Consider the following 57671-nt stretch of genomic DNA (forward strand, 5'->3'; position numbering starts at 1 on the left):
TCTGCTTACGCACGTCAGTTCTTAGGCAAAATTGCCAAACCTGATGTTGAACGCATAGAAGGACTAACTCCTGCAATTGCAATTGATCAAAAAACCACTTCTAAAAATCCAAGATCTACAGTAGGAACAATTACTGAGGTCTATGATTATTTAAGACTCTTATATGCAAGGATTGGAGAACAACATTGTCATCAATGTGGAGACCCTATTTCTGAAATGAGTGCTTCTGATGTTATTGAAGAAGTACTAACATTGCCCCAAAATGCAAAACTTGTTATCTTAGCACCCCTAGTCAACCGTAAAAAAGGTACTTTTGCTGATTTATTAGAATCGTTACGAGCAAAAGGTTATGTAAGAGCTATGATTGATGGTGTTATGGTTAGACTTGATGAAGACATAGAACTAGCAAAAACACAAATGCATACTATTAAAGTCGTCATTGATAGAGTGGGTGTAAAAGAAGAAAACAGACAAAGAATAGCCCAAGATGTAGAAAAAGGTCTAAAAGAAAGTTTTGGAGAACTTGAGATTGAAGTAATTAATCATGAAGATGTAATGTGTGAAAAACATCACCATTACTCAGAACACATGGCATGTTTTGCTTGTAAAATATCTTTTGAACCCTTAGAACCTTTATCTTTTTCTTTTAACTCACCTAAAGGCGCTTGTCCTTCTTGTGATGGTTTAGGAATAAGATATGCCATTGATATGAAAAAAATTATTAATGCAGACTTATCTATTGAAAAAGGCGCAATTAAAGTTATTTATGGTTTTAATAAAGGCTATTATTTTAAAATGTTAGTTGCTTATTGTCATGCGGCTAATATAGATATCACTGTTCCTTTTTCAAGCTTAGAAGAACATGAGAAAAAAGCCATTTATCATGGAGGTTTTGAAGAGGTAAAATTTACTTGGAAAAACCACAAATTAAGCAGAAAATGGGAAGGTGTTGTAAAAATTGCCTACGGAATGATTAAAGATGAAAAAGAAATGGCTGAATACATGACAGAAAAAACATGTTCTGAATGTGGTGGTCACAGATTAAAACCTTCTTCTTTGGCTGTTAAAGTAGCCAGTAAATCAATTTGTGAATTAACGTCTATTCCTATAGAAGATTCTCACACTTTTTTTCAAGATAAAAATAATTTTTCATATTTGAATGAACAAGATACACTCATTTCTACTTCTATTTTAAAAGAAATAAAAGAAAGAATTTATTTCTTATTTGATGTAGGTTTAGGATATATTACTTTAGGAAGAGATGCAAGAAGTATCTCAGGTGGAGAAGCACAAAGAATTAGAGTTGCTTCACAAATTGGTTCTGGTTTAACGGGTGTATTATATGTACTTGATGAACCTTCTATTGGTTTACATGAACGAGATACAAATAAACTAATAAAAACACTAAAAGCCTTACAAGAAAAAGGGAATACAGTTATTGTTGTTGAACATGACAAAGAAACCATTAAAGCAGCAGATTATATTGTTGATATTGGACCAAAAGCAGGTAAGTTTGGTGGAAATATTGTTTTTGATGGAACCTATAAACAAATGCTTAAAGCAAAAACACTTACTGCCAAATATATTTCAGGTGCCAAAAAAATTGATTACAAACACAACAGACCTTGTGAAACATTTATAGAAATAAAAAATGTTACAATTAACAATATAAAAGATTTAAATGTAAAAATTCCACTTAAAACCTTGTGTTCGATTACAGGAGTATCAGGAAGTGGAAAGTCTTCTTTAATATTACAAACCCTACTTCCTGTTGCAAAAGAATTATTAAACAATGCAAGAAAAGTAAATAAAGTGGATGGTGTAGAAATTACAGGACTTGAGCTTTTAGATAAAGTGATTTATTTAGATCAAAGCCCAATAGGAAGAACTCCCAGATCAAATCCAGCAACGTATACAGGTTTAATGGATGAGTTAAGACTGTTATTTTCAAAAACTAAAGAAGCACAATTAAGAGGGTATGCAATAGGACGCTTCTCTTTTAATGTAAAAGGTGGGCGTTGTGAGAAATGTCAAGGAGAAGGTGAAATCAAGATTGAAATGCATTTTCTACCAGATATTATGGTTAAATGTGATGAATGTCATGGTTCAAGATACAATCCTCAAACCCTTGAAATTAATTATAAAACAAAAAGTATCTCCGATGTATTAAATATGAGTGTTGATGAAGCCCTGGAATTCCTTGTTAAAATTCCAAAAATTCATGCAAAACTTCAAACCTTAAGTGATGTAGGTTTGGGATATATTACTTTAGGACAAAATGCTATTACTTTATCAGGTGGAGAAGCACAAAGAATTAAATTATCAAAAGAATTAAGTAAAAAAGATACAGGTAAAACACTTTATATCTTAGATGAACCTACAACGGGTCTTCATTTTGCTGATGTTGATAGATTAACCAAAGTATTGCACCATTTAGTTGATTTAGGAAATTCTGTTTTAGTCATTGAACATAACTTAGATATTGTAAAAAATTCTGATTGGGTTATTGATATGGGTCCTGAAGGTGGAAGTAAGGGTGGAAAAATAGTGGCTGAAGGAACACCTGAAGATATTGCTGCAAATCATAAAAAAACAGCTTCATATACGGGTTATTACTTAGAAGCAGAATTGGCACAATAGTATGCAAAAAATAAAAAGAATAAAGATATAAAATGAATAATAATACAAACCCAATGCAAGGTATTACCTTAGAGAAAATGCTTATATCTCTTGAAAAAGAATATGGTTTTAATGAACTTGGAAAACGCATCAATATTAATTGTTTTAATTATGATGCTTCTATTAAATCAAGTCTTACGTTTTTAAGAAAAACTCCCTGGGCAAGAAGTAAAGTTGAGAATTTATATAAAAGAACTTTTATTGACTAAAATATTAGCTATTGACTTATTTATACAAGCCATTCAAAAAAATGAATTTGTACAAGCCCATGAGTTATTAGAAGACGATTGGAAATTGTATAAAAAAAAAGAAATGAAAAAACATGCAAAAGCTTTGCAGGGTCTAATTAATGGAGCCACGGCTTTGGCATTACTTCATATAAAAAAAAGACCTCATGCTTATGTTAAAGTATGGAAAGTTTTTGAAAAATATAAGGTTTTATTAGATGAAATAGAATTAGAGAATATGGACAGATTTATCTTAGCAAAACAAATATTAGAGCAGAAAAACAAAATACTAAATTACTAAGATATCTTTTGTGCATTTTCATGCATTAAATATGCTTTTAATCTCATCATTTCATCAGTAGGATATTTATTTTCAGCAGTGCCTCTAGTAACTTTTACAAAAAAATCTTTGCTCGCATCATTAAATCCAAAATTTAAATTGGATAAAACCACTTCATTATAGTTTTTCGTACTTAATTTTTCAGTTTTTGAAACTTCATTTGTTTTATCGAGAGAAGAAACATCATTCGTATTTATTTCGTCAACATCATTATGTACTTTTAAAGGTTGTACAGCTTTTAGTTCATTAACTTTCTGTACTTTCTCATTTGAGTTAAACTGAAACTCTTGTAATTTAGCTACTAATCCAAATTCCATGACATCCTCCTATAAAAGGCATATTAACCATTATACATCTTTTAGGGTTTTTTTACAAATTAAGTATTATTTTCTAAGTATTTTGTTTTAATTTACTTAATTTGTGCTATTATTAGCTATTAATTTATTTAGGAGAAGAACTTGGACGTTCCCCAGAGGCAGAGTTTATATTTACGAAGAAGTAGGACAAAATGGATATCTTAATTCTATTATTTGTTCTTGTTATTACAATTTCATTTTTATGTTCCGTATTAGAGTCAATTTTACTGTCTACTAATGTAGCATACATCTCAGTTTTAGAAAAAAAGGACCCACCATCTGGTACTTTACTAAAATCACTTAAAACAGATATTGACAAATCAATTGCATCAATTTTAATACTCAATACATTTGCAAATACCTTAGGTGCAACTGCAATTGGTGTGCAAGCACAACATGTATTTCAAAATGATTCAAATTTTGTTTTATTAGTATCAATAACATTAACATTTTTAATTTTATTTTTAGCAGAAATTATTCCAAAAACAATTGGAGCGGTATATTGGAAACAATTAGCACCACTAGCTGCCAGGATTATTAATATTTTTATTTTTATTACGTATCCAATTATTATAATTACACAATTTGTTACAAAAAAAATTTCCAATGGAAATGATAACAGTGATTCAATTTCGAGAGAAGAATTAATTCACTCTACACTTTTAAGTGAAGAAGAAGGAATTATCGGAGATTTAGAATCAGATATAATAGAAAATACTTTGACACTACATGATGTTAAAATAAAAGACATTTTAACGCCTAGATCTGTTGTTTACGCTATTGAAAAATCTATTGTTATAAAAGATATTCTTGAAGACAAAAGAACCTATAGATACTCAAGGGTACCTGTTTATGATGGAACAATTGATAATATTGTAGGTGTTGTAATTACAAAAAAAATCTTTAAACAAGCAATAAAAGATAAGAATGTAAAAATTGAATCTATTATGAATGATGTTTTTACTTTAAATGAAAATATTCCTGTTGCAAAAGCCATGAACATTTTTATACAGAAAAAAGAACATATGTTTATAGTATCTGATAATTATGACCAAACAGAGGGTATACTTACTCTTGAAGACTGTATAGAAACACTCTTAGGTCTTGAAATCATGGACGAAAGTGATATTACGGCAGATATGAGAAAACTGGCTTTAAATAAAATGAAAGCCAAAAGAAAAGTAAAAGAACAGTAGAAGAAACTAGTTTGTTTCTTCTTCTTTAATATTTTCTTCTACATTTGTACCTAATAGTTCTGAAATTTTAGCATCAATTAGTGCAAGTGTTCTTTCTTGTGTTTTATAAGAAATTTCAGGAAGTTCACCACCCCACATTTTTTCAGCTTCTTCAAAACCTTGAACAATACCTTTTCTACTTTCTTGTAAAGCATCGATATTATTTCCTGATATTAGAAAAACAAAAGAAGATACTCGATCAGAAGTTTTTTCAATAGAGAAAAAACCGCCTTCATCTAATAATTCCTGTGCTTCATCAGCTCCCAATTCACTTATAGGTTTTCCTTCATATCCCATTTCTTTAAGATTTGAAGAAAAAGCGTCTTTACCAGATAAAAAATCTAAAGCTTCTTGATTTCCATTTAAAATTTTATCAAGTATGCTTTGATTATTGGTATTGTAACTTGAAAATTCAAAAGATCTAATACTAATTGAGAGATTAAATCCTTCATCTGAGATCGATAAATTTATAGATGTTTCAGTGTAACTTGCTTTAAAGTAAGTCTCTTGATTTTTTGAACTTGTTTCTTGATTTGAATTACCTTCTTTTGACATTGCATTTGTAAAATTTTTAAACGCATTTGCATAGGGATTATTTCCAGGTCCTATTTCATTCATTAGATACTCCTTAATAATAACTTAATAAATAATTCTATCTGTACATTTCTTAAATTTAGATTAAGTGATTTCCATTTTGTATAATAATTTAAGGTGCTAAACGATTAATTACCCACTTACCATTTTCCAGTGTATATTCAAATCTGTCGTGTAAACGGTCTTTTCCACCTTGCCAAAATTCAATTTTCACAGGTTTAATCACATAACCACCCCAAAAAGAAGGAAAAGGCAAAGAACCCTCTAAAAATTTATTCTTTATTTCGTTAAATTTATTTTGCAAAATGGAACGTGAAGAAATAATATCACTTTGATGGGATACCCAAGCTCCAATTTGACTGCCTTTTGGCCGTGACAAAAAATACTTTAAAGATTCTGCGGTAGAAATTTTTTCAATTCTACCTTCGATTTTTATTTGTCTCTCAACCCCTAACCATGCGAAATGCAAAGCAGCTTGTGGATTTTCTTCAATTTGTTTTGCTTTTGAACTTCCATAGTTTGTAAAAAAAACAAAACCTTTTTGGTCAAATAGTTTTAACAATACAATACGAATAGATGGTAATAAGTTTTTTCCAACAGTAGCCAGAGTCATTGCATTTGGTTCAGGTACTTTTGACGCTGTAGCTTCTTCAAACCATTTCTCAAATTGAACAATAGGGTTTTTATCTAAGTCTTCTAACTCCAAAGACATTTTTGCATATTCTTGTCTATGATCTCGTAAATCCATTCTTTTCCCCAGTAATAATTTTTTAGAATATATCTAAGTTCTCTTTTAATATCAATAAAATATTCACCTAAGAAGTCATTTTATTTATAAGTATTGGGACTAATTCCAAAAACTCTTTTAAAACTTCTTGTAAAATGACTTTGGTCACAAAATCCAAATTCATAAGCAATATCACTTACATTAAGATTTGAGTTTTTTGCTAAAATATTTTCTGCACAATTTATTTTTTTATTAATCATATACGCATGGGGAGAAAGTCCATATTTTTTTTTAAATGCTCTTATTATATAGGAGGTATTATACCCTACTTCATAAGCAATATCTTCTAAACTAAGTTGTTCATTAATATTTTCCATGATATAACTTTCTATTGTTTCTAAGGGAATATTATTCTCATTAAGTTTTTTTTCATTTTTTATTTCTTTGCAATAATGTGTAAAAATCTTTCTTAAAAAAGAAGAAACTTCATTGTGTATACTAGAAGATTCTTTTTCTCTTAAAACTCTATCACACATAAAAACAAAAGCATCATAATAATATTCTGAACTTAAGATATTTAGAGAAAGAGGAAGATAAGAAAGTTTCATTTTTTTAAATATTTTCTTTTGTATTTTAATACACCATTGTTTATTTAGATGTAAAGAATAATAACCTTTTGAGCTTTTTTCCATACTTTTTGTCAAATGTACTTCTTGCGGATTAAAAAAACACAATTGTTTTGGTTTTAAATATTGTGTTTCTTTTAAATACACATCAACTTGAATACAACCTTCTTTAAGAGCTGTAATATTCAAGGTTTCATGAGAATGTTTTGAATAATTTGAAAAAATATCTTCGCTGTATTTTACTTGAGCATAAAATTTATTATTTGAATCGTATAAAAGTTTAATATTCATCCTTCTAAATTTTCTAATGTCAATATAATACAAGACACATTTTCTTTAAGATGATATTATCCAATATCAACTTACAAAGGCAAATAATTTGAATATTAAAAATACTCTATATTCTTCTTTTAGAAGTGCTCTTATAATTTTAAAACTGGTTATTCCTATTTATATCTTGGCAGATATCTTATATTATTACAATGTACTATCACATGTATCTTTTATTATTGAACCCTTTACATCAATGTTAGGTTTACCTAAAGAAGCTGCTTTAGCTATTATCTCTGGTATATTTCTTAATTTATATGCAGCGATTGCATTTGCAGCACCTTTGGACTTAAATCCACAACAGTGGTCTGTTTTAGCCATTTTTTTAGGAACGTGTCACTCCTTAATTGTAGAAGGCATTATTATGAAAAAACTAGGCATTGCAAATTATTACTCTTATTTATTACGTTTTACAGCAGGCTTATTTATAGCTTATTTATCCAGTAAATTACCTGCTTCATTTTTTGAAGCAAGTTTAAGTACTTCTGTATTTGAACAAACAACCTACAGTTCATTTAATGATTTGATGATAGGTTCTTTGTATTCTTCTTTTATACTTTCATTAGAAATCATAGTACTTATTACTTCTTTGATTTTTCTTATGGATTATATTAAATCAAGAGATTTTGTCAAAAAAAGCAAAAAAAATATTTCTAAAAGTTTTTCTTTGGGAGTAGGAATATTATTAGGTATTACTTATGGGGCGGGTATTTTAATTAATGAAGCAAAAAATAAATCCCTTAATCGTGAAGATTTATTTTATGTAAGTAATTTTTTAATGATTTGTCATGCTATTATTGAAGATACCATGCTGTTTGTGATTTTTGGAGCAGACTTTACTGTAGTAATAATAATTCGCTTAAGTTTTGCTCTCTTTTTATCGTTTATTTTATTAAAAATATATCAATACAAAAATAAAACATTAGTTATTTAAAACCAATGTTTTATATATTTATATTAACCTTTAAATTAAGATTATTTACCAAACTTTTTACTGAGTTTCCTAAATTATCTTCATGAGTCAAACACGCGCCATTAGATATTAAATAGTTTGCTACTCTTGTTTTATTATACAATAAAGCGTAAATCAAAGGAGTAGATCTAACCAAATCAAGCTGATTGATATTTAATCCTGCACGTAATAAGGTTTTAATCATTTTTGCATTGTTTTTATATACAGCATAATGCATAACATGTAATTTAGTATTAATATCAACAATTAATTCAATACCTAATTCAATTAATAAAACAATAGCCGATAAATTTTTATAAAATATCGCCCAATACAAAGCATTTCTACCACTATCATCTCTTTCATTGATATTTGCACCATATTCCACAATATCTTTAATTTTATCTTGTGTTTTGGTTGAAATCAGTTCAAATAATAAGCACCAACCTTCGTCAAATTTAGTATTTACATTCGAACCCATAAACAATAATTTTTTAAACGTAAAATCATTTTTAACATTTAAAATAAGTTCTTGATTAAATTCAATATTATTTCTATTTATTAAAATATTATCACTCATAGTTTCTCCTTTTTTATTTAAGGTATTCTAACATTTTAATACTTAAACAATATTGAGAACTGTTATCATAAGTTTCTTAAAGTAAATTTTATCTAACTTGGCTATACTCCTGCAAAAAGGCCTTTTTTGTTAGACCAAAGACAAACATGTTATTCTTGTTACAGACCTATGCTTACGTGTATGTGCAAGTATATAAATAAAATATCAAGTAATACAAAATTTATTTTATTAATGCATCCAAAAGAATTCAGAAAAACTAAAAATGGAAGTGGACATTTTACGCATAAATCTTTAAAAAATTCCGAAATTCACATAGGTATAGATTTTACTACTAATAAAAGAATTAATGAATTAATAGATGATACAAACAATGCTTGTTATATTTTATACCCAGGACATGAGAGTTTATTATTAAATAAAAACAAACCCCAAGAAAAGAAAAACTTGGTTTTGTTTTTAATTGATTCTACTTGGGCCTGTTCAAAAAAGATGTTAAGAGTAAGTAAAAATTTAGCACGCTTACCAAGAATGAGTTTCACTCACAATAAAAGTTCACAATTTATATTTAAAACTCAACCCGCACATTATTGTTTATCTACTATGGAATCAACCTTGTGTATACTTGAACTTTTGAATATTCATGGAATAGAAAATATAAAAAATAAGGAATTAGAAGGATTTTTAGAACCCTTTACTCAAATGGTTAAATATCAAGTCAAGTGTATTCCAAATAATGAAATCAGATATAAAAAACCCTTTAAAAAGTCTTCTGTTTAATTTTTATTTTTCTTATAAATAAACCTAAAAGAACTAAAAACAATGATATATAGGTTATGTCTTTTGGGCTTTCATCAAAAATAACCCAAGCCCAAAAAATAGTAAAGAGTGGAATTAAATACGTAACTAAAGACATAAACTGTACACCAACACTTTGTATTATTTTTATTCTAATAATAGAAGCACATGCTGTTGGAATAAGTGATAAAAAAATCAAAGCATAAAAAGCAGTATTTAAATAACTCTCATAGATAAACGTATCAAAATATAAAACAAAAGGAAACAAAATAAGAGAGGCACAAATAAACATAGAACTTGAAGTAATAATACTAGAAATATTATGAAGTTTTCTTAATAATAAACCAGAAGCGATATACCCCATGCTTGCAAATAAAACAGCAATTTGTCCATAAAAAGCATTAATATTATCGCTGTTAAAACCATCTGCTAATAATAATACTATTCCTAAAAAACCAAATATTACACCCAAAAGTTTAAAAAAAGTGAATTTTTCATCTTTTGTAATAAAATGCGATAATATCAATGCAATAAAAGGACCCACCGCTAAAACAATAGAAGCCGTACTTGCATTAATATATTGTTGTCCCCAAGCAAGTAAAGAAAAAGGCAAAGAGTTGTTTAACAAAGCGGCAAGTATAATAATACGCCATGTTTTTGCATCTTTTGGAAAAGTGAGTTTTTTAAAATAAATAATAGGAAGAAAAAATAAAGCAGCAAAAAAAATACGAACAAATGCAATAAATAAAAATGAGTACTCTTGTAATGCTACTTCAATGCAAATAAAACTTCCAGCCCAAATTGAGCTTAAAAAAAGAAGTTTAAGATAATCAATACTCTCTACAGCTTTTAAAGCTTTCACTATTTTATCTTAACAAAACTTACACCATTTTCTAGGCTTTGAATATTTTTGATATTTTCAATACTTAAAGAATGTGTGTCATTAAAAACATATTTCATTAAATATTTAACTTCAGTATTTGTAAAACCATCAATTTCTTTGTCTTTAATAGTTACTTCATTCATATTTTTAATGTAAATTCGTTTAAGTTTATTGTTTTTCTCTTTTACATAATAAACAATATCATATATTTTTGTATTTATTTTTTCAATAGTAACAAGCACGCGATCATCTTTTGCTTCAAGTTTAAAATCAGAAAAAATAGTCTTAAAATCATTTGTACTTATAAAACCAATGTACAGTTTTGTAAAAATATCAAAATAAAGACCTAATACTCTGGATTTAAAAAAGTTCAAATTAATATTTGAAGAATCTTTAAAACGGGTATTCTTTAAAATCCATTCTAAGGTTTGAAAATATACAAACTGTTTATATTTAATAACAGATGTTTCTATAAACTTTTTTTCTTTAGGAGGCTCAATTTTTTTATACTTGGTTTTTTTGAAAATAATATTTTTTAATAAAATTTCATTGTCTAATTCTTTAGTAAGCCAAACCGTACAAAAAGAAGGAAATTTTTTAATGCCCAAAGAACCTTCTGTTAATACGATTAATGATTTAATTTGCATAGAAGGAAATAATATTTTTAATAAAGCATATTTTTTATCAAGTCTTTTTATTAAAGACACTGTTTTTTTAGATGTTGACATTTCTACAAAATACAAAGCATCTTTGGTAAAAAATAAAGCATCAAATTCTGAAATATCTTTATAAACAGATTTATAAACAATTTGTGCACTTTTATTAATTAATAAACCATTCTTTTTGTATCTGTGATCCGCGTTTTGGTGGGGACCTTTTAAAACAAAGCGCGTAATCTCATCGTTAGTTTGCGCATATCTCAATAAATGCTCATAAATTATGTTTTCGTATACTTCGCCTTTAAAACTGCTGTAAGCGGCCATATAAGACTCACTGCTTTCATCTACGTTATTACGTATGAGTGTTTTTATATTGCGAATGTCGTAACTATAACAAAAAACTTCTTTATGAATATTTTCTAAGTTTAAGTTTTCTATATCTTGGGTAATTTCAAATTGATTCAATATCATACTTATTATTAAATTTTAAAAGATTATATCTAAATAATTATAAAACAATTTTACAAATAAACTTTTGAATTATATATCCAAGATATTTAAAAATATATTTTTTTTATAAATATTTTAAATTACAAGAAAATTATTCGTATATCACTGATTTTAGGCTTTATTTTAAGTCAGGATAAACTATAATTTGAAAAACTATTAAGTAACATACATGAAAAAACACATTATTGAACAATCTATTATTTTATACTCTATTTCTAAATGGTTATTAATTTCAAGTTTAATTGGAATTGTAATTGGTGCTATTGTAACTGTATTTCTAACCATCTTACAAGCAGCAGAAGATTCAAGAGAACTCTTAAGTTTTAACTATTATTACACCCTTCCTTTTGCTTTTATGTTTACGGTCTGGCTTGTAAAAACTTTTGCACCAAATGCCAAAGGCCATGGAACAGAAAAAGTAATTGAAGCCATTCACAAAAGACATGGACAAATTGATGTTATTATTATTCCAGTAAAACTTTTGGCTACTGTAGTTACTATCTTTTCAGGAGGTTCTGTAGGTAAAGAAGGGCCAGGAGCTCAAATAGGAGCAGGTGCTGCTTCTTTTATTGCTGATTTATTTAAGTTTTCAAAAGAAAACAGAAAAGTATTGGTAATTTGTGGAATTTCTGCTGGTTTCGCTTCTGTTTTTGGAACACCAATTTCTGGTGCAATCTTTGGAGTAGAAGTATTAATTGTAGGTATTATTATGTACAATGTTTTACTTCCTTCCTTTATCTCTGGTTTTGCTGCATTTACAACTGCTCGTTTTTTAGGAATGGACTATACGTATTTTAATATGCGATTTTCTCAAAGTATTGATTTGGAATTTTCTTTAATTTTTCAAGTTGTGCTTGCAGGGATATTTTTTGGTATTGTATCTGATTTTTTAATTACTTTTTTAAAAAAGAGTGAGTTTGCGTTTTCAAAAATAAAAATCAATATATATTTAAAAGCCTTTTTAGGAGGTTTAATTCTTATTGGACTTACTCTTATATTTGGAGAAGCTTATTTAGGTTTAGGCCTTGAAACCATTAATACGTCTTTTTTCTCTGATAAAAGTATAGCAGCAGAAATACCTTGGTATGCTTTTTTATTAAAAACAGTTTTTACTGCTTTGACTTTAGCCGCAGGCGGAAGTGGTGGGGTATTAACACCAATATTTTTTGTAGGGTCAACCAGTGGAAATTTATTTGCAACAATGGTTGGGGATCATTTTGCATTTTTTTCAGCTATTGGTTTTGTTTCTGTTTTAGCAGGTGCTGCAAATGCACCAATAGCAGCCACTATAATGGCAGTAGAGCTCTTTGGCGTAGAAATTGCACCTTATGCTGCTATTTCTTGTGTTATTTCTTTTTTAATGACAGGACATAGAAGTGTTTTTCCCTCACAAATTCTAAAAATGAAGAAAAGCGATTTATTAAATGTACAAATGGGAGAAGATATTGACCATACGACTGTTGATATCTCAGATGAAAATAAAATAAAATTTTTTAAATTACAAAAAAAGATACTATTAAGAGGAAGAAAAAGAAAACAGGAACCTAAAGATTAATTAATCGTTCAATATTATTAGTAATTTTTATTTTTATTAGAAAAATATAAACTTCATTAGATATAATTTTATATTACATATTTAACAAGGCATTCAATGGAAATCAATTTTTATAGGTTAATTGACCTAAGTTTTATTTTACTCATCTTATTCTTTACATATCATGCATATAAAAAATATTATTATCTTAAGTTTTTTGATTTTTTTAAACTTCTGTTTTTAATTACAATTTCTGCAAAATTATCAGGCTCAACAGCATTCTTTCTAAAAAAACTGCATATTATATATGCAGATACTAATTCTGTTTTACTTTTAATCGCTTTTTTACTTAATCTTTTTATAATTTTTTATTCTCTTAAATATTTGATTTCTTTTATCAATGAATTTGTGAACAGTCATAAAATAAGAAAAACTTTTGCAATGCTGCTTTCTTTTGTTGAAGTATTTTTACTTGTTACGTTTATTACGTATATGTTAATGCAAGTTAGTTTTATTAAACAATATGCTTATCCTATTGTAAATAAATCACATTCATATAAATATGTTAAACATTTTTATATACAAGTATTAAATAAAGACTTTTTATATGTGATTATGAATGCAAATACAAAAACATCTAAAGAAGAAATTATATTCAATTCTTTTAAAAATGCTTTTTAAGTTCTTCTTGTTTTAGTAAAGATAAGATTTTTCAAAGCTCTTTCTTCGTCTTTACAAGGATGAGTGCTCATTATATTTAAGCGTTCTTTGAAGGTAAATTCTGGGGCAAGACGTAAATAAATATCTTTAATAAAATCACTTTTAAGCTCAGGTGCATTTAAACACGAAAGTATAATACACTCTTCTTTTGCAAAAATATTCAAACGCTTAATGATCTTTTCATAGTCGTTACTCACTGCAAAACTTCCTTTTTGGAAACTAGGAGGATCAATTATAATTAAATCATAAGGCCCTTCTTTTTTAATAGCATTCCAGGATTTTAGTATATTATGAGGCAAAAATTTTACTTTTTTTAGATCTAAATCATTAAGCCTGTGATTTGTTCGTCCAATATTTAAAGCACTTTTACTCATATCAATATTAACAACCTTTGCAGCCCCTCCTTTTATTGCACAAACAGAAAAAACACAGGTATAAGAAAATAAATTTAACACTGTTTTATTTTTACTGTTATTTAAAACATACTCATGCCCTATTTTCATATCAGAAAAAAATCCCATATTTTGATTGTTTAAAAAATGTGCTTGGTATTTTAATCCAAGCTCATAAAAAAACTCTTCTTTTTTTAATTCCCCAAGAACTATCATGCTTGGTGATTTATTTAAATATCGCCGTTGAACAATAAAACACTCATATTTTTTAGCATAATACAGTTCTTCTACTAAAGCTATAATTTGATTTTCTTCTTTTTCTTCTTTATACAAACTCAAGAACAAGATTTTATTCATTGAGTCAAGAAGAAGATATTCATAGGCATCATAATAGCCTCCACGTCCGTGGAAAAGTCGCGTAAATTCTTCTTTTGTATTTTGTGCATTTTTAAAAATAATATCTTTTAACTCTTCTATTTTCATAATTAACCTATATTTTAATTTATTTAACATTTTATAAAAAATGTCAAAAAAGTACAAGACATTTTTAACAAATTTTGATATTCTTCACTTATTATTCTACAAAAAGGTTTTTAATGGAGTTTTTAGAAGATATAAGTCTAACATGGTACATAATATTTATTTTAACAGGTTTTGTTGCAGGTTACATTGATGCAATTGCAGGAGGTGGAGGTATGATTCAAGTACCTATTTTGCTATTAAGCGGCATTCCTCCTTTATTTGTATTAGCAACAAATAAAATTGCAGGATTATTTGGTACATTAATGGCAAGTATTAAATATGCCATGAGTAAAAAAATGTCCTTTACTATAGTTTGGATTGCAATAGGACCTTGTTTAATCGCTTCTTATTTTGGAACAAACTTAGTAATGTATTTGAGCGATGAGATAATTGCCTGGGCTATTTTAATATCTATTCCTATTGCTTTATTATTTTTACTTAAAAAAAGTACTAAAATAAAAGAAGAGAAAAAGAAACTTAGCAAGAAAAAAATTATATTGTGTACTGCACCTATTGGTTTTTATGATGGTTTATTAGGGCCTGGAACGGGAACATATATGACTATTGCTATGAAGAGATTTTTAAATCTTGATTATATTGTAGCAACTGCATCAACTAAACCCCTTAATTTAATGACAAATATAGGCTCTGCTATTGCATTTTTTGCAGCAGGAAAAATTTTATGGAGTATTGCTTTGCCAATGGCACTTGCTAATGCACTAGGCGCTTATGTTGGTAGTCATTATGCAATAAAAGGAGGAGAAGCTTTTATTAAAAAGGTTCTCATTAGTGTTTTACTTATAATGTTAAGTGCAAATATCCTAAAAATGATTATATATTAAAGTATAAACAAAATGTTTATACTTTTAATCTAGTTGTTTTCTAAAATACAAGCGTTAATGCTGTCCCATAGTTTAATTCTACGAAAGAGTGCTTCTTTACAAACTTCTCTTGCTTCGCTCCATTTTTCTTCATCACCTTCACATAATTCGCTAATCATATTTAAAGCCATTGGTCCATGTTCTTCTCCATCAACTTCAATATGTCTGTCAAGATAATATACCAGTTTTGATAAACCAGCTTGAGGGTTTTTATTGAATTTTCTTACAATTTCAACAAACATATCAGGAATTAAATTTTCACGCCCAAAAGTAAATACAGAAGCAATTAAATAGGATTTTTTGGTATTAATTACAGAAAAAGTAAAATCAATAAATTTTTTGATTTCTTCATTTACTTTTGCAATTTCTAAAGATTTTTGATAACTCTTAGCATCATTTAAATTATCAATAAAAGTATTGATATCAGAAGTATTTGCTTCTACTTGTATCATAGCATCAATATACATTTCAAAATGACTCATAGTTTCATTGTTTTCGTTAAAATCACTTTCTTCACATAAAACAATATCATTAATCAAACGCCTTGATAACCTATGCCCTTTGGGAGTCCAAGGTACATTTGTATTGGTTAATTCTCTTTGTAAAGATTTTAATAAAGACATAAAATCCCAAACTGCAAATACATGCATTTTCATAAAAACTTGAATGCTTTTAACTGAATCTACATTTTTATATAAATCATGCGCAATAAGTTCTTGTCTTAAAGGCTCCAAATCGTTTTTCATTTTTTCTATTTCTGTCATATCATGTCTTTTCAATAGTTTCTTTTTTCGTAAATATAAAAAATACAATATTTGTATATTTAAAAAAACGTTGTATTATACATCAATTTATCCAATCTTTATATAATTATTTTGAACTTCACTTTTCTTCTAAAAACTCATTTCGCAAATGCTCTCGTGCATTTTTATCAACCAAAGAGAAAATTCGATCTATACTGCTTTTTTCTGCTGTTTTTTTATGACCTTTTACTTTTACAAAAGAACAATCTATTGCATCACAAAGAGTAAAAAACTCTTTATAAAATAAATGATTTTTAATTTTTTTATTGTTTTTTGAATAATAATTGTTTTGTTCAAACTTCGATCTTCGATTATTTAAACCAATAATATTTTGACAATCGGTATAAATAATAAGGGAGTAAGAACTTAATTCTTTTTCTTTTAAAGCAAAAAGCAGTATTTGTAATTCTGCTAAAGTAGAAGAAGTATTAGAAAAACGCTTATTTTTAATTACGTAGGGCATATTATTAGCATTTATTTCTTCATCACTAAGATAAAGATAAGAACCATAAGCTATTTTTGTTTGAGGATTAACACTGGAATCAGTAAATAAGTATAATATATCTTTCATAAGAGCCTAAATTAAAGTTTATAAAGAATTTTAACTAAAAAATTCAATATAAACTATTAAGAAAAAAAAATTAATTAAAAAATATATTCTTCTCTTTTTTTACAATGGACTTCTTTTTTGAGACCATTTTATCAAAAATAATAATACAAAAAATTGAAAGAGCTCCAAAACCAACGATTGCTAAAAATAATATATAGAATACTTGCATTTGTTTCCTTTATTGATATTGAGTATCAGTATAGTATAAATACATAAAAAGTATCTTAAAAAGAAACTTTTTAAATAACTCTTATCTTAAATAATAAAAGGAAATAATATATATCCCGTATTATTTGTTTTCAAAAGTAATAAGTTTCACACCAAAAGCAACAAAAACAATACCGGTAAAAGCTCTAAAAGATCTTTGGGCAAAAGAATCCTTATTTTTTGTTTTTATTTTTGAAAGTAAAATAACCATACTTGAAAACCAAAGTGTATTTAAAAGAGCATGTATCGTAATTAATAAAAAAGCATAAAAAATTGAAGAACCTGTAGTTGGGATAAATTGAGGAAAAGCAGCCAAATAAAACATTGAGACCTTAGGGTTCAAAGCATTTGTTAAAAAACCCTCTAAATAAGCCATTTTAATTGTACTCTTCTTCTTTTTAGTATTATTTACATTTTTAAAATCTTGATTTTTAAAAGAAGAAAATAATGCTTTTATTCCAATAAATATTAAATAACAAGCCCCTAAAACTTTGACTATAAAAAATGCTTCAGCTGAAGATGTTAAAATAACAGAAATTCCAAGAATTGATAATGCCCCATGTAAATAAAAAGCACTTATAAATCCAGCAATATTAGCAAAACCTGCATTTTTTCCAGATATTGGTACTGTTTTCGCAAGTAAAAGACCATTTGGACCAGGAGATACTACTAAAAGAATCGCAACAAAAGTAAACGTCATTATTTCAATAAGTGTCATAAAAAATCCTTAAAAATTTGCCCATATAATATACTAATAAAACTTAGAACATAAATTTTAGTGAAAAATCAAATATAAATAAGCACTTATACTAAGTATAAAAAGAAAAGTACAGTTCCAATAAAAATATGCAAAAAACTTTGAATTTGTAGGAAATTCATCTTCTTTGTTTCTTGGTTCTGTTATATGTGAACCATCCAAAAAGGCATGTACTGCAAAAACAACAGCTAGGAGAATACAGCTCATAAGAAAAAAATTTAATTGCATTATTTTACCTTATTAAAAAATCACGGAATTTTATAATAAATAAGCTTAAAATACATTTATTTATAATATATACAGTTATTTGTATATTAAAGCTTTAAGAATTGTAACAATAAAATTGAAATTATTAAGAAAGAAGATTGCTAGAACTATTGATTTTACTCGATTTGTCTTTTTTTAAAAACCTATGTCTGTTATTTGATACCCACATATATAAAGCGTCCATTAAAAACAAAGGGAAGATATCAATTACAATAAGGCTAGGCCACAAAAAAGGCAAAGAAAGTGCAATTTGGCTTACTGCTCTGCTTTTATTATAGGCTTTGTCATTTTTAATTAATAGTATGCTTTTATTTCCTTGCTCTTCTTGGCCGTATTTCTTAATTAGCTCTTTTGCACTTTTACTAGTAAAGCCTGCAAAATAAAAAATCTTATTTTTATCTCTTTTAATAATAAAATTAACCGCTTTAATACAAAAAATACAAGTATCATCAAAAATGATAATTTGAGCATTTTTTTTCATTTTATTCTACCTTTAACATTTCATTTGTTGAAGCAATTAAATGATGAATATTATCTGGCTCAATTGAAGCATGGCCTGCACTTAAACCAATAAGTAATTTAGCATTTTTTAATTCTTTATGCAATAACCATGCATTATCAAAAGGACAAACAATATCGTAACGTCCATGAACAATACAAGTAGGAATATCTTTGATTTTATAACAATTCTCAAGAATTTGATTTTCTTTTATAAAAAATGCATTCACCATATAATGTGCTTCATGCCTGGCAAGTGTCCAAGAAGCTTCATCATTTGTATTTGCAGCTAAAAACGCTTCATTAGGAACAAGAGTAACACAAGAAATTTCCCATTTACTCCAAGCTTTAGCTAGTTTTTTAGCTGCTTCTTTATCCTCTCCTGTTAAAACCTCGTACGCTCTTTTTACAAAAGATTTTTCAGAACTAGAAGGTAAAGCTGTTAAATACTCTTCCCAATAATCAGGAACCATTCTTACAGCAGGTCCTTGATCAAAAGCCCATGCAGTATCTGTTTTTCTTCCTAAAAAGATACCTCTTAAAACCAAACTTTTTACTCTTTGTACATGTTCTTGTGCATACAATAAAGATAAAGTAGAACCCCAAGATCCCCCAAAAACATGCCAAGAATCAATATTGAGTTTTTCTCTTATTTTTTCTATGTCTTCAATTAAAAAATGGCTTTCATTATTTTCTAAACATCCATGAGGAAGTGATCTCCCACAGCCTCTTTGATCAAATAATATAATTCGGTACTCCAAAGGATTAAAGAAACGTCTGTCATTCTTAGAACACCCTCCTCCTGGACCTCCATGTAAAAAAATGACAGGTTTTCCATTTTTGTTTCCACATTCTTCCACATATATTTGATGTATAGAATCCACTTCTAATAAAAAACTATTATAAGGCTCAATTATGGGGTAAAATTTATTCATTATATTCCTTTAATAAAAGTATAGAAAGTATATGCTTAAATCATTTATAAATATAATAAGAAAATAGAAAAAGCATAAAATAATTACATCAATAATAATATAGAATATTATTTTGTGATATACTGTAGTACTAAATATCATAAGGAGATATTATGAGTATTGCAAAATTTACAATCTTAAGTATATTGCCGCTACTGTTTTTTACTGGGTGTTACAGTGAAAAGATATTAAGAACCAAGCCCACTACTTTTATTGATATGAACCCTAACGTGGAATCAGCAGATTTATATCAATGTATTGACACAGAAGAAGAGTTATACACTAAAAAAGAAGATATAAATCAAAATATCTGTAGAGGATACACAACAGTTAGTAAAAAAAACATTATGAAAATTGCTAAAGAAGATCTTCCCAGCGCAATTAACAAGTTATTTTATATTTCTGACAATAATTGTAAACAATTTATTGAAAAATTTAAATATAACTACATCAAACAAGATGTTGCTGGTAAAATTTTAAGCTTAAATCTATTTGGTGTTGGCTTAAAAATTGGAGGAATTGCAGATATATCAAGTCAACAATTTGTTAATTTAAGTGATACATTAAATGAAAATCTTAAAAAAAGACAAACTATTAGAGAAAAAATCCTATTAGATTACCTAACAAAAACAGATTCTACACAAGACAGTAAAAATACAAACACAGGAGTTGATGCTCTCCTAGTTAGTTTTATACAATATGATAAAACGTGTTCTCTTGTTAGAACATTTGATTAAAAAAAAGTGCTTTGTATTTTACAAAGCACTTTTTTATTTTTCTTATTTAAAAATTTAATTCATATCTGACTTTCATCTTATGCTATATATTTATCAGTTAATATTTTCTACTTTATATCCTTTTTTTTCAAGAAGACTTAATACACCATGCTCACCTACTAAATGAAGTGCCCCAAAAAGAATAAGTTCAACTTCTTTATTCGCAAGCATTTTTACAATCTTAGGCATCCATGCTTTATTTCGTTTAATTAATAAAGAATGATATAGTTTAGGAAATTTATCTTTCCAAGAATCCAAAGAAACTTTTTTAAGTGCTTCATTATCACCTTGTCTCCATGCTTTTTTCATTAAAGAAAATTCTTTTTCTATATTATTTAAATCTTTTAACATATATTTTACAAAAGCGCTTTCATTGTTTTTTCCCATATTACTTAAAAAATCCAGTTGTTTAAAAACACTTTCTAAGAATTTTATTTTCTTTTTATCTTTTAAAGCTTTTTTTGAATAATATTCATCCACTCCAATCCCTAAGAGTGAGAGTTTTTTTAATTCTTGCATCATTAAAGTAATACTCAACATACCTGGTTTTAATTTGGCTACATTTGCATAACTTATATTTTCTTTTTTTAAATACAACTTTAATTCTTTTAGTGTTTTATCATCTAAATAATTCTCCAAAGTTTTGTTTTTCAAATACAGTGTTTTTCTTAAAATTAAAGGTCTAAAAGAAGCTTGTGAAAATTTATTTGTGTCTGCTTCAAATACAATAGTAGAAGATCTTTTATACGCATAATCAAAAGCTTTTGGTAAAGGATAATCATCTTTATTTAATAAATGTATTGTTCCTGCAATAAAAAGATGTGAGCCATTTTTTGATATTTTCCAAACAGGAGACTGTGCATATACATTTACAAATAAGATGCAAAAAATAAAAACAATATATTTAAATTTCATAATAATCCTTCAAAATTGAAACAGTTTTAAATAAAAACAAGGTATATCTTATTAAAACATTTATTAGTATAGTTCTTTATCCTCTACTTTACTTAAAATGTCATTGCTAAAACTTAAAAACTAAGCTTTTATTTAAAATTGTATTGTATTTCATTTTAAATAAAAATTGTGAAATAACTATAGAAAAAACACCTGCTAATTATTATTTAAAATAGAAACTTCATAATGATTTACAGAAAAAGAAAAAACCAGTTTGATCATAAAAAACAAAGAAATTAAAATAAACCATAAAGGCAAAGAAAAATATAAAATCATAATAAGTCCATAAAACATCAAGTTAGCTGCAATAAAACGCTGAATTCTTTTTCCAATCAAGGCATTCACTATACAAGCTGCACCTATTGTATATACAGTAAAAACAAAAGCATATACAAAATAAGCATCTAATAAAAAAGAAATAACAAGAAGATGGATATGAAATAAAATAAACAAAAGTCTCTTTTTAGATTGATTTACATAATGTTGATTCGTAGAGAAAGTAAAATTAGCTATACAACCCGCCATAATATCAGCTACTAAGATAAAAGCTGCGATTATTTTCCAGCTAAGGGCTCCTTGCGTATCATTTGAATAATTATTATAAATAAAATAAGTAGCTAAAAAAGAGAATACAAATACAGCAATAAGTTCTAAAACACTTTGTTTTTTTCCAAAAACATCATGAAAAAACTCATTTATTTTTATATATTTCACATTTATCCTTCATTGTATTTTTTTTCTAAAGCCAATGCTTTATGGTCAATCTTACTTAAAGCAAGCTCACTTATTTCATCTTTATTAAACCATGATTTAAAATGCTCTTTTGAAACACAGCGAAGGTATATTTTTGCTCTTAAAGATATATGGCTGTATTCATGTTTAATTTCACCCAAATAAGTATCATAGAGTTCATCTTTTAAAACTTGGTATTGTTTAAAACTCCATAAACCTTTTAAAAGATTGTTTTCATTTTGAAATAAAGCATATTTATCTTTATATTTATATATTATTAACTGTCTGTTTCTTAATTCTTTTTGTTTTTTGGGCTTTTTTTCTGGGTAAATACTTGCTTCATTTTTCCCTTCACAGCCTTCATTTAAAGGACAGTTATTACATAAAGGTTTTTTACTGGTACACACTTGTGAGCCTAAGTCCATTAAGGCCTGATTATACGCATAGGCATGTTTTTTATAAGAAGAAAATAATTTATGAGATAAAAGCCAAAGTTCTTTATCTTTTGCAGTTTTGATTTTATAATATCTGTATAAAATTCTTTTTACATTAGCATCTAAAATTGGAACTTCTTTTCCAAAAGCAAAACAAGCAATCGCATTAGCAGTAGAAGGGCCAATACCAGGAAGTTCTAATAATTCTTTTACACTTGAAGGCAGGTTTTTTTGAATCATATTGGCAGTTTTATGAATATTTCTGGCTCTGGTATAATATCCCAAACCTTCCCATGCTTTTAAAACATCCGATTCTTTTGCTTTACAAAGACTTTCAAAACTTGGAAATTTTTCTAAAAACTGGAAATAAAATCGCTCAAGTACGGTTTTAACTTGTGTTTGTTGAAGCATTATTTCGCTCAAATAGATATGGTATGCATTGTTTGTATTTCGCCAAGGAAGTTCATGTCGTCCGTTTTGTTTATACCAAAGCAGTAAAGCAGTTTTTTTCATACAAAAAGATCTTTTATTGTATTATATTGTATTAAAATTCATATTACTTGAAAGCATTCTTTTTTATATGCCTAGACCTTATTTACTGCTTTTAAATCAGACTTTCATTTCAAAGATTTTACCCCTTTCTTATGCTTCAAAATTTAGGAGTAGTTCATATATATGTATTATTTAAAGCTATTTAAAGAAGTATAATCTTTTACAAAAGCAATAATGTCTGAATACTTATCAATATTTTTTAATACAATGTCCACTAACTTAGGGTCGAAATGTTTGCCCCTTTGATCTCTCATCAATGTTAATATATCTTCAAGTTTCCATGGTTCTTTATAACATCTTTTATGAGACAGAGCATCAAAAACATCTGCAACAGCAGTGATTCTTCCAAAAATATGAATATCCTCTCCTCTTTTTTTAAGAGGATAACCAGAACCATCAAATTTTTCATGATGTTCATAAGCAATAGTAGCAGCAGCTTTAAAAATCTCTCTTTTTGATGATTTTAAAATTTTATATCCAATACTTGCATGTTTTTTCATGATTTTAAACTCTGCTTCATCTAATTTTCCAGGTTTTAAAAGAATGGCATCAGGAATACCAATTTTCCCTACGTCATGCATAGGTGATGCCATTTGTAGAAGTTGGGCTTCTTTTTGGGACAAACCATAATCCAGTGCCAAGTGATATGAAAACTCTGCTACTCTGTGAACATGTTTAGAAGCCTCTTTTGATCTTTTTTCAACCACTTCACCTAATCTCTCAATGACTTCTTTTTGGGTATCGATAATCTCTTTGGTTAAAGAGATATTATTAAAAGCAACAGCAATATTATTGGAAAAAATCTCTGTGAGTTGTTTATCTAATATATTAATATTTTCACATCCTGTTATATATATCAAATATTTTATATTGTCATTAAATTTGAAATACCCAAGATAGGAGCTATCATCAAATTGGGTTGTCTCTTTTTCTATGGCATCCAAAATTAATGTTCTTACTTTTTGATTGATTTCTTCAAAATGCTTAATATTTTCATATTCTCCTGTACCTGCTAATATTGTATAACTCTTTTCTCTTTGCTCAATAGATAGTGCACTGTTTGTATTTAAAATCAAAGAAGTATTGTTTAAATTTAAAATAGAAATCAATTGAGTAAGAACTCCTTTTGCAAACAGTTCTAAAGAGCGTTCTTCATTAATTGATTTTGTTGAGTCAATAATTTTTTCCAAACCATCTCTGCTTTTTTGGATAATAATTAAGTCTTGGTAGGACCTAATAGCAGTCACTATAGAAGAAAACAGTTTTTTAGAGGTGAGCTCTGTTTTTTCTTTGTAGTCATTGATTCTGTATTTGACAATGACTTCTTGTTCTGGGGCACTTCCTGGTTGTCCTGTTCTTAATATTATACGAACAATGTTATTGTTTAACTCTTCTCTTATCTTTTGTGCCACTATTAATCCAGCATTTTCAGTTTCCATAACCACATCTAAAAGAATTACGGCAATATCAGGAGTAGTTTGCATTATTTCAAGGGCTTCTTTCCCACTATAAGCATTAAGGAGTTCCGCTTTTTTCCCATCCAGTTCAAAATGTCCTAAAACCGTTTTTGTTATTTCATGAACAGCAATTTCGTCATCTACTATAAGTATTTTCCACGTATCATTCAGCAACGTTTTTTTCTTTTCTTTTTTTGAAAAATTTATTTTAGCCATTGAATACCTTTCTCTCTTAAAATAAACATTTATAAATTTTTTACTCTTTAAAATCTATAATTAAGCATATCAATATTTAATTCTTTTAAAAGCTCATTCCTTTGGTTTAATTTAAGAACATAAGAAGTCCCTTTTTAGCTTATACAATAATACTACACTCCTAAGCTAATAGACTTATTAAGAAAATTATTAGTTTATCTTATTAATCTAATAACTTTAAACAAAATTTAAAGAATCGGAATAACTTATGTTTTAATCAAAGTATTATTAATAAAATAATATATTTTAATTATCAACATTTTGGAAGGTCTTTGCTTTGAGTAAACGAAATAAAATATATTTAGTTTCCTTATCTCTTATAGTCATAAGTGCTTTATTTATGTTAAAAGAAATTGAAGACAAAGAAGAAAAGGGGCTTAGAAACTTAACAGAAACAGTTTTGATAATAAAAGATTTACAAAATAATGTACTATTCCTAAGAAGGAACGAAAAAGATTTTTTACTTAGACATAATGAAAAGTACAGTTTGGATTTTACGAAAAATTATATAAAAATTCAAAGAAATATTACCTCCTTAATAAATCATTTAAAAAAAGAAAAAATTGATACCAGCGAACTCTTAAGATTTAATACTACAGTCAAAGAATATAAATTATTATTTAAAAATATTGTAGAAACTCAAAAAATCTTTGGACTCAATGAAAATAAGTCTAAATATTTAGACTTAAGGCAAACAGCCCATGCATTATTAGATGACGTTAAATTAAATAAAAAAATGCTTTCAGATGTTCTACAATTAAGAAGACACGAAAAAGATTTTTTACTAAGAAAAGATTTAAAATACAGAGCTTTGTTTTTAAAAAAAGAAAGAACTATTTTTATAGCTGCAAAAAATCAAAAAAGAATTAATTTACTCAAACAATATAAACTAAAGTTTTTAGAGCTCGTTAAACTTCAAGAAAAAATAGGACTGAATGAAAATCTAGGACTTATGGGAAAAATGAGAAACTCAATTCATAAAAGTGAAAAAATATTAGATATTTTAGCAAATAAGTTTATAAAAGATATCGAAAATAAATCTGTAGAACTTATTAATTTAACCTATATTTTCATTATGATATTGTTTGTAATTGTTATTTTAATAATGACTATTTTGGTTAAATTCTTTATGAGTGAGTCAAAAATAAACGCATTAAATCTCTTAAATAATGAATTGTCAAAAACTCTAAATAATCTTGAAAAAACACAAGATAAATTAATCGAAGCAGAAAAAATGGCAAGTTTAGGGGGCCTTGTTGCAGGGGTGGCACATGAGATTAATACTCCTTTAGGCATTGCTTTAACAGGTATCACCTATTTTGACGAAATTTCACATAATATTCATAAAATCTATGAAACGCAAGACATGACACAAGAAGATTTTGAAAAATACTTAGACGAATCAAAAGATATTTCCAGCCAAGTACTAAAAAATATACAAAGAGCATCCGATTTGGTGCAATCCTTTAAACAAGTATCTGTTGATCAAACAAGCGAGATTAAAAGAGAGTTTTATGTAAAAGATTATACCAATAGTATTATTTTATCTATACACAATCAAATCAAAAGAACACACATCACAATTGAAAATAATATTCCCTCTGATGTAAAAATAAATTCTTATCCCGGAGCTTTTGGACAAATTATTACAAATTTAATACTTAACTCACTAATACATGGATACACCAATAAAGATAAAGGTCTTATATCCTTTACTCTAAAAAAAGAAAAAAACGATATTGTATTACATTATAAAGACGATGGTAAAGGAATCAAAGAAAGTGATCTCCCTCATATATTTGAACCTTTTTTCACCACTAGAAGAGGTATTGGAGGAACAGGTTTAGGTTTAAATATTTTGTATAATATTGTTAAAAAACAATTTGAGGGAGAAATTTCATGTAAAAGTAAAGTCAATGAAGGCGTAGATTTTGAAATTATTATTCCTATAGATTAAAAAGATAATACTATTTAAACCCCTTTTTTTTTTAAAATTTTCTTTTTCATAAAAAGCCCTTGTTTTATGATATTGTTAAGAAAAAGATTAAAGGAACAAGGGATTAAATAAAAGAAGCTGCTTCAAAGCACTGATTAAGAGTTTAGGTGCTATCATTCAAAGACAATATTATTACAAAACAATCAATATACTAAACTTTATCTATAATATGATCGCGTAACTCAGAGGTAGAGTACTTCGTTGACATCGAAGCGGCCATTGGTTCAACTCCAATCGTGATCACCATAAAAAACCTTCTTTAAATAATCTTTTCCTCGTATCCTCAAGGGATTAAACAATAATCTTTCTTAAATATAAAACCATCATTGTTCAATATAAAGTTATCTTTTTCTCTTAAAAAATACCTTATATCTCCTATATTAATGTTCTTCTTTAGTGAACAATAAAGGTAAGTGTTGTTGTTTCTTCTATTGTTTTAACTTTATTTTTTAAGTGTTTTAATTTTATGTTGTTTTGTACTTCATCTTTATGAGTAGTAGATATAAGCCACTGTCCTTTATTTTGAACTCTAATTTGTGCTTTGCCATCAACAATATATGAAAGCAAGGAAAACTTTTCTTTTTGTCCAAAAGTATTACTTGATGCAGTAATATATTCCATACTAGAAGTAGAGGCAAGAGGCTCTCCATAAAATAATACATCAAAACTAAGTAAATCTCCTACTTTTACCTTAGATAAATCATTTAAAGGTATAAGCTCTAATCCTTGTTTTAAGGGCTTTATTTTTTTCCATTTTCCAAGAGTAATATATGCTTTTGCAGTTCTTTTTCCTTGCAGTGAGCTAATAACACGTTGAACATTCTTTGTTTTATCAATACTGGTAAATTTTAAACGTGTACGATTTTTTGTATCAATATATTTAAGCAAATGTGTTTCTTGCGATTTTGCTTCTAGTATATACACACCTTCTTTACTTTTTTCCTTAAAGGCGATTTTTTGCAATGCAATATCGTAATCATAAACATCAAAGTTTTTTGTTTTTAGTTTAACAATTGCTAAAGAAGAACTCGGAATTCTTAAGTTTATTTTTTTCAAATCAGGACTTGTAAGAGTAAATTCTTTAATATTTACTTTTCCATTATAAGAATTTAACATATCATCAATAGGTGTTGTATGTCCCCATCCAATACTAACCGAAGCAGAAGATGGGCTATAATTTTTAGACTGCAAAGCATTAACCCAAAGCATATGAGAAAACATTGAATTTGTAACAAAAAGAAGTACAAATAATAATTTATTTAAGTGGTTCATTTTTTTCCTTAATATTATTTAAATGCGAATAGCATTTATCTTAAATTTTATTTTCATAAAAAACAGACATGACAAGCAAGATATAAAAAATATTTACAAGATGAATAACTCGACTGTATCAATAGTGTAGCGATTAAGAACAAATTTCTTATTTTCTTTAAATTTTGTTAATAATATTGATAATCTATTTCATAAACAGGGTATTATATCAGAAATCATAAGGTAACTAATGACCCTCGACCAAATGGATAAAAATAAAACTGCTTTAATAACAAAATTAGACACCTCTGGAGTTTTGCTTAAAAAATTTTATGACATGGGCTTTATTGAAGGCAGCCAAATAAAACTAATTAGAAAATCCCCCTTAAATGATCCTATTGAAGTAAAAATTTCATCTTATTATATTACTTTGAGAATACAAGAAGCTAAGTGTATTAAGGTTAGGTATGAGTAGTATTCAAGTTGCTTTAGTAGGACAACCTAACTGTGGAAAATCTACCATTTTTAATATGCTTACGAATGTAAAACAGCATATTTCAAATTACCCAGGGGTAACTATTGATAAAAAAGTAGGCTCTTTTTCTTTTAATGATAAAAAGATTGCTATTATTGATTTACCAGGTACCTATTCTTTTTCATCTTTTTCAGTAGAAGAAAAGATCACAAGAGATTATATTTTAAAGCAAGATACAAATATTATTTTAAATACAGTAGATGCTTCAACATTAAGACGAAATTTATATTTAAGTATGCAGCTTTTTGATATGCAAAAACCTATGATAATTGCTTTTAACATGATTGATGTAGCAATACAAAACGGTTATGAATTTGATTTTACGCGTTTAGAAAAACTGTGTAATGCAAGATTAATTCAAACCGTAGCATCAAAAAAAGAAGGAATAAATGAGCTAAAAAAAGCAATACTTGAGGTTGATAATAATAAAGAAGCTCATATCTCAAATGTTATTGATTATAAAAATTTGCAAAAACATGTAAATATCATTCAAAAATTAATCGAACCATTAAAACTTGAACATTCTTCTTTTTACATTAGCATTAAACTTTTTGAGCAAGACAAACAAATGTTTGATTATGTAAAAGAAAATATAGTAGAATCTAAAGAAATTTTTGATGCCCTAAAAGAGCAGGCAGCATTATTTGAAAAAGAGTATGAACTTACTGCTTCTTCTTATATTGTAAGAACCAGATATGACAAAGCAGATGAATGGCTTAAAGTATGTACAAAAAAAAGTAATTCTAAAAGAACCATAAGTGATAAAATTGATTCTATTGTATTAAATAGATTTTTAGCTTTACCCATTTTAGGACTTATAATATTTTTATTGTACCAACTTTCAATTGTTTACGGTTACGAACTTACAAATTATACCTGGCCCCTTTTGGCTGCTTTAAAAAACCTTGTTATTTCTTTTTTTCCAAATGAAAATATTACTTCCATTCCCTATATTACACAACTGGCAATTTGGATGATGAACAGTGTTAATGCTTTGCTTAATTATCTTCCAATATTTTTAATACTTTTCTTTTTGATTGCATGTTTAGAAGATGTAGGATACATGCCTCGTATGGCTTTTATCTTAGACAGGCTCTTTTCACGCTTTGGTTTACATGGAGAGTCCACGCTTCCTTTGGTTTTAGGTGGAATTTTTGCAGGAGGTTGTGCTGTTCCTGGAGTTATGGCTACAAAAGGAATGAATGATAAAAAAGCAAGAATGATTACAATGCTTACCGTTCCATTAATGAATTGCCTTGCAAAAATACCTTTTTATACCCTTATCATTGCAGCTTTTTTTAAAGAAGACATGGCAATTATTATGTTTTTAATTTCTACTGTAACTATTTTTATTGCTTTAAGTGTAGGAAAGATTCTCTCCCTTAGTCTTTTTGTTTCTTATGAAACAACTCCTTTTATTATGGAGCTTCCTTCTTATCATCTGCCTACGCTAAGAGGTATATTAATAAAAGTGTATGACAGGATTTGGCTTTATCTTAAAAAGATTGTAACCATTGTAGCAGCCGTTGCTGTGGTATTATTTGTATTAATACAAGTGCCAGGGGTTTCAAAAGAAAAAAAAGAAGTTTTTGATGCCCAAGCCATTAAAATGCAAAAAGATTTTTATAAAAGAATTCAAACAAATACGTATCTTTCACATATTGATGAAAAAAGTGAGTTTAAAGCCTATATCAACTACTACAATACCTACAGAGCTAAACGTATGAATACAACAAATAAAAATACAGCTAAACGTATTGATGCAAGATATATAGAAAAGAATCCAGTCTTTTTTAAATTTGTTAAACCCAAACGAGATAAAGAAGCAAGAAAAATAAACAAAGCCTTTAAAAAATTCATAAGAGCACGAAAAGCACTTTTTAGAAACCTTAAAAATGAAAAAGTTGAAAACTCTGCTTTAGGAATGATGGGGAAATTTTTTGTTCCACTTACTCAATATGCGGGATTTGACTGGAAAATCAATGTAGCATTCTTAAGCTCTTTTGCAGCAAGAGAAAGCTCAGTTGCTACCATTGGAGCTTTATATGAAAACAATAATGCTGCAAACTCTAGAAACAATAATGCAATAGCAAGCTCAAATTTATACACAGAAGTAAGTGCTATTGCCATTCTTATATTTATGGCTTTAACCCCACCTTGTATTGCAACAATGATTATGATTAAAGTTCAAACCAATTCTTATAAATGGATGATATTTGCAACTATTTATCCAATAACCTTAGGAATATTCGCAGCAATTTTAGTAAATAATGTTGGAAATGCTTACTTTTTAAGTGGGGTAGAAACAATGATCTTCTTTTATATCACTGTCATTTTAATAACTATAGCTTTAGGTTTAATCCCTAATTCAAAAAAAAAGGAAATATATGTATAAAAAAATCTTAATTTCGCTTATTTTACTTGTAAGTAGTGCACAAGCACATACAGCGATTATGTCTTGTTTTGACAACGGCGATGAAAACATTGTATGCGAAGGTGGTTTTTCAGACGGTAGTTCAGCTAGTGGTATTTTGTTTTTTATTAAACAAAATGAAACAACCATTATGGAAACCAGAATGAACGAAGACAGTGAAGTGGTTTTTAGAAAACCGCAAGGTGCTTATACTGTACACTTTGATGCAGGAGAAGGTCATAAAATAGCTATAAAAGGGGAGGATATTGTAGAATGAGTATAGAAGAATATATTTTCACAGGCCTTATTTTAGCCTTTGCATTAGGCTATATTTACAAATCTCTTTTTAAAAGTAAGGGTTGTGGTTCTTGTGGGTGTGGAGATGAGAAAAGCAAAACTCCTAAAACTAAATGCAGTGATTCTTAAAATGGAAAATGTAATTGAAGTAAGAAACCTAAGCCATGCTTATGGGAAAAAAAAGATTTATGACGATTTGAATTTTACTGTTAAAAAAGGCCAAATAGTAGGACTTTTAGGTAAAAATGGGGTAGGAAAAACCAGTTTAATTAATATCTTAATGGGATTTTTAAAACCACTTGGGGGAGAATGTTTAATTTTTGGTGAACCTTCATCATCTTTAAGTGAAAATACCAGAAAAAGAATTGGTTTATTACATGAAGGGCATCAGACTTTTGAATTTATGACCATTGAACAAATTGAAAAATTCTATAGTCCTTTTTATGAAAAATGGCGTAAAGATATTTATTATGATTTAATGGATTTATTGGCATTACCAAAAACACATAAAATATCTAATATGTCTTATGGGCAAAGGTCACAAGTAGTTCTTGGCCTAATTTTTGCTCAAGATCCTGATTTATTGGTACTGGATGATTATTCTATGGGTTTAGATGCAGGTTACAGACGATTATTCTTAGATTATCTTCATGATTTTGTCAAAAGCGAACAAAAAACGGTGTTTGTTACTTCTCATGTAGTTCAAGACCTTGAACACTTAATTGATGAAATCATTCTACTTAATAAGGGTGGAGAAATATTAAAAACAAACTTAGATGATTTATTAAACAACTTTAAATCCTATACCCTTGATTTTACCCTTCCTAATGATTTAAAAATTAGGGAAATTGAGCGTTTGGTCAAAAGTGATGTTATTAGAAATATAGAAGTATCTAAAAATGCTCTAAGGCTTTATTCTTATGAAAATGAACAAGAAGTACTTAAAAATCTGCAAGCCTCACATAATGTTTTTGCACCGCTTAATCATACACATATAAACAGAAAAAAAATCAATTTAGAAGATGCTTTTATTGGTTTAATGGGGAGATATTAATGTTTCAAGCTATTTTATCAAAAGAGTTTTTAAAAATAAAATATATCTATTTCACTTTAGTAATTTTATTTATTGCTGTTTTATTGTATTTATATATAAGTACCTTACAAAATTTTACTAAAATAGAGCCACACAGTATGTTATGGTATCAAGCTGTGCATATTGGAAATATTTATTATGATGTTCTTAAATTTCTGCCTTCTTTTGCTGCTTTTATAATTGCACTGGCGCAGTTTCTTCCTGAAATTCATAAAAAGAAGTTTAGAATTCCTCTTCATTTACCTATCAATCAAAATAAAATGGTTTTTTTATATTTAAGTGTTGGTTTATTACTTTTAGTTTTAGTAAATAGTATTTTATTATTGTGTTTATACTTTATTTCATCTGTTTTTTATCCTTCTTTAATTGCAGTTTCTGCTATACAAACTGCTCTTCCTTGGATATTAGCATCTTTTGTCGTTTATACTTTTTGTGTTGCAATTATGATAGAACCTTATTTTAAAAGAAAATTCTTATTATGTATATTAATGATTATGATTGTTTCATTCTTTTTCTTAAATGACAAATATCAAGGCTATAACCACCTTTATACTTTTTTAACTGTTCTGCTTGTATTATCATTATTTATGCCTCTACTCTCTTTATATCGCTTTAAAAATGGGCATTATTCATTGTTGAAAGAAAAAAGTTTTATTCCTAAACTTTCTTTTCTTATTTTTCTTGTATTGTTTTTAACTTCTTTTAGTTTTTTTCTGCCCTATAGTACAAAAGCCCTTTCAAAAAATATTGATTTGGCTACTTATGTATTTTATTCTGCACCCCAAAAACAATTTATGTATAAACAACACTTAGGTTATCATCATTTTGTATATGGAAATGACAAAAATGAAAAACTTAGTTTAAAAGAGTATGAAAAAGCCTTACCCTTTATTTATTGGAGAAACTTAGATATACAAAAAAAACTACCTATTGTAATTGATGGTATTTCTTATGATAAAAAAACGATAAAAAAAGCAAGACAAAGTTTTAAGTTTGCTTATAACAATGTAAATGAAAATATAAATCAAATAGCACTTTATCCTTTATTTAATCCAAGCAGTAAAAAAGGAATTATTTCTTTCCCTAACCTTATGTTTAATCTCGACCAAGAATTTAGTATTTATGATTCAGAAGATAATAGTAAAGATGTAGAATTAAGTAAGCAATACACTCTTGCTTTAAAAAACAAAGGTTTTTCTTTTCCAGCTAAAATTATTGCGGGGAAAACAACCAATATGAAACCTTTAGATGAAGGTTATTTTGTTCTTGATAACAAAAATAAACTTTTTCATTTCAAAAGATATGATGATGAACTGTTTATTAAAAATGTTTCTTATGATTCAAAAATAAAAATCACACAAATTAAAATTGCTGAAAGTAGAAAAAAAGAATTTTATGGTTTGATAATAGATGAAAACAACAATGCTTATGTTCTTATGTATAAGAATTATAATTTTGTTAAATTACCATTAAAATACTACGATAGTAATACTATGAAACTTGAGATTTATGCAAATGCGGTGAATAAACTCATTCGTTATAAAGATGAGAAGTATATTTATGCTGTTGCTTTTGATAAAAACTTCTCTTATCTTGATGAATTTAAAGTAGGCATTCCTCAAGTAAGTTCTTTGTATCAAACATTTTTTGATTATGCATATACCTTTAATATAAAAAAGAATCCTTACAAAAGTTATGAAGAATATTCTTTTGAGATAGGTGCAAAAAAAGCCTTTGTTTTATCTTTTTGTTTAGCTCTTTTATATTTACTTCTTTTTAGAAAAGAAAAAAAAGAAACAAGAATACTAAAATCGATACTTTTACTTTTTACGGGTTTGTATGGAGTTTTAATACTTGCAGTCTTATAACGCAGAGAAGAGATTTTTTTCTCTACGTTTAATGCTATATTTAAATTACTAAAGTCAATTTATATATAAAAACAATTACGTCGAAATTAAAGACTTTCGCTCCACTTAGAAATACTTTTTAGCAAACCAGCACTTGAAGAATCCAGTTCTTCTTCATTTACTTTTTTATCTCCTACTACTAAAGATAACATTTCAGTAGCCAATTCTTTTCCAAGCTCAACACCCCATTGATCAAAAGAATCCACACCCCATATCACACCTTCTACAAAAACTCTGTGTTCATACAAAGCAATAATTTTTCCAAGTGTTTTTGGATCCAATTTTTTATACATTAAGGTAGTTGAAGGTCTGTTGCCTTTAAATTGTCTGTGCGGCGCCAAACGAATCGCTTCTTCATGAGAAACACCTCTTTTTTTAAGTACTTTAATTACCTCATCCAAGCGTCTTCCTGCCATTAATGCTTGGCTTTGTGCCAGACAATTTGCAAGTAAAAGATTATTGTGCTCATCCATATCTTTCTCATGTTTGTTAACAGCTACTAAAAATTCACAAGGAACTATTTCTGAACCTTGATGCAATAACTGAAAAAACGAGTGTTGAGAATTGGTACCTGCATCACCCCAAACAACTGCTCCTGTTCGTACATGAATACTATCCCCATTAGAAGAAATACTCTTGCCATTACTTTCCATATCTAATTGTTGAATATAAGAAGGAAAAGAACTTAAACGCTGATCATAAGGTAAGAGAGCCCGTGTAGAATAATCACAGATATTAATATGCCAAATACCAATTAATGCGAGGAGTACTGGTATATTTTCTTCCAGAGGAGTATTTTTAAAATGCTGATCCATTTCATAAGCACCTTCTAAAAACTCTGTAAAGTTTTTCATACCAATGGCAATCATTACACCTAACCCAATAGCACTCCAAATTGAGTATCGTCCCCCAACCCAGTCCCAGTATCCAAATACTCGCTCTTCTTTTATTCCAAATTCTTTTGTTTTTTCATGAGCGGTTGAAATAGCTACAAAGTGTTCTTTAGCACCATTTTCGCCAACCCCCTTGATCATCCATTTTAATGCGGTTTTTGCATTGGTCATAGTTTCAATAGTAACAAAGGTTTTTGAAGCAACTAAAATTAAAGTATCACTGGGATCAAGCGTATTTAAAACATCGTATATATGTGAAGAATCAATATTAGATACAAAATGAATTGTTGGCCCATCATGGTAAGGTTTTAAAGCTTTTGTAACCATTGAAGGTCCTAAGTGCGATCCTCCTATTCCAATATTAACAACATTTTTGAATTTTTTTCCAGTCGAAGATAAAATACTCCCCTCTCTAATACCATCAGAAAAAGCTTTCATTTTTAATAAACTCTCATTAATATCAGGCATGATATCTTTTCCATCTACATATATAGGCTCATGGGATTGATTTCTTAAAGCTATGTGCAATACTGCTCTGTTTTCAGTGATATTAATTCTATCCCCTCTATACATTGCTTCTCTTTTTTCTTCTAGTTTACATACCCCTGCTAATTCAATTAATGTTTTTTTAATTGCTTTATCAATATGTACTTTTGAATAATCAAGAACCATATCTTCACAAGAAGTACTAAATTCATTAAATCGTTCTGGATTTAAGGTAAACATTTCATTAATGGTACTTTCATCTACTTGTTCTTTTAATTGTTTTAATTTATTGAAAAGTTTATCTCTTTTTTCATTCATATTAACTCTTTCTCTCTCATTTTTATAAGGCTTCTTTTTTATTTTTCATATTCTGTAAAATTTTTCTTTTTAATTTGTGATCTTATCTTTACCTAGTTTTTTTCCTCTCCAGGTAAATCAAAAATAGAAGCACCCTCTTCAGCACTGCTTATACAATATCTTACACTTGAAAACAAATCTCTTCCAAAACCATATACATTATGAGAGACATCGACTTTTTCTTCTTTTCTATTAGATAATTCCTCTTGCGTAACTTCTACATGTAATTCACCCTTAAGTACATCCAAACAAATAATATCATTATCACGGATAAGTGAGATAACTCCCCCTTTTGCAGCTTCTGATACCATATGTATAGCTGAAGGTACTTTTCCAGAAGCCCCCGACATTCTACCATCTGTTACAATTGCTACATTAAAACCCTTATCTTGCAAGACTCCTAAAGCAGGTAATAAACCATGAAGTTCAGGCATTCCATTTGATTTAGGTCCTTGGTATTTAACCACCGCTACAAAATCTTTTTCTAATTTTCCTTCTTTAAAAGCATTTTGCAATTCATCTTGAGAAGAAAAAATAAGAGCAGGTGCTTTAATATATAAGTGATTTTCTCTTAAAGCCGATGTTTTAATAACCGATCTTCCAATATTACCTTTTAAGAGTTTTAATCCCCCTTCTTTAGAAAAAGGTTTGGCATAAGAAGAAAGAACATTTAAATCTCTTGAAACCTTAGGACCTTTTGTAAATACTAAACGATTATTATCTAAGGCGGGTTCTACTATATAATTCTTTAAACCCTTCCCTACTACTGTTTGAACATCTTCAAAAACTAAACCAGCTTCAATAAGCTCATGAATAACAACACTCATTCCTCCTGCATCTCTAAAGTGATTAACATCAGCACTTCCATTTGGATACATTCTACATAATAAAGGAGTTACTTTAGAAATAGCATCAAAATCATCCCAGTTGATAACAATTCCAGCTGCTTTTGCCATAGCTATTATATGTATAGTATGATTAGAAGATCCCCCTGTTGCCATAAGACCAACAATAGCATTTACAAAACTTCTTTCATCAAGAATATCTGCTATGCAGGTGTAATTATCGCTTAAAGAAGTCATTTTTAAAATTCGTTTACAGGCTTCTTGTGTTAAAACATCTCTTAATTGTGTATTGGTATTAACAAAAGAAGCATTAGGAAGCTGTAGTCCCATCATTTCTAATAACATTTGATTGGAATTTGCTGTTCCATAAAATGTACAAGTACCACTGCTGTGATAAGAAGCGGACTCTACTTTTAATAAGGTGTTTTTATCTACTTTTCCTGCTGCATAATCTTGTCGTACATGAGATTTTTTACTGTTTGATATCCCTGAGGTCATTGGTCCTGCTGGAATAAACATAGCAGGTAAATGTCCAAAAGATAAAGCACCAATTAATAAACCAGGAACAATTTTATCGCATATTCCTAAAAAAACAGCTCCATCGTATACATTATGAGATAAACCAATAGCAGTACCCATTGCAATATTGTCTCTTGAAAAAAGACTTAACTCCATTCCTTCTTGCCCTTGTGTAACTCCATCACACATAGCAGGAACACCTGCTGATACTTGTGCCGTTGCACCTTCTAGCATAAGTGTTCGTTTAATTAGTGAGGGATATACACTATAAGGCTCATGTGCAGATAACATATCATTGTAAGACGTTATAATAGCAATATTGGCATTTTTACTACCTCTAAGAGATTCTTTTTCTTTGTCATTCATAGGTGCCATTGCATGCGCTAAATTACTGCAACCCAAAGAAGTACGATTAACTCCTTTAGTTTTTGCTTTTTCTACTCTTTCCAAATAAATTGAACGACTTTTTTTAGACCTATTTATGATGTTTTCTGTGATTTCTAAGATTATTTTATTCATGTGTAAAAACCTCCACGATTTTTTCTTTTTGATTAAGAATTGAAGATATTGGCATTGTCTTTATATCTTCTTGTTTTAAAGCATTTCTAAAAACTTCATTCTTTTTTGAACCCTCAAAATGCAAATAAATATTATGGGAAGAAAGAATGGCTTTTTTTGTTAAACTCATTCGCTCATAAGGTGCTGTATCTGGTTTCATATGCACACATAAACTTTGATTATTATCATCATACGCTTCTTTTAATTTTACATTGTTTGGAAATAATGAAGCCGTATGTCCATCTTCTCCCATACCTAATACAAGTACATCAAAAGGAAAAAGCTCTTTTTTATAAATAGCAGAGCATATAAGCTCAGCATCTTGTGCTTTTATGTTTTTTTGATACATAGAAACAAAATGGGCTTCTTTTGCACAGTTCTTTAATAAATGGGTTTTAATCAAAAGAGCATTACTATCTTTATTATCTTCCTCTATCCATCTCTCATCCACTAAAGCAATATTTACTTTATTCCATGCAATATTGCATTTACTTAATTTTTCAAATAAGGGTTTAGGGGTACTTCCCCCAGAAAGTAATAAACTTGCTTTTCCATTTTTTAAAATACCTGTACTTAAAGCAGAAATGATTTTTGAAGAAAGATTTTCTATGAGTTCTTCTTTTCTTTTAAAATTATTAAGTTTATTCATCATTCCACGCCCTTCCATCTTTTGCAATTAATTGTACTGCTGCACTGGGACCATTGGAACCAGCAGAATAACTCTTCATAGGACTTAAATCTTCATCCCAAGCTTTTATAATAGAATCCGTCCATTTCCATGCCGCTTCCACTTCATCAAGCCTCATAAACAGTGTTGGATTATCATGAATAACATCTAAAATCAAGCGTTCATAAGCTTCATGATTCCTTTTTGTCTCTAAAGGAGAATTTAATTCTAAATTTACTTCTTGTACTTTCATACTATCACTTAAACCAGGTACTTTATTTAATAAAGAAAGCGTAATACTCTCTTCTGGTTGTAAAGTAATAACAAGTTTATTAGCAGGCATAGAAGCATCATTATTTTTAAAAATAGAATGAGGTACAGATTTAAACTGAATAACAATTTCAGAATTTCTCTTTTGCATTCTTTTTCCACTTCTAATATAAAAAGGAACACCATTCCAACGCCAGTTATCAATATCAACTTTAATAGCAGCAAAAGTTTCTGTTTTACTATTACTTACTCCCTCACCTTCTAAATAACCAGGTACACTTTTGCCTTCACTCATACCTTTTTTATATTGTGCTCTTACTGTATGAGAAGCTATATCAGAAATAGTAATTTTTCGTAAAGACCTAAGAACTTTTACTTTTTCATCTCTTACACTGTCAGCATCTAAAGAACAAGGTGGCTCCATTGCGATTAAACACAGCAATTGCATTAAATGATTTTGTATCATATCTCGCATAGCTCCATACTGGTCATAATACGCCCAACGCCCTTCAACCCCAACACTTTCAGCAACAGTAATTTGAATATGATCAATATTAGATGCATCCCATAAAGGCATGATAAATCTGTTTGAAAAACGTAAAGCAAGAATATTCTGTACTGTTTCTTTTCCTAAATAATGATCAATTCTGTATATTTGTCGCTCGCTAAAATATTTAAGAACTTCTGTATTAAGAGCTTGAGAAGAAAGTAAATCTCTTCCAATAGGTTTCTCTAGTACTACTCTACTGTTTTTTGTAATTAACTTCCACTCACTTAAGGCTTTACAAATATCTGCAAAAAAATCAGGTGCTGTTGAAAGATAGGAAATTCGGTTTGTATTTGAAGAGTTTTGTAAGGTTATACTTAAATTTGAATAGGTACTATTATCAGCAAAATCTACTTTTTCAATAAACAATATCTTTGAAAAAGCTTTAAAATCATTTTGACTAAAAGCATCATCTTTTATAAACTCTTGTAATTTAGATTTAATTAATTTAATATTTTCTTCATGAGTAATATTTCTTCTTGTAACAATTATAATTCTACTTGAATCATCTAAGTATTTTTCATTAAACAGATGATATAAAGCAGGTAATAATTTTCTAAAGGACAAGTCTCCATGTCCTCCAAATATTATAATGTCACTGTTTGTATTTATAATATTCATTTATTTCCTTTTACTTCTTAGTCTTTGATATTTTAAAACGTATAAAAATTTATTTGTTTTTATAAGAATAGCATCAAATCTTTTAGTTAGAAACACTATACTTATATTATTTTCTAAGCATTCCAAACCTGCATGAGATATATTCATTATATCATTATATCATTATATCACTTTGTGTAAAATATTTTCTAAATGGCTTATGCAAGTACTTGAATAAAATACCTTAAAAATAGTAAGCATGCAAGGTGTATAACAAGAAATAATAGTTTAATCAAAACCATAACTTCTTAAAAAGTATAAATTATTTTATTATTTTAAGATTCAAGTATACAGTGAATATATTAGGGGAAATAAAAAAGAGATTAATTACTGCTTTGATAAGCGAGCTAAGAACTATTACATTTTTCGCAAAAGTAAGAGAAGATAAATTTATCGATACAACTAGATTACGCTTTGATTCTTACCTTGTTCTTTCGCTTTATATAAGTTTTTATCTACGCGTAAAAAAAGTTCATCTTTATTTTCATTATCTTGTTTTACCGCAATACCTAAGCTTACAGTCATTTTTTTATTAATTAAAGCATAAATTTCTTTATTATCAAAAATAGCAAGTCTTAATTTTTCTGCTAAAAAATAGGCTTCTTCATTATTTGTATTTCTTAAAACAACAACAAATTCTTCCCCACCCCAACGTGCAAGAATAGTACGAGAAGAAAAACAATTTTTTAGTACTTTTGCAATAATAACAAGTATTTTATCACCCATTTGATGTCCAAAAGTATCATTAATACTTTTAAAATCATCCACATCCAGTAAAATAAATGCCATATTCTTATTTTCTTTTGTAACAGAAGAAAAAATATGTAATAAAATATTTTCAAAATCAAACCTATTTGAAAGACCCGTTAAAGTATCCTTTTTGGCAAAAAACTCTAAGTATTTTTGATAATGATTGATATAATAAATAATGCTCATCATAATAAAAATAATTATAAAAATAAAGATAACAATATTAATTAAAAAATTATTGGTAATTTCTTTTAAAACATCTTGTTCTTTTGCTTCAATACATAAAAATAAATTCAATTCTTCAATAAAACGTATATTTAAGTGAAATGTTTCTCCTAAATATTCATATTCAAGAATACTGTTTTTGTTTTTTTTAAAATCATTAATTTTTTCATAAATAATTTCTTTAAAATGAGGGTTCTTTGCTTTTTCTAAATTCTTTGATTTTATTATAATACTATTGTTTTTATCAACAAAATAAACTTCATGATTGTACTTATTTTTATAGGTATCTAATAAAGAAGATACATGAGAGGTTTCAATACCAACACCTGTAATTCCAATAAAGTTTCCTTCTAAATCTCTTACTTTATAATTACTAAAGATACTTAGTTCGCCATTATTTGCCATATCAACATCAATATTACTTTCATAATCATTGTTTGAATTCTTTAAGCGGTAAAACCATTTATCCTCATCTTGTTTGTTATTAATTGTTTTTAAGATTCCTTTTTCGTAATAATAATTTTCACTTAAAGAAGAAACAAAAAAACTGCTTGAAGTATTGTATTTAGATTTAATTGCTCTTAAATATTCTTTAATTTCTTCAATATTATTTTTATTATTTTTTGCCCAAGAAATTAAAAATGTATTGTTTGACATTAAAGAAGAGATAAGTTTTGATTTTAATAAATCTCTTTGAATTTCTGAATATACATTGTCACTGCTTAAAGGTAATGAATGCAGACTTAAATCACGTTTTGCGAGATTTGATGCCATTTTATAACTCATATATGAAGCAAAAGAAAAACCAAATAAAAGAAGAAAAACGAGCAAGATAAAAAACTTATATTTAGTATTCAAAAAAGACCTTATTAAAATTATTTTTCACATTATACATAAAACAATCTTTATTTTAATACCAAAATTAGTTTATAGAATTAATTAAAATAGAAGAATAAAAGGATAAAAAAAGGAGATTAAAGAAGAATGTAATCTTACATTCTTCCTAAGTGTTGATATTTATTTATTCCCACTCAATTGTAGCAGGTGGTTTTGAAGAGATATCGTAAACAACTCTGTTTATTCCATCTACTTCATTAATAATTCTTCTAGAAATAGTTTCTAAGATATCATGAGGAATATGTGAAAAAGTAGCTGTCATACCATCAGTAGCATCAACTATTCTTACACAAACAGTATTATCATAGGTTCTATTATCACCCATTACACCAACTGATTTTACATTTAACATAACAGTAAACGCTTGCCATGTTTTATCATAATAACCCGTCGCATGTAAAACATCTAACATTACAACATCTGCTTTTCGTAAGATCTCTAAATCAGGTCCATTTACTGCACCCATGATTCTAATAGCAAGTCCAGGTCCAGGAAAAGGATGTCGTGCTAACATATCAGTAGGAAGACCTAATTCAGCTCCTAGAAGTCTTACTTCATCTTTAAAAATTTCTCTTAAAGGTTCAATTAACTCAAACGTCATCCAATCAGGTAAGCCCCCAACATTGTGATGTGATTTAATCGTTTTTGAAGGCCCTTTAACAGATACAGATTCAATAACATCTGTATATAAAGTTCCTTGCGCTAAAAACTCAATACCATCATGTTTTTTTGCTTCTATATCAAATACTTCAATAAATGTTTCACCAATAATTTTTCTTTTTCTCTCAGGATCAACTACATCAACCAACCTTGATAAGAATTTTTCACTTGCATCAATAGTAATTAAAGGAACACCTCTTAATTTGAACATAGCTTGAACCTGCTCAACTTCATTAGCTCGTAATAATCCATTGTCAACAAAAACAGGAACTAATTGATCTCCTATTGCTTCTGCTAATAGTGTTGCAACTACAGAGGAATCAACCCCTCCAGATACACCACATAGAACTTTTTTATTTCCGACTTTTTCTTTGATTAAGTTAATTTGTTCTTTTGCAAAAGAACCCATATTCCAAGTAGATTCACAAGAACAAATATTTTTTGCAAAATTCTTTAAAAGAATACTTCCTTCTTGTGAATGATATACTTCAGGATGGAATTGAAAAGCATAAATTTTTTCATCTTCATTTGCAATAGCAGCAAAAGGAGAGTTTTCACTTGTAGCAATTACTTCAAAACCAGAAGGTAATTCATCCACTTTATCCCCATGACTCATCCATACAATTTGTCCATCGTTTGAATTTTTAAACAAAGGGCTTTCTTTTTCAAATTTAAGTTTTGCTTTTCCATATTCATGAGAGGTTGCAGGAATTACTGAACCCCCAAAGAATTGAGAAATTAATTGCATTCCATAACATATTCCTAAAATTGGTAAACCCAATTTAAAAATTTCTTCATCGGGATGATAAGAACCTTCTGCATAAACAGAAGCAGGACCACCTGATAATATTATACCCTTAGGCGCTCTTGCCATGATATCTTCAATTCGTTCATTATAAGGTACAATTTCAGAATAAACTCCAGCTTCTCTTAATTTTCTAGCGATGATTTGTGTATATTGACTACCAAAATCTAATACTACTATTGGTACATGTTTCATTAAACAAATTCCTTTTCTTTATCTTAAGTTTTTTCTTATTATCGGGATTATATCTAAAAGTCCATTTATCTTTGCTAAAAGGAAGAAGGACGTATTTATGGGGAGCTATATCGGGTATGTAAATTTATTGTATACAAACACTTAATTATTTATTTTTAAAAGACAAAAAAAAACCTTGCATCAAAGATACAAGGTTTTTTAAAAAAGGAAATAAAGCTTACGCTCCAATTCCTAAAATTTGATATTGAAAATACCAAACAGCTACAGATACTATATATCCAATTAAAATAGTCCATGAATACTTCATATGTGCACCAAAAGTATAAATACCATGTAGTTTTCCCATTACACCAACACCAGCTGCTGATCCAAAAGAAATTAAAGATCCACCAACACCAGCTGTTAAAGTAACCAACATCCATTGATCTAATCCCATTACTGGACTTGCTTTCAATACAGCTGACATTACAGGAACATTATCAATAACCGCAGATAAGAAACCAACACCAATATTTGCCCATGTAGGACCCAATACATCTGGGTCGTAGACAACAACGGCTAATCCTAACCATCCAATAAAGTATAAAGCACCAACTGCTGCTAAAATACCAAAGAAAAACATTAATGTATTGTTTTCAATTTTTGCCATTGAGTGGAAAATATTAAAATGATCAACCCCGTATTTTTTCTTTAAAGCATAAGAATACAATTTAAGAATAGACAATCCAAACATCATTCCCCACATAGCAGGTAAATGTAAAATTTGATGAGACATTACAGCAGAGAAAATTGTAAATATTCCTAAGAAAATAACAACTTTAGCGCCTTCAGCCATTTTAGGTTTTTCTTCTGTACTTGCATCAAAAGGAGGAACATCAGTAGGAACAAATCTAGCAAGAATAACTGCTGTAACTATGTATCCAAGGATTGAAGCTGGGAATAAGAATAAGAAATCAACAAAAGACCCTTTTCCTGCAGTCCAAGCCATTAGTGTCGTAATATCACCAAAAGGAGACCAAGCACCACCAGCATTTGCAGCAACAACTATATTAATTGCAGCAGGTACTAAGAAATCTTTTCTCTTTTTTTCAATAGTAATTAACACTGTTGATAAAATCAACGCAGTAGTTAAGTTATCGGCAATAGGAGAGATAAAGAATGCCAAGATTCCAGTTACCCAGAATAATTGTCTGTAAGTATAACCTTTTGAAACAAGTTTATATTTAAGAACGTCAAATACTCTCATATGAAGTAATGATTCTATATAAGTCATAGCTACAAATAAGAAAAAGAAAATTTCAGCAATTTCTAAAATAAGATGTTGCGCTTGAGTATGAACCAAGTTCATATCCATACCATTTAAGGCGTAATATGAAGCAACAATCATAAACATAAATGTACCTATAAACAAGGCAGGTTTTGCTTTATCAATTTCGTATTTCTCTTCAGCTGCAACAAAATAATAACCAATAGCAAATATAAATAGTGCTGATAATCCTGCCCAAGTCATAGTAATATCTGGAATAGCACCAGTAGAACTTTCACTTGCAAATACTGCTACTGAGAAAAGTAGCAATGACATAATAACTTTAAACATTAATTCTCCTTAATATAATGTGCTCCAAGAGATTTTTCTCTTTTTAAAGCAGATTCTAGAATAGATTTTGCCGTAAGAAGCCTTAAGAAGAGAAGTCTTCCTAAGTCATATGTCAAGTAATTGTCAATTAATTGTAAAGATTTTGTTAAATCGGTCTTATTTCTGGAAATACTGGCACTTTCCCACATTATTTTTCTTAAATCATTCTTAATTTTTTTATCTATATCTTTGTTTCTCACATAAAACTTTACATTTTTCGTATACTTTTCTTGTGATATTTTAAAGTTGTTTTTTAACGAATCTTCAATTGCAATTTTAGAAAAAACAAGTCCCTCTAACAAAGAGTTTGAGGCCAATCTATTTGCTCCGTGTAAACCAGAACAAGAAACTTCGCCAATGGCATATAGATTTTTAAAAGATATAACTTTTGAGTTTAAATCAATTTTAATTCCCCCCATCGCATAATGAAAAGCGGGTGAAATAGGAACTCTCTCAAAGGGTAATTCATATCCCAGTTCATGTAAGTTTGCATAAATATTGGGAAACCTTTTTTGAAAAAACTCTTTGTCAAAAGTTTCAAAAGATAAATATATTTGTTTATTTGTTTTTTCATTATAATCAAAAATTGATCTGGAAACTACATCCCTTGGTGCTAATTCCCCATCTTTATGATAATCAAATAAAAATCTTTTATTATCCTCATCTACAACGTAAGCACCCTCACCTCTTAAAGCTTCACTTAATAAAGGTTTTCTAGCATAAGAAGTTCCTTTAAAAACAGTAGGGTGAAATTGCATCATTTCCATATCTTTAAGTTCTATGTTTTTTTCTAAACATATTCCTTGTAACTCACCAGCAACAGCAGGTGAATTTGTATGATATTTATAAATTGAGCCAATTCCCCCAGAAGCAATAATTACATTATTTGCATATACGACTTTCTCACTTGTTTCGCTGTCATAATATTTTGCCCCATAACAAATGCCATCTTGAATTAATAAATCATTTACAACTGCATCTGTAATAATGGGATGAAGACATTTTTCAAGTAGAAAAACATGCATCATTCTTCCTGTCGCATCTCCATCCGCATGTAGAATTCGAGGAATACTGTGTGCCGCTTCTTTTGTAAACGCAAGTTTATTTTGTGCATTTAAATCAAATTCAAGGCCTTCTTTGATTAAATCATCAATACAAGCACGCGAATTTTGAGATAATATTTCAACTGCTTCTACATTGTTGTGATTTACACCTGCAGTTAAAGTATCTTTAATATGTACGGGAATATCCGCCTCATTAAGTGCGGTTGCTACTCCCCCTTGTGCATAAAAAGTATTACATTCCCAAGGAGATTTTTTACAAATAATAAGCACTTTTTTATGCTTAGGAATAAGTCTTGCAGCATTAAGCCCAGCAAGACCAGCTCCAATTATCAAATAGTCATAAACCACTATTTTTTAACTTGCTGCGTGTCATTACTATAAACAGGTGGACCTTTATATCCACAACCACTACTTACTAATACGAAACCTGATATAATTAAAATATGAAAAAACTTGATGATATTCTTATACATTTGAAACAACAACCTCATTTAAAAAAATTGAATACAAATATGATTTTAGAAAAACTGATTTCAGTTTTACCTCCCAGATTAAAAAAAGGAGTAAAATTTGCTTACATAAAGCACGAAACACTGTATTTTGTTCTAAAACATCCTGTATATAAAAGTGAATTTGAGTATAACAAACAAGATATAAAAGCACTATTAAAAATAATTAAGCTAGAAGACATACATGACATTCGTTGTTTCGTAAGCAATGAAGTTGATAAAAAATATACAGAGGTAAAACAAGAAAGTCCCTCATATAAAGAGCGTTCCAATGGTTATTTTGACAACAATACCAAGAATAAAAAACTGCATCAAACCTTTGAAGAAATAAGAGAACTTATTAAAAAAGAGAAAAGAAAAGATTAATATTCTTTTAGTTTTTGATTCAAACTTTTATAATTAATACAATATTTTTCTACTTCATTCCAAAAGTCCTTCGAATGGTTTTTATGTTTGATATGTGCAAGTTCATGAATAATCACATAAATAATGACATCCAAAGGAAACTTCATAAGTCTTGTATTTAACGATATCCTATTATTATAAGAACAAGAGCCCCATCTGCTTTTATTTTTTCTAAAAGTTAGAGAACTAGGGAATAAAGACATTTTGTTGGCATATTCATCAACCAGTTCTGGTAGAAAAATTTTGGCCTCTTGTTTGTAATAGTTTTCTTCATCAAAAGTAAGAGTCTCTTTTTTATGAATATGTCCTAAAAAATAGTATTCATCTTCTAAAAGCTCATTTTTACAGAAATTTTCTAAATGTTTTTTAATCCATTTATCTTTTTCTATAAGTAGTTTTTTTGCATCATTTAAAGTAAAATATTTATGGGCTTTGATATGTAGGGTATTTTTGTTAAGAATTCTTAAGTAAACATTTTTTAAGTGTCTTTTATACTCCAAATTAACACGTATTGTTTTATTAGATATTAAAACATCAAAGTACAATATAATCCTTAAGTTAGCTTTAGCTATTATCACGATTATAACATAAGTATAAATTTATATAGAGGGAAAGACTAATGAAATTTGCAAAAAGAATGCAAAATCTGTCACCATCCGTGACTATGGCTATTACAGCCTTAGCAAGAGAATTAAAAGAACAAGGTAGAGATATCTTAAGTTTTAGTGCTGGTGAACCAGATTTTGATACACCAAGTGTAATAAAAGATGCGGCTATTGAAGGCTTAAGACTAGGACATACTAAATATACCGCAGTTGATGGTATTAAAGATTGTAAACAAGCAATTATTACAAAATTAAAACGAGATCACGGGTTAAATTATGAATTAGGAGATGTTTTGATATCTAACGGTGCAAAACATTCATTATTTAACTTATTTCAAGTATTAATAGAAGATAACGATGAAGTAATTATTCCAGCGCCATATTGGGTTACATATCCAGAACAAGTAAAATATGCGAATGGGGTTCCTGTATTTATTGATACCAATGAGAGTACAAACTTTAAAATTACGGCGAAACAATTAAAAGAAGCAATTACTGATAAAACAAGAATATTATTATTAAATACTCCCTCAAACCCAACAGGTTCTATATATTCAAAAGAAGAACTTGAGAGTTTGGCTGATGTTTTAAAAGGTACAGATATTTTAGTTTTTTCTGATGAAATGTATGAAAAAATCATTTATGATAATAAAAAATTCACAGCAGTTGCTCAAATATCACAAGATATGTTCCAACGAACTGTAACCATTAATGGTTTAAGTAAATCAGCAGCAATGACGGGATGGAGATTTGGTTATTTAGCAACACCACATCAAGACTTAGTAAAAGCAATGACTAAGTTACAAGGTCAAAGCACATCAAATATTAATTCAATTACTCAAGATGCTGCTATTCCTGCTTTAGAAGGTAAAGCAGATGAAAAAATTGCAATAATGAATGCAGCTTTTGAAGACAGAAGAAATTATGGAGTAAAAGCTTTTAATTCTATTGATAACGTATCCTGTTTAAAACCAGAAGGTGCCTTTTATTTATTCGTAAACATTAAAAATGTGAGCAATGATTCTGTACAGTTCTGCTCTGATTTATTAGAAAAAGAAGGGGTAGCTGTTGTTCCTGGTCTTGCTTTTGGATCAGAAGGTTATTTTAGATTTTCTTTTGCAACGGATTTAGATTCGATTAAAGAAGGTATTAAAAGAATTGAACGTTTTATAAAAGAAACTTTTTAAACAATGTCACCTCAAAAAAAAGCAACAATAGTCTCAACTAGTGTTGCTTTATTATTGAGTATTATAAAACTTAGTATTGGCCTTGCATCTGGGTCACTTGCTATTTTAGCTTCTGCTATTGATTCTATTTTAGATATGTGTGTCTCACTTTTTAATCTTTTTGCTATTTCAAATTCTGAAAAACCTGCAGATAAATTTTTCAATTATGGGCGAGGTAAAATCGAAGCTTTGGCTTCTTTATTAGAAGGCCTTGTTATTACTTTTTCTGGTTTTTATTTACTTTACCAAGCTTATATAAAATACCATTTGCAAGAAAAAGCATCTTATATCACAGAATCTTTTATTTTAATGTTTGTATCCCTTTTTATTACCATTTTTCTAGTATTGTATTTAAATAAAGTTGCAAAAAGTACAAACTCAATGGTAATAAAAGCAGATGCTTTACATTATAAAACAGATGTATATACAAATGTAGCTGTTTTATTTTCTTTATTTGTTGTGCAATTAACGGGTTATGAAATTGCTGATATTGTAATAGGTTCTGCTATTGCTTTGTTTATTATTTATTCTTCCTATGATTTAATACAAGAAGGTTTTTTTGTTTTATTAGATAAATCAATTAATAATACAGATGTTAGTAAAATCGAAAACATAATAAAAAATGAAAAAGAAATTACTGATTTCCATTTATTAAAAACAAGAGAAGCCGCTAATCAAATCTTTGTAGATGTTCATTTGGTTCTTAATTCGCAAATCACCTTATTAAATGCGCATAGAGTAAGTGATAGAATAGAAGCTTCTATTGTAAAAATTGATGCAAAAAAAACATGGATTATTAATATTCACTTAGACCCCTATGATGATTCAGCACGTGATAAAGAAGTTTTACTTCATTCTTAAATCTTTATATTTTTTTATAAAATCTAAGTCAATATTTTCATATTTTTCTTCCTTCTTTTATTCGATTTTTAATGCGTTTTTTGCTATTATGTTTTTAAAATAAATTACCTCTCTACTTTAGGAACATAACTACATGGCAATGATTGACCTACAAAATATTCATAAACAATATGGAACAAAAATAATTTTAAAAGAAGCGAACTTTTCTTTACTTGAAGGGCAAAGAGTTGCCCTCTTAGGCCAAAATGGACAAGGAAAGTCTACTTTAATGAAAATTATAACGGGTGAAGTTGAAATTGACTCAGGCATAAAATCCATTGATAAAAAACTAAGAATTGAAATGCTCGCACAACAGCCAAAATTTGCTGCAAACTTATCTGTAAGAGATGCGATTGAAGAACAACTCGTTGAGATTAAACAAACACGTGATGAATATGAAAAAATCACAGAATTACTTAATGAAGATTATGAAAATATGAGTTTAATTGAAAGACAAAGTGAACTTGCAAGTTATCTTGATTATCATGATGCCTGGGATATTGATACTATGATTGAGAAAGTATTAGTAGAGTTTCAATTAAAACCTTATGAAAATAAAGATGTAAACATTTTAAGTGGGGGTGAGCAAAGAAGAGTCTCTTTGGCTGGATTATTACTTAAAAAACCAGACGTTTTACTTTTAGATGAGCCTACGAATCATTTGGATGTATATATGGTTGAATTTTTAGAACAACTCATTATAAAAGCTAAATTCACTTTATTATTTATCTCTCATGATAGATATTTTATTGATAATATTGCTACTTCTGTTATTGAAATTGATGATGGAGTTTTACGAAAATTCCAAGGTGGATATACCAGTTATTTAGAAGAAAAACAACAACTTCTTTCAAATATGCAAAAAGACCATCATAATATGATTCGTTTGTTTAAACGTGAAGCGCACTGGATGCAAAGAGGCGTTACGGCTAGAAGAAAAAGAAATGTTTTAAGAAAAGACAATTATTTAGAATTAAAGAAAAAAGTAAAATCCAATCCTTCTTATATACGAAAAATGACTATTGATTTACAAAGAGAACAAAAATCTTTTAATTCAGAAGATATAAGAACAGTAAACAGAAAAAAAATGTTATTTGAATTAGATGATATAGGGATAAGCTTAGGTAAAAAACTTTTAATCAAAGATTTTACTACTCGAATATTACAAAAAGACACTATTGCTATTGTCGGACCAAATGGGACAGGAAAATCAACTTTATTGAAAATATTTATGGAAAAACTTCTTGTTGATGAAGGAAAATTTAAAAAAGGTGATTTTAAAGTAGGATACTTTGATCAACACAGAGATATGCTTAGTGATGATCAAACTATAATGGATTTATTCTGTCCTTTTGGTGGGGATAGAGTTGAGTTAAGTGATGGAAGAAGCCAACATGTTTATGGTTATTTAAAAAACTTTTTATTTCCAAGAGAATATTTGGAGAAAAAGATTGGTTTATTAAGTGGGGGTGAGAAAAACAGAGTAGCGCTTGCTTGGTTATTTACGCAAAAAATTGATTGTTTGGTTTTAGATGAACCAACAAATGATTTAGATATTCCTACTATTAATATTTTAGAAGAGTATTTAGATTCTTTTCAAGGTGCAGTCATTTTTGTATCTCATGACAGATATTTTGTAGATAAACTTGCCAAAAAACTTTTTGTTTTTAAAGGATACAATGGCGAAATTATGGAAAGTCTACAACCTTACAGTGAATATTTAGAAATAGAGAAAGAACTAAAAGACTTAGCCATAATGGAAAAAGAACTGGTAATTGAAGAAAAAATTGTTGTTCAAAAAAAACAAAACACGCAAAAAAAATTCTCGTATAATGAACAACGTGCTTATGATAACTTACCAAAAGAAATAGAGAGTTTGGAAAAAGAGATAGAGCTTCTTAATAAATGTTTATTAGACGCTTCTTGTTACGAAGAAAAAGGTTTAATAGCAGTATCTAACGAACTTCAAGAAACAGAAGAAATTTATGAAAAAAAAGTAGAACAATTTTTAGAACTTGAAGAGTTATATGAATGCTTTAACGCATAATTTGTTATACTAAAATAACTTAAATACACACTAGTTACAATAAAATAATTTAAATACTATTGAAGGAATACAATGACATTAAAAGAACAATTAAAATCAGATTTAAAAGATGCAATGAGAGCAAAAGAATTAGTAAAAAGAGATTCAATCAGAACTATCAATACAATGATTAAACAAATAGAAGTAGATGAGAGAATTGAACTTGATGATGCAGCAATTATCAAACTTGTTCAAAAAGGAATCAAACAAAGAGAAGAAGCTATTACCCAATATACCCTGGCAAAACGATCAGACTTAATTGCTGTTGAACAAGAACAAATTGATATATTTAGACTATACTTACCACAACAAGCAAGCAATGAAGAACTTGAAAATGGAATGAAAGAAATTATTCTTAAACTCAAAGCTACAAGCTTAAAAGACATGGGAAAAGTAATGGGAGCTGCTAGTAAAAAATTTGCTGGAACTGCAGATGGAAAAAGAATCAATGAAATGGTAAAAAAACTACTTTCTTAATATTATAACTTAGAGAATATAGAAGGATAAAGAATGCAAGATATAAACCCCATTGTAAAAGATACCTTGATTGGTTTACGTACAAAAGGCAAAGCAGCAACACCTAATAATTATCATAAAGAATTTTGTATCGTTTCAAAAAAATATAAATTTTCGGCTAAAGAATGTTCTGAATTTAAAAAGTTAGTTGATCGATTAAGTGAAGCAGAACGAAATGAAATTAAAAACAGAAACATTGAAACAATAGAAGATTTAATTCCTTTATTATTAAATAGAATATCAAGAAAAAATATGTCTAATCTTAGCTCCATAATGAGCACTGCATTAACCCCTTCAATTTCTTTAGAATTAAATGACTCTTTATCCAAGTTTTCTTTAAAAATCGGAAATGAACCCGCATTAATTTTTGAAGACGATATTCAAAAAGAAATGCAAGATTTTATTAATCAACGATATGAAGCAGATAAAAAAATAGTTAAACAAAAAACAGAAGACATTGCTAAACTGGTTACATTAATGGGGAAATATTTAAATGATGCAATTTCCAGTTCTAATAATTCAACATCATCTGTATCCAATATTAAGGGAAAATTGCAATCCATTAACATGAGTACAAATAATTTAAGTGAATTATCTAAATTACAATCAAAGTTAATTGATGCGGCAAGTTCTATTGAAGATGAAATGATGAAAGTAGGGAAAAACTTTACTTCAGGAAAAAGTCAAATCAATGCTTTAGAACAAGAGATTAGTGAGTTAAAACACGAATTAGATGATGTAAAAAAAGAAAGTAAATATGATCATTTAACCAAGTTGTTAACGCGAAAAGCTTATGAAGTAGAAGTTAAGAATTTTGAAAGTAACTACGATAGAAATTCTGTTTTTTATGCTCTTGTATTTTTAGACATTGATCATTTTAAAAAGATAAATGATACTTACGGACATGATGCTGGAGATGTAGTTTTATCCACTTTCGCAAGAATTTTACATAAACAAACAAGAAAAATTGATATCATTGGAAGATATGGTGGAGAAGAATTTGTTTGTATTGTTCATTACAATAGTAAAGATGATTTACTGCACTATTTACAAAGAATAAAACGTATTGTTCATGAAAATGATTTTATTTATAAAGAAGATGCTATTAATATTAGATTCTCAGCAGGAGTAGTATTAAGACATGATCATGAATCCTATGAAGAAGCTATCCAAAAAGCCGATGTATTATTATACGAAGCAAAAACACAAGGAAGAGACAAAATTATCTTAGAAGATGGCACTGTTATATAATAAATAAGAGACTTTCTCTTATTTATTTAGATAAAAATTTTTTCTTTCCCTTCAAACTGTACTTCTCCCATATTAAAAACTGTTTCTTTTGCTAAACTTAAACTTTTTAACGATATATCATTTACACTCTGAGCTACTTTTTGATTTTTTTGAGTCAATAAATCTATTTGAGAAACAGCATTATTAATTTGTGTAATTCCTATTTCTTGTTGTTGGGACGCTGTTTCAACTTGTTTAATTAAACGCAAGGTTTCATCTATATTTTCATTAAGTACTTCATACTCATTTACTAAATTTTGTGAAGTATTTTTACCCTCAATTGTTTTCGCAGTAAGATTATTCATTAAATTATCAATAATTTTTGCAGCTTCTGCTGATTTATTAGCCAGGCTTCTAACTTCTTGGGCAACAACAGCAAAACCTTTACCAGCTTCTCCTGCTGTTGCTGCTTCTACTGCTGCATTAAGCGAAAGGATATTGGTTTGAAAAGCAATTTGAGCAATAATAGAAATTGCTTCAGAAGCTTCTTTTGTTGCAATGCTAATCTCATCCATTGAAGTAAGAGTTTGAGAAACCAAGTTAATTCCCAAAGAAGAAGATTCTTGAACTTTTTGTCCAATTAATGCCATTTCTTTCGTTGTTTGTCTGTTTTGAGAGATATTTGCAGCAATCTCTTCAATAGAAGCCGATGTTTCTTCAATTGTTTTCGCCTGTTCCATAGCAGAAAGAGATAATTCACTTGATTCTTTAGACAAAACTTCAGAATCATTTTGTGCTCTAAGTGCATCCTTATAGTTATCTTTTAACATTAACGTTACTTTTGTTCGCAAGGAGTTAACTCCCACTAATAAATCGTAAAGTTTTCCACCTCGGAAAAGGTCTTCTTTAACATTATTCATATAATTTTGGTTTTCATATTCATGTAATCGTTCACATACTTCACCAACAGCATTATCAATTTTTGAAGACATTTTATTTAGAGTTTTAGAAATGTAATTGATTTTTGCATCACTTGAAATACTAGAAATTCTATCATCTGTAAAACCATCTGAAACTTTTTCACAAGCAATCATAATTTCACCATATACTTGTAAGTCTGATTTTTTTTGATTTAGATATAAAGAAGCAATCTTTGCTATTTTTTCTTCTATAACTTGTAGATTTTTATTCTTTACATCATTTTTTATGTTTATACTATTTGTCTCATTTTTCATATACAATTCTAATTTATCTAAAAATTCAAGTATATTCTTTATTTCTTTTTTATTTGAAAAAAACATGATAATCCTTAATTTAATGTTTTATATAATGCAATAGCATTGTTTATTTCTTCAGCTGTAGGTTTTACACGTACAGAAAGTAATCTGTTTTCACCATTGTCTTTTCTAACACAATATGCGGTTGCATTTACCCAATAATAATTGCCCTCTTTGGTACTATTTTTAACAATACCGTTCCAAACTTTTTTTGCTTTCATATGCTCCCATAAATCTTTAAATGCAGCTTTTGGCATATCTTTATGTCTAACAATATTATGCGCTTGGCCAATAAGTTCATCTTTTGAATAACCAGCAATTGTACAAAAGTCATCATTTGCATATAGAATAATACCTTTTTCATCTGTTTCAGAGACAATCATAGTATCTTTATTTAATTGTATTTCTTGATTCAAGTTAAACCTTTATTTATAAAAATTATTTAATGATTATATCATTAAATTCTTAACATAATATGGATATTAAGTTATTTATAATAATGTATTTTATTATGAAAAAATAACTATTTAGTTTAAGTTTAGAATAATACTTGCAGACAAGTCCCTTTATATCCATAATAAGATCTGACTTTGACATACATTTAATAATTATCCTTACTATTATGTCAATAATAATTTTTTTAAGATTAAAAATTAAACATAATCTCTAGTATTATTTAATTCTAATGTTGTTTGACTAAACTTATTATATAAAGTAAAAAAGGATTAATTATGAATACAAATCAAACTATTAATTATCACAACTGCGAAGATTTACTTAAAAATGATTTTTTTACTTCAGAATACTTTACGAAAATAAATGAAAATAGAAATGTTCATATTCAAGAAGAATGCTTTTTAAAATTTTTTGGAAAAGAACATGATATAAAAATAAATACTTCTTTTTTAACAAATTGTGATTTATCAATGCTCAAAGACTTGCGAAAAATTGTACTGATATTTCAAGGAAATAAAGAAGAACAATTTCAACTTTCTTATGATTTAATACATGATATTCAAGAATATGGGAATGAAGATTTGGATTTACTATTAGGGTATCATAATTCCAAAGATCCCTTAGTAACGATGATTTATGTTTAAATAATGGATTAAGATTTTATTATTTAGAAGATAAAGAATATGCTAGGCATATTCTTATTTCTTTTTAGGCACTTTCTTGGGCTCTTACTATTTGCACTGCTTGAACTAAGTTTTTTAAACTCTGTTTTACTTCTGGCCATTTTCTGGTTTTTAAGCCACAATCTGGGTTAATCCATAATTGTGTAACAGGAAGAACTTCTTTAAGTAAATTAATTTGTTTTACAATTTCTTCTACGCTTGGAACTCTTGGACTATGAATATCATACACACCAGGACCTACTTCTTGTTTATATCCTACTTCTTTAAAGATTTGCAAGAGTTTGTTTCCACTTCGTGAAGTTTCAATAGTAATAACATCTGCATCCATTTCTTCAATAGTAGTAATAATATCATTAAATTGACTGTAACACATATGTGTATGGATTTGAGTATCTATTTGCGCTTTAGAAACAGCTAATTTAAAACTTTCAAGTGCCCACGACTCATATTTTTTTATGTTTTTGGCTCGTAAGGGATATCCTTCTTTAAAAGCAGCCTCATCTACTTGAATCATTTTAATTCCCGCTTTTTGTAAATCATCTACTTCATAACTTAAAGCCAAAGCAATTTGTTTTGATACTTCGCTTCTTGGAATATCATCTCTTACAAAAGACCAATTTAAAATAGTAACAGGTCCCGTTAACATTCCTTTTACAATTTTCTTTGTTTGTTTTTGTGCATACGTACTCCAAGATACAGTCATAGCAGAAGGACGTGAAACATCACCATAAATTAAAGGAGGTTTTACACATCTACTCCCATAAGATTGAACCCACGCATATTGAGAGAAAGCAAAACCATCTAATTGTTCCCCAAAATATTCAACCATATCATTTCTCTCAGGCTCTCCATGAACTAATATCTCTAAACCAACTTCTTCTTGAAAAGCGATACAATCTTTAATATATTGTTTCATATCATTTTCATATTCTTCTTTAGATATTTCTTTTCGTTTATACGCTAAACGGCTTGCTCTTACTTCAGGAGTTTGAGGAAAAGATCCAATAGTAGTAGTTGCTAAATCATTGTATTTAAAGAATGCTTTTTGTACTTTAATTCTTTCGTCATATGCCCCTACTCGCTCAAGTAAGGTTAAAGAATCCAATTCTTTTTGAATATCTTTATTGTTAATTTGTGAAGATTTTTTTCTGTTTTCGCTTATTGCTTTATTCTTAACAATTTCTTCTTGGTCTTTTTGATTTAAGCGTTTATTAAAACAAATAATAGAAAGTAATCTGATTTCATTTAATTTCTCCCTTGCGAAAGCCAAACATTCTTTAACTTCACTGTTCAATTTATCTTCTAAATCAAGTGTATAAGGTACGTGTAATAAAGAACAAGAAGTAGAAATAAGCAAATTTTCTTCTTTGATATACGTTTTTATTGTATTTAATAATTTTACTTTTTCAGTAAAATCACTTTTAAATACATTTC

At 28.2% G+C, this 57671-nt stretch carries 56 protein-coding genes and 1 tRNA gene (2 of these 57 cut by a window edge); 25 read left to right on the forward strand and 32 right to left on the reverse strand.

Annotation, left to right across the window (positions count from 1 at the left end):
• The 3 genes in view from uvrA to HRT41_10500 are tightly spaced (at most 32 nt apart) and all read left to right on the forward strand, a layout consistent with a single transcriptional unit that may run on beyond the window.
• On the forward strand, window positions 1-2640 hold the 3' portion of the coding sequence (gene uvrA, locus HRT41_10490; protein ID NQY24455.1) for an excinuclease ABC subunit UvrA. 174 nt of this gene lie to the left of the window's left edge; only the last 2640 of its 2814 coding nucleotides appear in the window; its start codon lies off the left edge, out of view; it ends in the stop codon at window positions 2638-2640.
• Window positions 2641-2672: 32 nt separating this feature from the next.
• Entirely contained in the window at window positions 2673-2888 is a 216-nt protein-coding gene (locus HRT41_10495; protein NQY24456.1) for a DUF2132 domain-containing protein, read from the forward strand.
• Window positions 2881-3207: a DUF309 domain-containing protein gene (locus tag HRT41_10500; protein NQY24457.1), complete on the forward strand. Its 327-nt coding sequence runs from the start codon at window positions 2881-2883 to the stop codon at window positions 3205-3207. Before HRT41_10495 ends, HRT41_10500 begins: the two co-directional genes overlap by 8 nt.
• Here the strand turns inward: HRT41_10500 and HRT41_10505 are convergent.
• On the reverse strand, window positions 3204-3563 hold the full coding sequence (locus HRT41_10505) for a flagellin (GenBank protein NQY24458.1): 360 nt from the start codon (window positions 3561-3563) through the stop codon (window positions 3204-3206). The two genes, HRT41_10500 and HRT41_10505, sit on opposite strands and share 4 nt — an antisense overlap.
• Window positions 3564-3754: 191 nt before the next feature.
• Between HRT41_10505 and HRT41_10510 the strand changes: the two genes are divergently transcribed.
• Window positions 3755-4798: a DUF21 domain-containing protein gene (locus tag HRT41_10510; GenBank protein NQY24459.1), complete on the forward strand. Its 1044-nt coding sequence runs from the start codon at window positions 3755-3757 to the stop codon at window positions 4796-4798.
• A 6-nt stretch (window positions 4799-4804) separates the two neighbouring features.
• On the opposite strand, the gene HRT41_10515 is transcribed toward HRT41_10510, so the two are convergent.
• From HRT41_10515 to HRT41_10525, 3 genes are all read right to left on the reverse strand, one after another.
• Window positions 4805-5455: a hypothetical protein gene (locus HRT41_10515; GenBank protein NQY24460.1), complete on the reverse strand. Its 651-nt coding sequence runs from the start codon at window positions 5453-5455 to the stop codon at window positions 4805-4807.
• Between the two features lie 88 nt (window positions 5456-5543).
• Complete coding sequence (pdxH, locus tag HRT41_10520; GenBank protein NQY24461.1) at window positions 5544-6179, reverse strand: pyridoxamine 5'-phosphate oxidase; 636 nt, start codon at window positions 6177-6179, stop codon at window positions 5544-5546.
• An 80-nt stretch (window positions 6180-6259) separates the two neighbouring features.
• Window positions 6260-7108, reverse strand: a complete 849-nt coding sequence (locus HRT41_10525) for a helix-turn-helix transcriptional regulator (protein ID NQY24462.1) — start codon at window positions 7106-7108, stop codon at window positions 6260-6262.
• A 25-nt stretch (window positions 7109-7133) separates the two neighbouring features.
• Between HRT41_10525 and HRT41_10530 the strand changes: the two genes are divergently transcribed.
• Entirely contained in the window at window positions 7134-8048 is a 915-nt protein-coding gene (locus HRT41_10530; GenBank protein NQY24463.1) for a nucleoside recognition protein, read from the forward strand.
• A 10-nt stretch (window positions 8049-8058) separates the two neighbouring features.
• Here the strand turns inward: HRT41_10530 and HRT41_10535 are convergent, their stop codons facing one another.
• Window positions 8059-8646, reverse strand: coding sequence for an ankyrin repeat domain-containing protein (locus HRT41_10535; protein NQY24464.1), 588 nt, complete (start codon window positions 8644-8646; stop codon window positions 8059-8061).
• A 126-nt stretch (window positions 8647-8772) separates the two neighbouring features.
• Between HRT41_10535 and HRT41_10540 the strand changes: the two genes are divergently transcribed.
• Window positions 8773-9423, forward strand: coding sequence for a DTW domain-containing protein (locus HRT41_10540; protein ID NQY24465.1), 651 nt, complete (start codon window positions 8773-8775; stop codon window positions 9421-9423).
• Here HRT41_10540 and HRT41_10545 read toward each other — a convergent pair.
• Window positions 9404-10303 carry a DMT family transporter gene (locus HRT41_10545; protein ID NQY24466.1) on the reverse strand — a complete coding sequence of 300 codons (900 nt, stop codon included), beginning with the start codon at window positions 10301-10303 and terminating at the stop codon, window positions 9404-9406. The two genes, HRT41_10540 and HRT41_10545, sit on opposite strands and share 20 nt — an antisense overlap.
• Window positions 10303-11454, reverse strand: a complete 1152-nt coding sequence (locus HRT41_10550; GenBank protein NQY24467.1) for a hypothetical protein — start codon at window positions 11452-11454, stop codon at window positions 10303-10305. The genes HRT41_10545 and HRT41_10550 overlap by 1 nt, the downstream gene beginning before the upstream one ends.
• 208 nt (window positions 11455-11662) lie before the next feature.
• Here HRT41_10550 and HRT41_10555 point away from each other — a divergent pair, with 208 nt between their 5' ends.
• Together HRT41_10555 and HRT41_10560 are read left to right on the forward strand one after the other, a co-directional pair.
• Complete coding sequence (locus HRT41_10555) at window positions 11663-13048, forward strand: chloride channel protein (protein NQY24468.1); 1386 nt, start codon at window positions 11663-11665, stop codon at window positions 13046-13048.
• A gap of 96 nt (window positions 13049-13144) precedes the next feature.
• Entirely contained in the window at window positions 13145-13708 is a 564-nt protein-coding gene (locus tag HRT41_10560) for a hypothetical protein (protein NQY24469.1), read from the forward strand.
• Here HRT41_10560 and HRT41_10565 read toward each other — a convergent pair.
• Window positions 13705-14622, reverse strand: a complete 918-nt coding sequence (locus tag HRT41_10565; protein NQY24470.1) for a class I SAM-dependent methyltransferase — start codon at window positions 14620-14622, stop codon at window positions 13705-13707. The two genes, HRT41_10560 and HRT41_10565, sit on opposite strands and share 4 nt — an antisense overlap.
• Window positions 14623-14735: 113 nt before the next feature.
• On the opposite strand from HRT41_10565, the gene HRT41_10570 reads away from it, so the two are divergent.
• Window positions 14736-15503, forward strand: a complete 768-nt coding sequence (locus HRT41_10570; GenBank protein NQY24471.1) for a TSUP family transporter — start codon at window positions 14736-14738, stop codon at window positions 15501-15503.
• Window positions 15504-15532: 29 nt separating this feature from the next.
• Here the strand turns inward: HRT41_10570 and HRT41_10575 are convergent, their stop codons facing one another.
• The 7 genes from HRT41_10575 to pip all read right to left on the reverse strand — a co-directional run bounded on the left by HRT41_10575 (window position 15533) and on the right by pip (window position 19619).
• Entirely contained in the window at window positions 15533-16306 is a 774-nt protein-coding gene (locus HRT41_10575) for a DUF3050 domain-containing protein (GenBank protein ID NQY24472.1), read from the reverse strand.
• A 118-nt stretch (window positions 16307-16424) separates the two neighbouring features.
• A complete protein-coding gene (locus tag HRT41_10580; GenBank protein ID NQY24473.1) occupies window positions 16425-16916 on the reverse strand; it encodes a ribonuclease H in 492 nt (163 codons plus the stop codon).
• Window positions 16917-16986: 70 nt separating this feature from the next.
• Window positions 16987-17124 carry a hypothetical protein gene (locus HRT41_10585; protein NQY24474.1) on the reverse strand — a complete coding sequence of 46 codons (138 nt, stop codon included), beginning with the start codon at window positions 17122-17124 and terminating at the stop codon, window positions 16987-16989.
• Between the two features lie 120 nt (window positions 17125-17244).
• Window positions 17245-17880 carry a LysE family translocator gene (locus HRT41_10590; protein NQY24475.1) on the reverse strand — a complete coding sequence of 212 codons (636 nt, stop codon included), beginning with the start codon at window positions 17878-17880 and terminating at the stop codon, window positions 17245-17247.
• A gap of 57 nt (window positions 17881-17937) precedes the next feature.
• Window positions 17938-18147, reverse strand: a complete 210-nt coding sequence (locus HRT41_10595; protein NQY24476.1) for a hypothetical protein — start codon at window positions 18145-18147, stop codon at window positions 17938-17940.
• A 124-nt stretch (window positions 18148-18271) separates the two neighbouring features.
• Window positions 18272-18667: a DUF393 domain-containing protein gene (locus HRT41_10600; protein NQY24477.1), complete on the reverse strand. Its 396-nt coding sequence runs from the start codon at window positions 18665-18667 to the stop codon at window positions 18272-18274.
• A gap of 1 nt (window position 18668) precedes the next feature.
• On the reverse strand, window positions 18669-19619 hold the full coding sequence (pip, locus tag HRT41_10605) for a prolyl aminopeptidase (GenBank protein ID NQY24478.1): 951 nt from the start codon (window positions 19617-19619) through the stop codon (window positions 18669-18671).
• A gap of 152 nt (window positions 19620-19771) precedes the next feature.
• Here pip and HRT41_10610 point away from each other — a divergent pair, with 152 nt between their 5' ends.
• The gene (locus HRT41_10610; GenBank protein ID NQY24479.1) at window positions 19772-20395 is read left to right on the forward strand and encodes a hypothetical protein; all 624 of its coding nucleotides are present in this window, start codon (window positions 19772-19774) and stop codon (window positions 20393-20395) included.
• Between the two features lie 93 nt (window positions 20396-20488).
• Here the strand turns inward: HRT41_10610 and HRT41_10615 are convergent, their stop codons facing one another.
• The 4 genes from HRT41_10615 to HRT41_10630 form a co-directional block, all read right to left on the reverse strand.
• Window positions 20489-21349, reverse strand: a complete 861-nt coding sequence (locus tag HRT41_10615; GenBank protein NQY24480.1) for a TraB/GumN family protein — start codon at window positions 21347-21349, stop codon at window positions 20489-20491.
• Window positions 21350-21544: 195 nt separating this feature from the next.
• Window positions 21545-22102 (reverse strand): hypothetical protein, encoded by a 558-nt coding sequence (locus HRT41_10620; GenBank protein NQY24481.1) that lies wholly within the window; start codon window positions 22100-22102, stop codon window positions 21545-21547.
• 2 nt (window positions 22103-22104) lie between these two features.
• Window positions 22105-23067 carry an A/G-specific adenine glycosylase gene (gene mutY, locus HRT41_10625; protein ID NQY24482.1) on the reverse strand — a complete coding sequence of 321 codons (963 nt, stop codon included), beginning with the start codon at window positions 23065-23067 and terminating at the stop codon, window positions 22105-22107.
• A 167-nt stretch (window positions 23068-23234) separates the two neighbouring features.
• The gene (locus HRT41_10630) at window positions 23235-24779 is read right to left on the reverse strand and encodes a DUF3369 domain-containing protein (GenBank protein ID NQY24483.1); all 1545 of its coding nucleotides are present in this window, start codon (window positions 24777-24779) and stop codon (window positions 23235-23237) included.
• Between the two features lie 316 nt (window positions 24780-25095).
• Between HRT41_10630 and HRT41_10635 the strand changes: the two genes are divergently transcribed.
• Together HRT41_10635 and HRT41_10640 are read left to right on the forward strand one after the other, a co-directional pair.
• Window positions 25096-26775, forward strand: a complete 1680-nt coding sequence (locus HRT41_10635) for a HAMP domain-containing histidine kinase (protein ID NQY24484.1) — start codon at window positions 25096-25098, stop codon at window positions 26773-26775.
• 210 nt (window positions 26776-26985) lie between these two features.
• Window positions 26986-27060 (forward strand) — tRNA-Val (locus HRT41_10640).
• A 147-nt stretch (window positions 27061-27207) separates the two neighbouring features.
• Here HRT41_10640 and HRT41_10645 read toward each other — a convergent pair.
• Window positions 27208-28086, reverse strand: a complete 879-nt coding sequence (locus HRT41_10645; GenBank protein ID NQY24485.1) for a DUF4198 domain-containing protein — start codon at window positions 28084-28086, stop codon at window positions 27208-27210.
• A 229-nt stretch (window positions 28087-28315) separates the two neighbouring features.
• Between HRT41_10645 and HRT41_10650 the strand changes: the two genes are divergently transcribed.
• From HRT41_10650 to HRT41_10675, 6 genes are read left to right on the forward strand one after another with little or no spacing between them, the layout of a single operon-like run.
• A complete protein-coding gene (locus HRT41_10650) occupies window positions 28316-28540 on the forward strand; it encodes a ferrous iron transport protein A (GenBank protein NQY24486.1) in 225 nt (74 codons plus the stop codon).
• Window positions 28533-30995, forward strand: a complete 2463-nt coding sequence (feoB, locus tag HRT41_10655) for a ferrous iron transport protein B (protein ID NQY24487.1) — start codon at window positions 28533-28535, stop codon at window positions 30993-30995. Before HRT41_10650 ends, feoB begins: the two co-directional genes overlap by 8 nt.
• Window positions 30988-31290 (forward strand): hypothetical protein, encoded by a 303-nt coding sequence (locus HRT41_10660; GenBank protein NQY24488.1) that lies wholly within the window; start codon window positions 30988-30990, stop codon window positions 31288-31290. The genes feoB and HRT41_10660 overlap by 8 nt, the downstream gene beginning before the upstream one ends.
• Entirely contained in the window at window positions 31287-31439 is a 153-nt protein-coding gene (locus tag HRT41_10665; protein NQY24489.1) for a FeoB-associated Cys-rich membrane protein, read from the forward strand. The genes HRT41_10660 and HRT41_10665 overlap by 4 nt, the downstream gene beginning before the upstream one ends.
• Window position 31440: 1 nt before the next feature.
• Window positions 31441-32364, forward strand: a complete 924-nt coding sequence (locus HRT41_10670; GenBank protein ID NQY24490.1) for an ABC transporter ATP-binding protein — start codon at window positions 31441-31443, stop codon at window positions 32362-32364.
• Complete coding sequence (locus tag HRT41_10675) at window positions 32364-34271, forward strand: DUF4857 domain-containing protein (protein NQY24491.1); 1908 nt, start codon at window positions 32364-32366, stop codon at window positions 34269-34271. The genes HRT41_10670 and HRT41_10675 overlap by 1 nt, the downstream gene beginning before the upstream one ends.
• Before the next feature lie 86 nt (window positions 34272-34357).
• On the opposite strand, the gene pgi is transcribed toward HRT41_10675, so the two are convergent.
• The 8 genes from pgi to HRT41_10715 all read right to left on the reverse strand — a co-directional run bounded on the left by pgi (window position 34358) and on the right by HRT41_10715 (window position 46692).
• Window positions 34358-36007, reverse strand: a complete 1650-nt coding sequence (gene pgi, locus HRT41_10680) for a glucose-6-phosphate isomerase (GenBank protein NQY24492.1) — start codon at window positions 36005-36007, stop codon at window positions 34358-34360.
• 92 nt (window positions 36008-36099) lie between these two features.
• The gene (locus HRT41_10685; protein NQY24493.1) at window positions 36100-37929 is read right to left on the reverse strand and encodes a phosphogluconate dehydratase; all 1830 of its coding nucleotides are present in this window, start codon (window positions 37927-37929) and stop codon (window positions 36100-36102) included.
• Window positions 37922-38620 (reverse strand): 6-phosphogluconolactonase, encoded by a 699-nt coding sequence (gene pgl, locus HRT41_10690; protein ID NQY24494.1) that lies wholly within the window; start codon window positions 38618-38620, stop codon window positions 37922-37924. Before pgl ends, HRT41_10685 begins: the two co-directional genes overlap by 8 nt.
• Entirely contained in the window at window positions 38610-40073 is a 1464-nt protein-coding gene (zwf, locus tag HRT41_10695) for a glucose-6-phosphate dehydrogenase (GenBank protein NQY24495.1), read from the reverse strand. The genes pgl and zwf overlap by 11 nt, the downstream gene beginning before the upstream one ends.
• Before the next feature lie 441 nt (window positions 40074-40514).
• The gene (locus tag HRT41_10700) at window positions 40515-41945 is read right to left on the reverse strand and encodes a GGDEF domain-containing protein (protein NQY24496.1); all 1431 of its coding nucleotides are present in this window, start codon (window positions 41943-41945) and stop codon (window positions 40515-40517) included.
• A gap of 163 nt (window positions 41946-42108) precedes the next feature.
• Window positions 42109-43644 carry a glutamine-hydrolyzing GMP synthase gene (guaA, locus tag HRT41_10705; protein ID NQY24497.1) on the reverse strand — a complete coding sequence of 512 codons (1536 nt, stop codon included), beginning with the start codon at window positions 43642-43644 and terminating at the stop codon, window positions 42109-42111.
• Between the two features lie 217 nt (window positions 43645-43861).
• Complete coding sequence (gene nhaD, locus HRT41_10710) at window positions 43862-45241, reverse strand: sodium:proton antiporter NhaD (GenBank protein NQY24498.1); 1380 nt, start codon at window positions 45239-45241, stop codon at window positions 43862-43864.
• Window positions 45241-46692, reverse strand: a complete 1452-nt coding sequence (locus HRT41_10715; GenBank protein ID NQY24499.1) for an FAD-binding protein — start codon at window positions 46690-46692, stop codon at window positions 45241-45243. The genes nhaD and HRT41_10715 overlap by 1 nt, the downstream gene beginning before the upstream one ends.
• Before the next feature lie 95 nt (window positions 46693-46787).
• Between HRT41_10715 and HRT41_10720 the strand changes: the two genes are divergently transcribed.
• Window positions 46788-47219 carry a DUF721 domain-containing protein gene (locus HRT41_10720; GenBank protein NQY24500.1) on the forward strand — a complete coding sequence of 144 codons (432 nt, stop codon included), beginning with the start codon at window positions 46788-46790 and terminating at the stop codon, window positions 47217-47219.
• Here the strand turns inward: HRT41_10720 and HRT41_10725 are convergent.
• Window positions 47216-47803 carry a M48 family metallopeptidase gene (locus HRT41_10725; GenBank protein ID NQY24501.1) on the reverse strand — a complete coding sequence of 196 codons (588 nt, stop codon included), beginning with the start codon at window positions 47801-47803 and terminating at the stop codon, window positions 47216-47218. The two genes, HRT41_10720 and HRT41_10725, sit on opposite strands and share 4 nt — an antisense overlap.
• A gap of 74 nt (window positions 47804-47877) precedes the next feature.
• Here HRT41_10725 and HRT41_10730 point away from each other — a divergent pair, with 74 nt between their 5' ends.
• From HRT41_10730 to HRT41_10750, 5 genes are all read left to right on the forward strand, one after another.
• A complete protein-coding gene (locus HRT41_10730) occupies window positions 47878-49050 on the forward strand; it encodes a pyridoxal phosphate-dependent aminotransferase (GenBank protein ID NQY24502.1) in 1173 nt (390 codons plus the stop codon).
• Window positions 49051-49053: 3 nt separating this feature from the next.
• Complete coding sequence (locus HRT41_10735) at window positions 49054-49950, forward strand: cation transporter (GenBank protein ID NQY24503.1); 897 nt, start codon at window positions 49054-49056, stop codon at window positions 49948-49950.
• A gap of 133 nt (window positions 49951-50083) precedes the next feature.
• Window positions 50084-52036 carry an ABC-F family ATP-binding cassette domain-containing protein gene (locus HRT41_10740; protein NQY24504.1) on the forward strand — a complete coding sequence of 651 codons (1953 nt, stop codon included), beginning with the start codon at window positions 50084-50086 and terminating at the stop codon, window positions 52034-52036.
• A gap of 72 nt (window positions 52037-52108) precedes the next feature.
• Window positions 52109-52552, forward strand: coding sequence for a GatB/YqeY domain-containing protein (locus HRT41_10745; protein NQY24505.1), 444 nt, complete (start codon window positions 52109-52111; stop codon window positions 52550-52552).
• A 33-nt stretch (window positions 52553-52585) separates the two neighbouring features.
• Window positions 52586-53842, forward strand: coding sequence for a GGDEF domain-containing protein (locus HRT41_10750; protein NQY24506.1), 1257 nt, complete (start codon window positions 52586-52588; stop codon window positions 53840-53842).
• A 26-nt stretch (window positions 53843-53868) separates the two neighbouring features.
• Here HRT41_10750 and HRT41_10755 read toward each other — a convergent pair whose 3' ends face one another.
• Together HRT41_10755 and HRT41_10760 are read right to left on the reverse strand one after the other, a co-directional pair.
• A complete protein-coding gene (locus tag HRT41_10755) occupies window positions 53869-55122 on the reverse strand; it encodes a chemotaxis protein (GenBank protein ID NQY24507.1) in 1254 nt (417 codons plus the stop codon).
• Between the two features lie 8 nt (window positions 55123-55130).
• Complete coding sequence (locus HRT41_10760) at window positions 55131-55514, reverse strand: PAS domain-containing protein (protein ID NQY24508.1); 384 nt, start codon at window positions 55512-55514, stop codon at window positions 55131-55133.
• Between the two features lie 315 nt (window positions 55515-55829).
• Between HRT41_10760 and HRT41_10765 the strand changes: the two genes are divergently transcribed.
• Window positions 55830-56198, forward strand: a complete 369-nt coding sequence (locus tag HRT41_10765) for a hypothetical protein (protein ID NQY24509.1) — start codon at window positions 55830-55832, stop codon at window positions 56196-56198.
• A 64-nt stretch (window positions 56199-56262) separates the two neighbouring features.
• On the opposite strand, the gene metE is transcribed toward HRT41_10765, so the two are convergent.
• Window positions 56263-57671: the 3' portion of a 5-methyltetrahydropteroyltriglutamate--homocysteine S-methyltransferase gene (metE, locus tag HRT41_10770; protein NQY24510.1), read on the reverse strand. The gene runs 865 nt beyond the window's last position; 1409 of the gene's 2274 nt are visible here — the last part of the coding sequence; the start codon falls outside the window, past its right edge; its stop codon occupies window positions 56263-56265.

It is taken from the genome of Campylobacteraceae bacterium (assembly GCA_013215945.1).
Taxonomy (GTDB): domain Bacteria; phylum Campylobacterota; class Campylobacteria; order Campylobacterales; family Arcobacteraceae; genus NORP36.

What these genes read in the sequence shown, in the direction of transcription:
- HRT41_10570 (NQY24471.1), top strand. Translation starts at nt 14,736, where the DNA reads ATGGAGTTTTTAGAAGATATAAGTCTAACATGGTACATAATATTTATT.
- pgi (NQY24492.1), bottom strand. Translation starts at nt 36,007, where the DNA reads ATGAATGAAAAAAGAGATAAACTTTTCAATAAATTAAAACAATTAAAA.
- HRT41_10610 (NQY24479.1), top strand. Translation starts at nt 19,772, where the DNA reads ATGAGTATTGCAAAATTTACAATCTTAAGTATATTGCCGCTACTGTTT.
- HRT41_10750 (NQY24506.1), top strand. Translation starts at nt 52,586, where the DNA reads ATGCAAGATATAAACCCCATTGTAAAAGATACCTTGATTGGTTTACGT.
- HRT41_10575 (NQY24472.1), bottom strand. Translation starts at nt 16,306, where the DNA reads ATGACAGAAATAGAAAAAATGAAAAACGATTTGGAGCCTTTAAGACAA.
- pgl (NQY24494.1), bottom strand. Translation starts at nt 38,620, where the DNA reads ATGATGAATAAACTTAATAATTTTAAAAGAAAAGAAGAACTCATAGAA.
- HRT41_10735 (NQY24503.1), top strand. Translation starts at nt 49,054, where the DNA reads ATGTCACCTCAAAAAAAAGCAACAATAGTCTCAACTAGTGTTGCTTTA.
- HRT41_10510 (NQY24459.1), top strand. Translation starts at nt 3,755, where the DNA reads ATGGATATCTTAATTCTATTATTTGTTCTTGTTATTACAATTTCATTT.
- zwf (NQY24495.1), bottom strand. Translation starts at nt 40,073, where the DNA reads ATGAATATTATAAATACAAACAGTGACATTATAATATTTGGAGGACAT.
- mutY (NQY24482.1), bottom strand. Translation starts at nt 23,067, where the DNA reads ATGAAAAAAACTGCTTTACTGCTTTGGTATAAACAAAACGGACGACAT.
- pdxH (NQY24461.1), bottom strand. Translation starts at nt 6,179, where the DNA reads ATGGATTTACGAGATCATAGACAAGAATATGCAAAAATGTCTTTGGAG.
- HRT41_10630 (NQY24483.1), bottom strand. Translation starts at nt 24,779, where the DNA reads ATGGCTAAAATAAATTTTTCAAAAAAAGAAAAGAAAAAAACGTTGCTG.
- HRT41_10555 (NQY24468.1), top strand. Translation starts at nt 11,663, where the DNA reads ATGAAAAAACACATTATTGAACAATCTATTATTTTATACTCTATTTCT.
- HRT41_10495 (NQY24456.1), top strand. Translation starts at nt 2,673, where the DNA reads ATGAATAATAATACAAACCCAATGCAAGGTATTACCTTAGAGAAAATG.
- HRT41_10650 (NQY24486.1), top strand. Translation starts at nt 28,316, where the DNA reads ATGACCCTCGACCAAATGGATAAAAATAAAACTGCTTTAATAACAAAA.
- HRT41_10560 (NQY24469.1), top strand. Translation starts at nt 13,145, where the DNA reads ATGGAAATCAATTTTTATAGGTTAATTGACCTAAGTTTTATTTTACTC.
- HRT41_10590 (NQY24475.1), bottom strand. Translation starts at nt 17,880, where the DNA reads ATGACACTTATTGAAATAATGACGTTTACTTTTGTTGCGATTCTTTTA.
- HRT41_10765 (NQY24509.1), top strand. Translation starts at nt 55,830, where the DNA reads ATGAATACAAATCAAACTATTAATTATCACAACTGCGAAGATTTACTT.
- guaA (NQY24497.1), bottom strand. Translation starts at nt 43,644, where the DNA reads ATGAAACATGTACCAATAGTAGTATTAGATTTTGGTAGTCAATATACA.
- HRT41_10550 (NQY24467.1), bottom strand. Translation starts at nt 11,454, where the DNA reads ATGATATTGAATCAATTTGAAATTACCCAAGATATAGAAAACTTAAAC.
- HRT41_10615 (NQY24480.1), bottom strand. Translation starts at nt 21,349, where the DNA reads ATGAAATTTAAATATATTGTTTTTATTTTTTGCATCTTATTTGTAAAT.
- nhaD (NQY24498.1), bottom strand. Translation starts at nt 45,241, where the DNA reads ATGTTTAAAGTTATTATGTCATTGCTACTTTTCTCAGTAGCAGTATTT.
- HRT41_10660 (NQY24488.1), top strand. Translation starts at nt 30,988, where the DNA reads ATGTATAAAAAAATCTTAATTTCGCTTATTTTACTTGTAAGTAGTGCA.
- HRT41_10740 (NQY24504.1), top strand. Translation starts at nt 50,084, where the DNA reads ATGGCAATGATTGACCTACAAAATATTCATAAACAATATGGAACAAAA.
- HRT41_10595 (NQY24476.1), bottom strand. Translation starts at nt 18,147, where the DNA reads ATGCAATTAAATTTTTTTCTTATGAGCTGTATTCTCCTAGCTGTTGTT.
- HRT41_10745 (NQY24505.1), top strand. Translation starts at nt 52,109, where the DNA reads ATGACATTAAAAGAACAATTAAAATCAGATTTAAAAGATGCAATGAGA.
- pip (NQY24478.1), bottom strand. Translation starts at nt 19,619, where the DNA reads ATGAATAAATTTTACCCCATAATTGAGCCTTATAATAGTTTTTTATTA.
- HRT41_10685 (NQY24493.1), bottom strand. Translation starts at nt 37,929, where the DNA reads ATGAATAAAATAATCTTAGAAATCACAGAAAACATCATAAATAGGTCT.
- HRT41_10755 (NQY24507.1), bottom strand. Translation starts at nt 55,122, where the DNA reads ATGTTTTTTTCAAATAAAAAAGAAATAAAGAATATACTTGAATTTTTA.
- HRT41_10515 (NQY24460.1), bottom strand. Translation starts at nt 5,455, where the DNA reads ATGAATGAAATAGGACCTGGAAATAATCCCTATGCAAATGCGTTTAAA.
- HRT41_10665 (NQY24489.1), top strand. Translation starts at nt 31,287, where the DNA reads ATGAGTATAGAAGAATATATTTTCACAGGCCTTATTTTAGCCTTTGCA.
- feoB (NQY24487.1), top strand. Translation starts at nt 28,533, where the DNA reads ATGAGTAGTATTCAAGTTGCTTTAGTAGGACAACCTAACTGTGGAAAA.
- HRT41_10565 (NQY24470.1), bottom strand. Translation starts at nt 14,622, where the DNA reads ATGAAAATAGAAGAGTTAAAAGATATTATTTTTAAAAATGCACAAAAT.
- HRT41_10585 (NQY24474.1), bottom strand. Translation starts at nt 17,124, where the DNA reads ATGCAAGTATTCTATATATTATTTTTAGCAATCGTTGGTTTTGGAGCT.
- HRT41_10580 (NQY24473.1), bottom strand. Translation starts at nt 16,916, where the DNA reads ATGAAAGATATATTATACTTATTTACTGATTCCAGTGTTAATCCTCAA.
- HRT41_10720 (NQY24500.1), top strand. Translation starts at nt 46,788, where the DNA reads ATGAAAAAACTTGATGATATTCTTATACATTTGAAACAACAACCTCAT.
- HRT41_10505 (NQY24458.1), bottom strand. Translation starts at nt 3,563, where the DNA reads ATGGAATTTGGATTAGTAGCTAAATTACAAGAGTTTCAGTTTAACTCA.
- HRT41_10645 (NQY24485.1), bottom strand. Translation starts at nt 28,086, where the DNA reads ATGAACCACTTAAATAAATTATTATTTGTACTTCTTTTTGTTACAAAT.
- HRT41_10730 (NQY24502.1), top strand. Translation starts at nt 47,878, where the DNA reads ATGAAATTTGCAAAAAGAATGCAAAATCTGTCACCATCCGTGACTATG.
- HRT41_10600 (NQY24477.1), bottom strand. Translation starts at nt 18,667, where the DNA reads ATGAAAAAAAATGCTCAAATTATCATTTTTGATGATACTTGTATTTTT.
- HRT41_10535 (NQY24464.1), bottom strand. Translation starts at nt 8,646, where the DNA reads ATGAGTGATAATATTTTAATAAATAGAAATAATATTGAATTTAATCAA.
- HRT41_10670 (NQY24490.1), top strand. Translation starts at nt 31,441, where the DNA reads ATGGAAAATGTAATTGAAGTAAGAAACCTAAGCCATGCTTATGGGAAA.
- HRT41_10675 (NQY24491.1), top strand. Translation starts at nt 32,364, where the DNA reads ATGTTTCAAGCTATTTTATCAAAAGAGTTTTTAAAAATAAAATATATC.